The following is a 50578-nucleotide window of genomic DNA, read 5'->3' as shown; positions in this document are numbered from 1 at the left end:
TCCATCACCAGCGCGGCTTTGCGCTTGGCGGTCCAGCGTTTGATGTCGTCTTCCATGGTCATACTCATCACATGCTCCTGTGTGAATTATGACCTGTGCAGGTTTTTAGTGGGTCATTACATAATTATCGTCCGCATAGCGGACACATTAGCACTCTTCAAACACAACAATCTCCTAGCCAAAAAAACGCCAGTCAGCGCTAACTGACTGGCATTAGCCCCGAGGGGCGATTTTTTTTATGCCAAAAGATGCTAGCCAAGTGCCGCAACAATCTGCTCGACAGCTTTTTTCACAGCAAACTCACGATCAAAAAGCTTACGACACCGTACTGCCATCTCCGAATCAGATTCCAGCCTCTCCAGCAAACGGCAAGATAACTGATACAACTCGTAAATATTGTTGCTCTCGCACACTTCGCCCACCTGCTCGTTACGAATCATGCCAGCAAGATCATTGCCGGCATTGATATTCGCCAGAACAGGCAATCCGCTTTGCATATAAGTCAGGAACTTACCTGGAATATTGTGCGACTTGTGCAAAGGTGACAGAGCCACCAAGCCTACCGCGCACTGCGAGTAGAGGTCCGGAATTTCGTCAGGGTCGATTTCGTCGTAGAAAAGGACATTGGCCAGCTTCAACTCACCAGCACGAATGCGGAGGCGAGCGGCCTCACTACCACGCCCGATAAATACGAAACCCACATCGGTATTATGCTGATGCAGCAGAGCCAGCTCCAGCATAATGTCCATACCCTGCGCCACGCCCATATTGCCGGCATAAACAAACAGCTTTCTACCTGCTAACAGCGAGTTATCCAGTTTGATGGAGCATGGGTTACTTGCAGGTTTATCTAGCCAATTCTGCAAAACCTCGACCACCTTGCCACGCTGCTGACGTTGATTCTCGAAGTATTTGATATTCCCCGGAGTTTGCACACCGATAATATCGGCCACCGCATACTGGTAACTCGCTATCAGGCGAAACACCCAATAAGGCAAACCTTTGCCCATCAACCCCATGTCTACCGCCCACTCCGGAAAAATATCCCGAATGATCAGATAGCCACGGCAGCGACTTTTGCGCTTCAAGAATTTGGCGAGTGGGCCATGAAAAATGGAAGGCGCATACCAGATAACACCATCCCACTTTTCATCAGCCAGCACAGAACTGGACAATTGCCGGCGCATGGCAAACGGCATGATGAACTCAGCAAGCGTCCGTCTGATATAGCCGATGTCCTTGGTTTTAGGTGCCTGTAAACGCAGGACACGAACTCCTCCCAACTCCTCCGAGAGGGAAGCACCTCTAACATCGGCAGATGGCAGCAGCACTGTCAACTCATGCCCCTGCCGCACAAATTCTCTTGCAAGATCGCGTAGTTGGACCGCGCCAGAATTGCGCAATGGCGGGAAAGTATCAGCAATCAAAACAAATTGCATATCAAATTACCAGTCTCGCTTGAATATCTGCAAATACAAGTTGCAAATACCAAACACACCACCCAAGCTTCATATTAAAAACTAGCACACACCAGTTTTCATTACATCAAGGCACAGCTTTAATTTTTGCTGCTGATCAGGATAGTTTATCAGAACAGCCCTGTACTTTCCTTTAAAAACAAACAAGCTGCCAGCCGCTGCTCCAACAACACCCAGATGACTAATCAATTTACTGACATCATCAAGCGAACCAGCACCACCCAAGAATGTTACAGGTATATTCAAGTTCTTTTTAATCATGCTTGCAAAATCCAGATCGTAACCATTCATCATTCCATCGCGATCTATGGAATTGATAACGACCTCACCCGCTCCCGCATCCTGACATGCTTTCGCCAAAGCAATGGGATCCAGCTTGTGTGTACGCTTCCCGTTATGACTACAAACCTCATAACCTTTGCTGAAAAAGCCTGTTTTCTTCCGCACATCAAGCACGACTACAACAGACTGGCGGCCAACCGCGGCTGCCATTTCAGTCAGTAAACCCGTGTCAGTAATAGCTGCGCTACTTACGGCAACTTTTTCTATGCCCATATCAATGATTCGTACAGCCTGCTGTGCAGTAGTAACACCACCGCCATAACATAAAGGCATACGACACTCTGCGGCGAGTTTGGCAAGCAATGCAAAGTCTGGCTCTACACCCTTAACCGTCGCATCGATATCAAGAACCATCAGCTCATCAGCTTCTTTTTCATTGAAAATACGCACCGCATTGATAGGGTCACCTACATATTTTGGATCTTTGAATAACTGTGTCTTTACAAGCCCACCCTGGTGAAGAAGCAAGCATGGGATGATGCGGGGTCTCAGCATAAATTACAATTCCACAAAGTTTTTCAACAGCTGCTCACCCCAGCGGTGGCTCTTTTCTGGATGGCACTGAACACCATGAATATTCCCTTTAGAAACCACCGCATCAAAATTGATACCATACTCGGCTGTTGCCGATACATCGCCTTTATTTTCCGCATCAAAATAGAAAGAGTGCAAAAAATAAAACTGGGGAACATCGTCAAAGCCCCGAGAAAAAATCTTAGCTCCCGGGACGGCGCTTAAATTATTCCACCCCATATGCGGCATTGGCAAAACAGAGGTAGTCGGATTATTTGCGAAAGCTCTCACTTTTCCAGGTATCCAGCCAAGACCTGGCAGACTCCCTTCATCAGAAGAGTCCGCAAGCATTTGCATGCCAACACATATGCCCATAATGGGCACCTGCTTTTCTAAAACCATTTCTTCAAGCTTACCGCGCAGACCGGAAGCATTAAGCCTAGCCATGGCATGATCAAAATGTCCTACACCAGGAAGAATAAGCCGTGTTGCCTCATCAAGTGAATCTGGCCCATCAGACCTTACTGCATCTATGGCACAACGCTTAAAAAGATTAAGAAATGCCTGAATGTTGCCCACTCCATAGTCTACGATCTTAATCATCTGAAGAACCTTTTTTCCATACCTAACAAGCGCATCAGGTTGGCACCCATATTAATCATCCAGCGCTTGTTCTTGTAGTCTTTATAGGTTTTTTTGGGCAAGTCAAAGACTTCCTGTAACTCATGCACACTAATACCAAGCTTGTGAGCAACATACTCGAATTCTTGCTTCAAAAAGTGCTCATCCATCTCAGGTTGTAAGAGCCGATCAAGCGCAGCATCACGAGTCATTTGGCCAGTCACAATCAAACTGGAAAAATGTGCTCGCCGCTTCTCGTAACCAAAACGACGCGGCAACCAATAGTCTTCGTAGAATCGGGTAAACCTAGACTCATGATGTTTATGCTGGAAACGCTTCCAACCAAAAAGCTTTTCTAGCTCATTCTCCGCATCTGTTTTGAAGAACGGCACGAGATTCAAAGGATGATGCACTTTCATCCCCATGACACGCTGGTAAAGCAACTTGTAAACAAGAATATCTACCAACGGAAAATCGTTGGGTTTACCATCTCCAAAACGTTTCCAAATATCACCGAATAGGGTTTTATCGATACCTAAATACCCGCCCCACTCTTCTGGCTCACGGCAACACTCTGTCGAAAAGTTAGACCCCGTAATAATATGCTTGATATTGTGTTGACGGGCAAATTTATAAAGCCCAGAAAAGAATGCTGCATCTTGGACAAGATCTTGATCAGGAATACCTGAACGAAGAAAAGCAAGTTGCATTCTCTTAACCGACTCCCAATTTACTACTTCCGTGTAAAGATCAAGACCCAGCCCATCTACAAGCTTTTCTATGTTACCTACCGCTTGATCTGTATTCCAGCCTGCATCTACATGGAACAGAAGTGGGCGCAATCCCATTTTTTCTTTTGCTATATATGCTGCGTAAGAGCTATCAAGCCCACCGCTAAGACCGATGATGCAATCAAAATCTTTACCTTTGCCTGCTACACGAATGGCATCTGCCATTTCTTCTAGAGCAGCAGGATTACCCTGGCTAGGATTCCAATTTGTTTTTATATTTTTCTCAAAATTATCACAATAATCACACACCCCATTATCATCAAATATAATGTGAGGATCACTACTATCCATCACACATTGGGTACACACTCGCTTGTTACTCATTACACTCACCTGAACCCACCAGCAGCCTTGGCCACTTTTATAATTCCACGACGCATGCCAAAATTTGGCACACACTATTTAAAATAATTATGTCACTACCACACCACGTCATCACGACTATACCGCGGCGCTATCAACCATCACTTGAATACTGTTGACTACTTGCTTAACTTCTGCATTACTCGCATCTATTGCATGAACTACAGCTGGGATATTATAAAAATCATACTCAGCAACTAAGGTCGAAGGGTATGAAATGATAAAATTTACCGCTGGAAAAAAGCTAGCATCATTGATAACTTCCCAATCGGCATCACGCACTTTTGCACTTTCTTTTGCTGCAGGATGTGGTTTGTAGAAAAAGTTCAGATCATATCTGCCCGCAAGCTCCGCAAGAACTGCCATATGAAAATCTTCGCAAATTGGGTGCCCGACAAATAATATCGATGTTCTATCAGCAGACACTGAAGATAGCAGCATTGAACTGGAAATACGCTTCAGTACTACACACTGACGATCGACCAGGTCAGATATGATATGGTCAAAAAAGATAATTCTCTGATCCAAGTTATACAAATATAACTGCCTGACAAATTTTAATCGGTAGGGCAAACCCACATTACCAGTCAGATCCGCAATAGCACGATAAGTCTCTGCATGCTCTAAGCCATGCTGCACAAGCATAATGCCAGCACCAGAAACGCCAACATCCATTTCCGCACAGTAAAAATCAGCAGCCACTGCCCAGCGATCATGATGCTCAGCAGTGGCAATCAAAGACGGGGACAGTTTTACAAGTGAGAAATTAAAAATTGCCCAATTCGGCAAAATATAGCTTTGCATGCCCAACCTAGTTCCAAGTTGGCTAACAAGCAACGCATGTGCTTTTAAAGAAAAAACGAAAGCTTCAAAAATTTCCGATCGGCTTAATACCGAGGATGCCAATACCGGGGTTGACGACAAGTTTTTCAATGTAGCTGCTGAAAGTGAAACGCCGTCAGGCACGAGCCATATCACTTCTCGTTCAAGCGACGACACCTTCAACTCACGACTCAAAACGATACAACTACGATCACAGATAGCAAGTGCAACCGTTTTCCCAGCCTCAGAAAAGTGCACATCTCTTAATTTGAGAAATACAAAGAAAAATTTAGCAAAAATAAATAAATAAGCAAAAAAGTAGCACCAGAGCACTGAGATGATTGGCGCGAAAATTCTCATCACCGACAATAAAGCAAAATGTCGCTTTGCCCATTTTGAAGGTCGTGGCACTCCCCAAAATGCAGAGAAATTCAAACCCAGAAGTTTATAATAGTACCTATCAAAAACCTGTTGGTTTCTTGCGGAAGAAGCGAACACATCATAAAATTTGGCAAAATTCATTTCAGCCATTCAAAAAAACAAGCCCAGGCCATACATGGCTACAAAGTTAATCAGCACATTTATCCGCCATACCGCATCGTCAAGAAATTCATACCCCGAAGCTGCTCGATCAAAGATAGGTATACCGACAATACAACACGTCAGCTTCCACAGCAGATGGAGCATGAAGTATCAGTTTGTTAGACCAACATCTGGGGCGCACGAAGTGCACAAAATTTATAATAGAAACGGTTATCTATCGTGACAGCACAGACCCGTGCGGGCAGCATCATGCCAAACGCTAGCTTGGCCAGGCTCAACCCACGCTCTCGATACAGCAAGAGGCGGCAACCGCCACCTAGGACTTTGTCATCTAGCTACCATGTGGCGGGCAATGCCAACCACAGACCAGCTTGCAGCTGCCGTATGTTACCTGTGTTTGAGGCACAAACATAATCCGCAAGCAGAATATGCAATTCGATAGTTATAGCACCAAAAAGGCATACGTGCCGTGCCTCATCCACAGGTTGGGAAGTGTGTGTTGATTCGCAAAAATGCCGCTCCCTTCAAGCTAGGAAAGCGGCATTGCCATACGGTACACAGCTTGCAAAACATCAGAACTGTCAGGGGCGGGCAAAATCGACAACGATCAGTGCTTTTGCAAGCGCCTGGCACAGACTAAGGTCAGTACATTTTCCATACAACGCGTTTAACGTAATCGGTATAACTGTGGATGATACGCACAACCTTATCACTGACATTTGGCACACTGTAATCCGCTACCAAACACAAGCTGCGGTCTGCGCCTCGTAGTTGAGTCGCCAGAATGGCCAAACCTTGCCGCACACGATCAACCTCCAGTCCCACCATCATGACGGCAGCTTCTTCCATACCTTCCGGACGCTCATGTGCTTCACGCAGGTTCAAGGCAGGAAAGTTCAGGATTGACGACTCTTCATTGATGGTGCCACTGTCAGACAGCACCGCTTTGGCTTGCAACTGCAAGTTAACATAATCATGAAAGCCCAAGGGTTTCATCAACCGAACCAGCGGATGAAACTGTGCACCCGTCGAATCTACCCGCTTTTGGGTACGAGGGTGCGTTGATACCACGACAGGCAGACTGAAATCTTCTGCAACCGCATTCAGCACAGCTACCAGTTTTGCAAACGACTTGTCAGACTCGATATTTTCTTCGCGATGAGCACTCACCACAAAGTACTGCCCGGCTTGCAACCCCAGACGCGCCAAGGCGTCTGATGCCTTGATCTGCGGCATATAGTGATGGAGCACCTCGAACATCGGGCTGCCTGTCTTGATAACCTGGTCTGGCGGTAGCCCCTCGCGCAACAAATAATCACGCGCTATCGTACTGTAAGTCAGATTGATATCGGCCGTGTGATCAACAATGCGGCGATTGGTTTCCTCTGGCACACGCTGGTCAAAACAGCGGTTACCCGCCTCCATATGGAAAATCGGCACCTTGCGGCGCTTAGCGGGAATGACAGACAAACAGCTATTGGTATCACCCAGCACCAGCATGGCATCGGGTTGCTCGCTAGCCAATACGGCATCAACCGACGTAATAAGATTACCGATAGTGTTGGCCGCACCAGTACTGCCTTCAGCACTATTCAGAAAATAGTCAGGCTTACGCACCCCCAGGTCGTCAAAGAAAACCTGGTTTAATTCATAATCATAGTTCTGACCGGTATGTACCAGTACATGCTCACAATGCGCGTCCAGTGCTGCCAGAACGCGAGAAAGACGAATGATTTCCGGCCGTGTACCTACTACCGACATTACTTTCAATTTTTTCATTTTCAGACCTTGCTAGCGATAGTATCGGGCCGTTGACGATCAAAATTCTCATTCGCCCACAGCATCACCACCATTTCATCTGTACCCACATTAGTAATATCGTGAGCCCAACCGGGTATGGTATCCACCACCACAGGCTTGTCTCCAGAGGTTTCGAGCTCTATCAGCTCCTCAGTCAGCAAGTGGCGAAAGCGAAACAGGGCTTTGCCTTTGATGACAAGAAACTTCTCGGTTTTGGTATGGTGGTAGTGGCCGCCACGCGTCACCCCGGGGTGAGCGGTAAAGTAGCTGAACTGGCCACAATCAGGTGTCTTCAGCATCTCCACAAACACTCCGCGGGCATCTGCATACTGTGGCACCTCATACGCAAAACCCTCATGCGGCAAATAGCTGACATAGGTGGCATACAGCGCTCGCGTCAGATCGGTTCCAACCCGCTCAGAGAGCAAAGTGGCACGGCAATCGCCAAAGCGGCGAATCTGCTCAGCCAATTCGCCCACTGTAATGCGGTACTCCGGCTGCACCGACCCCAGCACCAAACCGCTAGCCGGCGCATCAAGCGCCGCCAGCATGGTGGAGATCACATCATCCACATACACCAGCCTGACACTCGCCGCCGGGTCGTTGATTTGCACAGGCAAGCCGCGCGCAATGTTATGGCAAAAAGTGGCTACTACCGAATTGTAATCCGGCCGGCACCACTTACCGAACACCCCAGGCAAACGGTACACCACGCAAGGGTTTCCCGTGGTATCTGCCAAATGCTGTACCGCTTGCTCTGCGGCCAACTTGCTACGCCCATACGGGTTGTCACGCTCGGCCTGAGACGACGACGCCAGCAATAGTGGCACCTGACGCCCGCCAGCCTGTATGTGCCTGGTAATGGCATGGCACAGCGCCTGCGTCAGGCCCGCATTCACCCGCTCAAACGCCCCCTCGTCGCTGGGGCGGTTTTCACCCGCCAAGTGAATGACCGCATCGGCCTGGGCCACCAACGCCGGCAAGCGCGCCTCATCATCGCCACGCACAAACGTCAGCACCGAGTAGGCAGGTAGCTCCCCCAGGCGCACGACGAGGTTTTTGCCAATAAAACCATTGGCACCAGTAATCAACACATGTCGGGCAGGCTGCATCACCTTGTTACTCCTCCGCCTCTACCACCTCGCCACGCAGCGTCGCCTGCATAAAGCCCAGCTTCATCAACAAGGCCTGCATGCCAGGCACATCCAGCTGCGTGGTATTGTGAGAATTGTAATCGCTTGCTGCAGAGATCTTCAGCTCACCCTGCTCCACATACTTGCCGTAGTTCAGGTCGCGCAGGTCTGGCGGCACGCAAAAGTAGCCACCCAAATCTTGAGCCGCCACCATTTCTTCACGGCTAAGCAAGGCCTCGTACAGCTTCTCGCCATGACGGGTACCAATCACCCGCACCTCATGCTGCGGCTTCTCCATCAAACCTGTCAGCGCCTTGGCCAGTACCTCGATAGTTGCCGCTGGCGCCTTCTGCACAAAAATCTCGCCCGGTTTGCCATGTTCAAAGGCATACAGCACCAAGTCCACCGCATCATCCAGCGTCATCATGAAACGTGTCATCGCCGGGTCGGTAATCGTAATGGCCTGGTCGGCACGGATCTGATTAACAAACAGCGGAATGACCGAACCACGCGAACACATTACATTGCCGTAGCGAGTCACATTGATCACGGTGTGATTACTACTGCGCGACTTGGCTACCGCCACTTTCTCCATCATCGCCTTGCTGATACCCATCGCGTTGATCGGATAAACCGCCTTGTCAGTGCTCAGCACCACCACACGCTGTACACCGCAGTTGATAGCCGCCTCCAGCACGTTTTCGGTACCCAGCACATTGGTTTTCACTGCCTCAAGCGGGTGAAACTCGCAAGACGGTACCTGCTTCAGCGCCGCAGCATGGTAGATGAAATCCACGCCGCGTACCGCGTTCAGCACCGATTGGTAATCGCGCACATCCCCGATATAAAACTTGATCTTTGGGTTGTTGTACTTTTTACGCATGTCATCCTGTTTCTTTTCATCGCGGCTCAGGATGCGGATTTCCTTCAGATCGGAATCCAGAAAGCGGCGCAGCACGGCATTACCAAAAGAGCCGGTACCACCGGTAATAAGCAAAATCTTGTTTGTAAACATCAGGTTTCCTTCAATTCAACGTGTTTGTTGCTGGCTGCCTGCATCAGCAGCGACAGGTACTGTTCTGCCCGCTGCTTGGGGCTAGAGAAGTGCAACGCATGCTCGCGTGCAGCCGCCATCGCACCCGGTTTGGGGCCACCGGCCAAAAACACCTGTGCAATAGCCTGTGCGGCAGATGCCGCAGAAAGCGGGTCAAAGTAATACGCGTGCTGCTGGCACACATCGCGGTTAAACGGCCGGTCGCCGGCAAACAGCGGTTTTTCCAGCGCCATCGCCTCCAGCGGAGTAGCCGAAAAACACTCCAGCAAGCTGGGAAACAACACGGCATCCATCTGCTGGTAGAAAGACGGGCATTGCGCCACGAACAACGGGCCAACATTAATCACCTTGCGACGAAACGCCTCGTCGCAATGCGCCCACTCCTGCGGTGTAAAGGTTACGTAAATGCTGGCACGAATACCGTAGCGCTGCTGCAGTTCGTCGATAACTGCGGGGAAAATACGGGTATTTTTGTGCGCGTAATTACGCCCGACAAAACCCAGCTTGATGTCGGCGTCACTATCGGGCACAGCTACCGGCTGCCAGCTTGCAGGCTGACTGTACAGCGACGCCAGACAGTTGCGCACCACGCTGATGGAAGCAGGTTTGCCAATACCCTGCCGCAGCAAACCATCACGGACATGATCCAGCTCCACCACCAGGTGATCGGCGCGACGGAAAAAAGCGGCTTGTACCTTAAAGCGCAAACGGCTCAGCCAACGCTCGCGCCAGCCCATACCCACATCTATCTCGTGGCCAGGTTGAATGATCCAGTACTGCGCAAAACCAGTGATATTAACACCTGCAAGGTTCCACACATACAAAGGCCCGAACACCGTAAAAACCGCACCAAAAGCCTGAAAACGGTGGCGCAACGGCGAACGCAACAAGCGGATGCCATGGCTATTAACAACCTCATAGGCTGGCAAGGCGCTCAAATCGTAACCCAGCTGACGCAAATTCTTGTCCACGGCAGCAGACGCCCAGATCACCAGCGAAGGCGGCAGCGCGCTCATCCGCGTCAACTCACCAATCAGCGATGTGGCTACTTGAACCCCACCGCCGACATGGAGGTTCGATGCATTCAATAGCACGCTATCCTCAGTATTTCTCATGCTCTTTTGCATAATTGTTTTACAGTAATCGCTGAAACCAAGCCTGCCGCAATAAATGCAGTAGATGAGAGCAAATCACCACGCAACATAAAAAACAAAGCACCGATAAGATAAAAATAGACTGCTAATGAAAAACTAGCGCCACGTTCGACCAATACCGATCTTACAAAATTTCTATCCAATCTCGAGAGAGCATATCCTAAAAACAAGGAGAAAACAAAAACACCAAGCAGGCCAAAGTTAACATAGCCTTCGGCAAGAAAAGGCATAGATATATTATTAAAAGAATACCCCAATTGATTTGCCATTTCATACCCACTACCTACTGGCTTGTCACTCCAAAAAACACGAGGCACGAAAAATAGCAACGCCCCCACAAGTTGATATCCGTGAGTTACGAATTTACTCTCATAAGCACTAGCAAAGTTTTCATACGCATCAAAGTGGGCCGCATAGAAAAACTCTGGCGATGGCATAAAACTCAAATTAGACCATCCTGAAAAGTACCTAAACTGATCCAAAAAAGGGAAAAAAAACAAAACCGAGAAAATTAAAAGTACAGAAAAAACAGATGATCTCCGCAGAGCTGGAATGAGAACAAGAAAAACTGGTATATACGCGAATGCAACAAGATACCTAGCCACACCCGTAGGAAATACTGAAAAGAACATAATCAAAAATAAATAGATCTTTAAAAATCGTGAGAATGACCCTGCAGTGATCGCATACAAAAAACAAAAAACCGGCAGCAACCGAGAAGTCATTCCCAAAATCAATGAAAGAGCAGATGACTCTACTACCACAGCCCTAGCCTCATCTACCAACCCGCGAAACATGAGCTGGATTATGGAAAAATCATTCAGATATAACAAAACAAAAAAACTAACAGATGAAATCGCAACTAGCAAAAGCCTTTTGGGATGACGAGGAGACTCCTCTAATCTGGGAAAACAAAATCCCACTGTCCGCGAAAATCCAAAAATGTACGAGACCAAAACCAAAAAACCAGAAAATGAGATGACAGCATTCAAGAAAAAATATGTCCATCCATCTACAGGTCGAGGGCGCCATATATAAACCCCTGCCGAATAATGCAGCCACGGCACCAAGCACAAGAATAGCAACGAAAACAGATAATACACAGAAATAAGACTTACGGCAGGCAACTTTTCTTGCAAAAAACAAATAATAAATATATTAATCAACATTGAAACAAGAAAAGAAACACCTACAGCATCATACTTCAAATCAAAAGAAAGCAGAAACATACAAGATGCGAAAGGTAGCCAAGAAAACCTAAAGAGAGTCTTCAGCACTTTCTTTAGATTTGATAAATTAGCATTTTCCATTAAGCCACCATGCGGAACACAAAAATTCCCAAAAAAAGCAAAATTACTTAAAATCAGACAATGGCAGAAATTCAATTGCCTTATCATCTAAATATCTTTGAGCACTAGAATTAACATGATAAACACGAACAACATTAAAGAGCTTCAAAGCACAAACCACAATCAACTCAAACGGAACGCCACCCCTTAGAACATATAAGCTAGGAAGATATATTTCATCTTTGGAGTGAGGGTGCGGCTTTACAAAAAACAAACTATCCGACGCAACAATACTCGAAATGAAGTCTTTATCAAGATGCCAGCCGCTCAGATAAAAATTACAAACACGGCTTTTACTAGGCACATCAGGCAATCCTGGATAATCAAAAACCTCACACAGAACCGAATAATTCCTTCGAACAGACAGCAGTAGTGGTTCTAAAATTTTCCTTACTTTGTGCTTATTATTTGGAAACTTCAACATGTATTCTTCATCATCATATACGAAGATGCTACTAACTACTGCACTACCACCAAAGAATGTTCCAACACCAAGTGCAGATAGCATACGTTGTTTCAGACCCTGATAAAGATCATCGCGATATGTGCCAACGCCTTCTTCGTAGACATGAATCATCAAGCTAGGCTTGGCTATTTTTTGCTGTAGCAGCAGAAGGTAGTTTTTTACACCTATATCACTATCAATAAAAAAGTGATCAAAGGCTTTCTGCTTGACATACTGAAAAGCCTGATTTCTGTGCTTGAAAAAGACCGGCTGCTGTAAGTCTGCAAACGCACTTAACAGCCGATCTGCTACCGAGCTAGCACCACAGAAGGCATCCAGGATGATGAATACAGGCTTTTCATCCCAAATACCTTGTCTGACGATGCATAGCGAAATCATCAGCTGCAACGGTTTGCTGATCAGAAATGCAGCTTTACCTTGGTAGTGCACCTACATGCCTTCCACAATATCAGTGGTCACCGGGCTATTCATGGCAACGTCACCACAGATGCGCTTACCCAAAATGGCATCCAGGTGCTTTGGCGCCAAACCAAAACCAGGCCGTACGCTGCGCACGCAGTCTGCGGTAATGATGTCGCCGGCTTTCATATCCTTGACGAAGTACAGTGAACGGCGAAACTTCACATTACCTTGCTCACTGGATTTTCGGCCATAGTCCACCCGGCCCAGTGCCGACCAGACGGTTTTGCTGTCGCGGCAAAGTGCTGCCATTTCTGCCGGCTCCAGCGAGAAGCTGTCGTCTGGGCCGCCACCGTTACGGTTGAGGGTGAAGTGCTTTTCGATGATGGCCGCCCCCATGGCTACGCTGGCAATGGCGGTGGTGTTATCCAGCGTGTGGTCGGACAAGCCGGTAACCAGGCCGTAGCGGTTGATCATGTCGGGGATGGTGCGCAGGTTGTAGTCTTCCGCCGGTGCCGGGTAGCCGCTGACACAGTGCAGAACGGCCAGTTGCTGGCAGCCACCGCTGCGTGCAGCATCGATGGCTTCCTGGATTTCTTCGGCGTCGGCCATGCCGGTGGAAATGATCATCGGCTTGCCGGTGCTGGCAACGTACTTGATCAAGGGCAGGTCTACTGCTTCGAAAGACGCAATCTTGTACGCCGGGGCGTTGAGGTCTTCCAGCAGGTCTACCGCGGTATGGTCGAACGGGGAGCTGAAAATGGTAATGCCAAGCTGGCGGGCATGCTCGAACAGCGGCTTGTGCCAGCTCCAGGGCGTATGTGCCCATTCATACAGGTCATAAAGCGTTCTGCCGGCCCATAAGCCATCATTGATCTGGAAGTCTGGCAAGTCTGACTGTAGTGTGATGGTGTCTGGACGATAGGTTTGAATTTTTATAGCGTCAGCACCAGCACGTTTGGCTTCTTCAATAATACGAAAGGCAGCGTTGATATCACCATTATGGTTGGCAGACATCTCGGCAATGATATAAGGAGAAAAATCTGTGCCAATTTCGCGTCCGGCGATAGTTATGCATTTAGTCATCGTACTTCTCCAAGATCAATTTGTACTTTTTTCCATGCAGCTCGAAAAAGGCAGGAAAACGATTCGGGTCGCACACCCGTACCACATCGAACTGACTGGCTAGCGATTTATGCGGATCAATCTCACTATCGGCTGGCGTTCTTAACCGATAATAATTTGACTTAACCGACAAGTCTTGCTCCACGGGTTCCACGGTATGAAATTCATCAACCGCATAATTCATTAATTGAATTTCAGCCTCAAATAGGCTGGCATTTATTTCATGCCATAAGGCATGCTTGGGCACTGGAAAACTCATTTTTTTCCATATTCTGCCGGTATCTACTTTATCATTGGCTTCCAATAAGCTGAGCGTAACCTCTTCCGCACCTTCTATAATATTCCAGATATGCGGACTCCAGCCTCTGCCACGTGGCAAATCACTGGCATGTAAAACCAGCGTGGATTGGTACGCGGCACGGTCTGTGGCATCTACTATTTCTGCGCAGGAAATCAGGAATAGAATATCGCCACCTGACAAGTCTTTCTTCCTGCGAACCAATTCGATCTGATGCAATGACCGCTTTTGCTCAACCCATTTTTCCAGATACGAGTTGACAGGATGATTTTTATCACTACACAGTACACTGATTTTCATGATTATCTGACAGTAAATAATTAAGTACGCGCAGCACACCTAAACCATCCGTAACAGCAGCAGCCCTGACACTCATTTCAGCTAGCGCATCCAAATTACCGAACAACGAAACAGTTGCGAGATCTTGGAGGTCAGTCAAAAGAATTAAATCTGCTGCACCAGATGTAGAAAGATTATTTGCAATAGTGAGTTGATTTTCTGCCAGGGTGACCATCACAGTTGGCAAAGCCAAACAACATCTCTCCCATGATGTGGCACCGGCCGCACCAATGGCCAGGTCGCTTTCTGCCATCAACTGCGCCATATTACTGACGCCTGCCAGTACCTGCGTGGGCCACGGCATGGTGCGGGCCTGTTCGGCTACCTGCTGCCGCCACGGCGCGGTGGGGCCCATTACCACGGTAATCTGACAGTCTGGCGGTAGCGCTGTGTGGCGCAGTGCTTGCAATACTTGCCCGGTGGCGTTGTCTTTGTCTACGCCGCCCATGTTAAGCAGCAGTCTGCGCATGGCCGGCGTGGCTCTGCGCTGCAGGCTGTACTGCCTTAACGCTGCAAACTCGGGGCGCAATAAGGCGTAATGTGCCCCGGCCAGCACCTGGCAATCAGCAGGTACCAGGGGGCGGTAGTCTTCTGCTTGCCGGCCGTATGTCTGGTCCAGCAGCAGGTGGCACAGATGCTGACGGTCTGCCAGATCATCAATCACCATCAGGCGGTGGTAATAGGGTGCCAGTGCTTGTTGCCAGCGCGCATCGATACCGTAATGGTCCACTATCAGCCAGTCGGCACGTTGCTGTGACAGTAGCATCGCGCAGGCTTCTGCATCCTGGGCTTGGGTGGCCCCCAGCCAGTGAGCATGTACCGGCTCTGGCTGGCAGGCTGGCTCAGCGCCTGGCAATGACACGGTGTTGTCTTGTGCAACTACTGGCAGTTCATGTACCAGGTAACCTTTGGCACGAATGAATGCAATAAGGTTACCTTCGTGAGCCCGGCAGATGAAACGGCAATCAGCACCGTTGGCCGCAAGTGCGTCAGCCAGGGTGAGGCAGCGCATGATGTGGCCGCTGCCTATCTGCAAGGAGGCATCTGCACGAAAGCATACTCTCATGGCTCGGCCTGCTCTGTTTGTACCTGCATGGCCTTGAACAACCACTCGGCACGCTGCCAGTCTTCCAAGGTGTCGATGTCTTGAACACGGTGGCGAGGTAGTAATACCGGTGTGGCTTGCGGTGAAAAAAGCGGGGTACCGGCCAGCCAGGCGTTAGCTTTGCCCCAGTAGAACTGCCCGGCATCATGAAATGCTTCTTCCAGATCTTGCGACCGGGTATTGAAGTGTTGCGGTGCGAACATTTCTACGCGCTGCTGCTGGGTAATGCGTATGGCGCGCTGTATGGGGAACGGGAAGCTGGTAACTGCGAAAGCGTAATCGGCACCGGTTTGCTGTAGCTGCTCCATGCCACGGCGCAGGTCTTCCGCCCTGACGAATGGGGCGGTGGCATACAGACAGCAGGCTAAATCGACAGGGCCTTGGTGTTGGTTGATCCATTCAATAGCATGGGCAATCACCGGAATGGTGCCAGTATGGTCATCAGACAACTCAGTAGGCCGCATAAACGGCACTTCAGCACCGTACTGGCTAGCTAGCGTGGCAATTTCATCGTCATCGGTAGATACGATAATTTTGTCAAAGCACGCTGAGTGACGGGCAGCCTCTATCGACCACGCAATCATCGGCTTGCCACAGAAAGGCTTGATATTCTTGCGGGGAATACGCTTGCTGCCACCGCGTGCCGGTATCACCGCTAATTTCACAGGCCGATTGCCTCTTTGATGCATGCCACAACAAAATCCTGCTCTTGCTGTGTCAAGGTGGGGTGCATAGGGATGCTGATAGCTTCGCGGTAGTACTGCTCGGCTTCGGGGTAATCTCCCTGTTTGAAACCCATAGCCTGGTAATAAGGCTGGGTGTGCACCGGAATGTAGTGCAAGTTGACCATGATGTCTTTGGCACGCAGGGCCTCAAATACCTGCAGGTGGCTGACTGCGACTTTATCTAGCTGCAGGCGAATAACATAAAGGTGATAAGCACTGTAGCTGTCTTCATGTTGCCATGGCAGGGTAATCGGCAAGCCTGCCAGTAGTTGGTTATAGCGCTCTGCTATCTCGTGGCGACGCTTTACATACTCGGTCAGACGTGACATCTGGCTTACACCCAACGCGGCTTGCATGTCTGTCATACGATAGTTGAAACCTAACGCTACCTGCTGATAATACCAGGGGCCGTCTGATGGTTTTGTCATTAGCTCAGGATCGCGGGTGATGCCATGGCTGCGCAGAAGGCCAAGCTGCGTGGCAATCACGGCATCGTTGGTAAGTGCCATACCACCTTCAGCCGTTGTAATGATCTTTACTGGATGAAAGCTGAATACTGTTATATCACTGTATCGGCCGTTACCGATTGGCTCACCCTTGTAGCGACCACCAATAGCATGCGACGCATCTTCAATTATCTTGAAACCATATTTTTGGCCTAGTGCATGAATAGCTGCCATGTCGCATGGTTGGCCGCTTAGATGTACTGGCACAATAATTTTAGGCAGCTTGCCGCTCTTTTCTGCCGCAATCAATTTTTCTTCCAGTTTGATTGGGCAGAGATTATACGTAAGCGGATCAATATCGACGAAATCGACTTGTGCGCCACAGTACAATGCACAATTTGCAGATGCCACAAAAGTATTAGGTGTGGTCCAGAGCTGATCACCAGGGCCCAGACCAAGTGCCATACATGCTATATGGAGTGCCGATGTCGCACTGTTGACAGCAACTGCGTATTTGGCACCAGTAAAATCTAGCACGCTTTGTTCAAAGGCGGGAATGGCAGGCCCTTGTGTAAGATTGACCGATTTTAAAACGCTTATCACAGCGTCAATATCAGCCTGATTAATGTCTTGTTGACCGTAGCGGATCATGAATGCTCCCGTGTTAAATCATCGTGGGCAATTTTTACTGACTGCCTGGTGTTGCAACAGTCGAAAATAAGAAACGGCCTTCCAGAGCAGAATGCATGCAAAGGCAGCATTGAGACCCAAGAATACTGCCTGATAGCCAAGCCACTGGCTGAATGTTGCGGTTACCAAAACGAACACTAGCAAAGCGGCTATATGGCTCTGGATAATTGGCTTATCAACATCGCAGGCATACAAGGCATAGTGCGGCACCATACCAACTGCATTAAGCACCATAGCCAGAAGCAGCCATGGATACCAATGCGCTGCTTGCAGGTAAAGCGGATTGCCAATCCAAATTAAGAGGTAAGGTAAAACCAGCCAGCTAGTAATGCCAAACATGACTGACAAACCGACCGTCTGCCAAAACAATACTCCAACTTGTTTCCTGGCCTCATCAGGCTTGTCTTCGTGATGAAGCCGTATAAGTGCCGGGTAAGCAAATGCAAAAACTGCTGCATCAAGAAAAGTTAGCAACGTACCCGCTATGCCAAATAGCAAAACATAAGCACCCACCGTTTCTATGCCACCAAGGGCTTCAAGCCAGTAGCGGTCAAATGTCTGCACACCACGCAACGCCAGTGTAGCAATTAAAAAAACAATACTGACGCGTATGCCTTTTTTTATCCAGCGCCAGTCGATTGGCAAGTGCCAGCCACCGGTTTTCAGCTGCCTCAACTTCCATACTCCGGCACCTGCTGCTGCCAAACCTGCAATCGCCCACATCACCATTACTACGTTAAGGTTGCGCGCAGTGGTATCCATATACATAAGCGCAATAATGGCGATGGCCCAGCTTCCTTGGCGTATAAACAATATTACACTGGATGTAAGCTGTTCAGATAGCGTAATGAGTAGCCTAGACATTTCCTGATTAAAGTGTTCAAGCACCAGAATGGGCAAGAACCAAAACACTAGATAGCTCGGCCAATTGTTTTCGGAAAAAAACCACAAGGCAAATGGTATTAGAACAATATAAAGCCAACCCGAAAGTGCCAATTGACCTTTCAGCAGCTGCCCCCGACTATCAGGTGAAACCTTCAATATCTCACGTGAGACATAGGTATAGAAATCCAGCCCTACGAAATACATAGCATAACCGACGGTTGCCGTGAATATTCCGTAATACCCTACCGATGTCGGGTCTAGATATTTTGCCAAAAAGAAAATAAATAAGAAGCGCGTACCTAAGGTAATTGCACGCAGCCCAATATTAACGAGGCGAATTGAGTTAGTCGCCAAAAGCATACCTTCCTCTTAAAACGACAACAGGCACTGCCGGCATCTTAGCGTTAAAAATAAACAGGAAGCACCTAACTATACAAAGGCCGCATATAGCCAATACGATCGGTTTTCGACCATCATCACACTGTTACAATCGGCGGCGGCGCTCACAATGCCCAAACAGCCGACGCCCCTCAAGCCAATACGCTGCCGTCTAGCCTTGTAGCTCAATCTCGACACAGCGAGGAGCGCGCTGCAAGCAGGAAGCCAGCACTGCCACATTCAGAGGCAAGGCGATGGTTGCTGCTGACTCATTGTGCATGGCCAATACCCCCCCCACACATTACGCACTCCATACCGCCGAATAAGCAGTTCACACGAGCACCATCAAACATAACAATGTTGCAACACCATACGATAGACTCTCTTAAAACCAAAACAGAGAAAACGCATGGGTCGCCGCAGACCAAACATTTTACCCCCCAAAACTATTGCTTAGCCAGTCTTCATAAGTTTTTTTCACGCAGGTGACATAGCCAACACTAAGCATGCTCCACCAGGGCTGTGCTCACTGCCACCCCTGCGGCCGATGCAGCAAAAACCACAAAAGGTGAAAATGTTTTATTCTTGGAAAAAAAAACACCACCACACACCAAAAATCACAAAAAACATGAAATATTATTTCAATAAACCATGGATTCTCTACAAAATGGCGTACTACACTTGCAAGACTCTTCCCCTTTAGGGCGCAATGCCACAGTCGGCACGCACTCACGCTCACATGAACCACCCGCCATACTTATCTGCCAGACAGTCATACCAATGCAAGACCTCTTGATGGCAACAGCTGCATGCGGATTTCGATAGCTTGCAACATGAGTTCTGACTACCTGGCAGGTTTTGGCAGCGTCAGCCAAAACTGTATAAGTTATTTAATATGAAATACTATCAATGCGGGTAAAGCTGGCGTCCAGAATGACAGCCTGGCTGCAATTGCAAAAGAAATAATGGCAAGACCCAGCTTGGAAACAGTTCAGAATAGCAATACAAAAGCAAAGCAGTATGTTATGCATGAGCGTGCTCACCTGTACGGTAAAAACCTCCGGCTTTACCGTGCTGTTACGGCAGTATGCAATCCACGCAGTTTTACTTGGAAGAAATGACGTACATAAAGACAAAACCCCCAGCAACTTGGTTGCTGGGGGTTTCTAATTTGGTGGCCAATCGCGGAATCGAACCACGGACACACGGATTTTCAATCCGTTGCTCTACCAACTGAGCTAATTGGCCTGCATCTGACTGGATGAACCGGCAAGGTTTGGTGGTGGCCAATCGCGGAATCGAACCACGGACACACGGATTTTCAATCCGTTGCTCTACCAACTGAGCTAATTGGCCTTCTTGCTCAACGCTGTCGCGCTGCATCAGAGACACGCATTAAAGCAGACGCAGCGTAGCACGTCAAGACATTTATGGAAAAATGCGTAAAAACCCGCAGAGGTCGTGGCAGCAAGGCTGCTGGCAGTGATTTTGTTCTGGTTGCAGACCGCCAGCGATGATTTCGCTTCGACAGCCTTGCACGGCATGAGCCGCTCAGTCTCGGTCTGACGCACCGTCTGTTTTTGCTCGCACAATTCACCAACGTTGCCACGCCAAACAAAAGCCCAACCGTGGAACGATGGCTGGGCTGTTGACTTGGGCGGCGGCTCAGAAAGCGTCAGGCTGCCTTGACGGGTGAGCGTCGGCTCAGAAAGCGTCCGGCTGCCCTGACGGGTGGGCGTCGGCTCAGAAAGCGTCCGGCTGCCCTGACGGGTGGGCGTCGGCAAAGGCCGATATCTCGGCCAGCGTGTCGGCGATGGCGGCCAACCTCGGGTACGGCGCCATGTCTACGTTGAAGCGCTGGGCATTGAACACCTGCGGCAGCAAGCACACATCGGCCAGCGTGATGCTGTCGCCAAAACAGTACGGCCCCGGCTGGGCGGCCAGCAGGCTTTCCAGCGCGGCAAAGCCTTCGCTTACCCAATGGCGGTACCAGCGGTTCCGCCCTGCTTCGTCCTGCCCCAATTCGTCTTTCAGGTAATTGAGAATGCGCAGGTTGTTTACCGGGTGGATGTCGCAAGCAATGGCCTGCGCCACGGCACGTACGCTGGCGCGCAGCACGGGATCGGCAGGCAGCAGCGGGGCAGTGTGCGGGTAGGCGTCGTCCAGGTATTCGCAAATGGCCAGTGACTGGGTCAGCAGCACATCGCCATCTTGCAGTGCCGGCACCAGGCCCTGCGGGTTCAGCGCCAGAAACTCGGCGCTGCGCTGCTCGGCCTTCACCAGGCTCACCGGCGCCTGCCGGTACGCCAGGCCCTTCAAGTTAAGGGCAATGCGCACGCGGTAGGCGGCCGAGGAGCGAAAGTAGCCGTACAGCACGCGGCCAACGTTGGCCGCCTCAGCCATGCTGCACCACGGTTTGCTCGATGGCACCGAAGATGCTGGCGCCGCTGGCATCCTGCATGTCGATACGCACGCTGTCGCCCACTTTCATGAACGGGGTGATGGCGGCGCCGCTATCGATGATCTCGATCATGCGCTGTTCGGCCAGGCAGCAGCTGCCTACGCTGCGATCGCGGTTGGAAATGGTGCCGGAGCCGACGATGGAGCCAGCCACCAACTCGCGGGTTTTCGAAACATGCGCCACCAGCTGCGGGAAGTTGAACTGCATCTCCACCCCGGCGTTGGGCTTGCCATAGAAGGCGCCGTTGTAGTCCACCAGCAACGGCAGGTGCACTTTGCCGTCTTGCCAGGCGTCGCCCAGCTCGTCGGGGGTGACCGCTACCGGCGAGAAGGCGGTAGCCGGCTTGCTCTGGAAGAAGCCGAAGCCCTTGGCCAGCTCGTTGGGGATCAGGTTGCGCAGCGTCACATCGTTTACCAGCATCAGCAGGCGGATGTGCTTGGCGCACTCGGCCGCATCGGCACCCAGCGGTACGTCGCCGGTAATCACGGCCACCTCCCCTTCGAAGTCCAGCCCCCAGCTGGCGTCGCGCAGCGGAATGCCGGCACGCGGCGGCAGGAAGGCATCGGAACCGCCCTGGTACATCAGCGGGTCGGTATAAAAGCTGGCCGGCACTTCGGCACCACGCGCCTTGCGCACCAGCTCCACGTGGTTCAAGTAGGCAGAGCCGTCGGCCCACTGGTAGGCACGTGGCAGCGGGCTATGGCAGCGCGCCTGGTCGAAGGCGAATTCGCCGGCCACCTCGCCCTGGTTCAGCGCGGCGTATACTTCCTGCAGTTTGGGTTCCGCTTGCGCCCAGTTATCCAGCGCAGCTTGCAGGTTGGCCGCAATCTGCGGCACGGCCACGGCACGGCTAAGGTCGCGGCTGACTACCAGCAGCTGGCCGTCTCGGGTCTGGTTCTGATAGGTAGCGAGTTTCATGTGTGTGTCTCGTCTGGCAGTGTCGATATGCGTTGGCCGCAGCATGGGCTGCGGCCAACCTTATATGTAGCAGCAGAGCGTACCGCGGCGCCCGGCGTCCAACCCTGTGCCGCGGTACGGTAGCACGGGCTTAGTCGGCTTTCAGCACGCCGCGACGGATCTGATCTTCCTCGATCGATTCGAACAGCGCGCGGAAATTGCCTTCGCCAAAGCCTTCGTTGCCTTTGCGCTGGATGATCTCGAAGAAGATCGGGCCGATGACGGTTTCGGTAAAGATCTGCAGCAGGATGCCTTCTACCGGTGCGCCGTCGATCAGGATGCTGTTTTTCTGCAAACGGGCCAGGTCTTCCCCGTGGTTAGGCACGCGCTGGTCCACCTTGGCGTAGTAGGTGTCCGGGGTGTCCAGGAAGCGGGTACCGCGCGCCTTCAGCGTTTCCACGGTTTCGTAGATGTTATCGGTGGTCAGCGCAATGTGCTGGATGCCTTCGCCGTTGTACTGCTTCAGGAATTCCTCGATCTGGCTCTTGTCGTCGGACGACTCGTTGATCGGGATGCGGATCTTGCCACACGGGCTGGTCATGGCCTTGGATACCAGGCCGGTGAGCTTGCCTTCGATGTCGAAGTAGCGGATTTCCTTGAAGTTGGCGATGTTCTCGTAGAAGCCGCCCCACTTTTCCATATTGCCACGCACCACGTTGTGGGTGAGGTGGTCGATCACTTTCAGGCCCACACCAGCCGGGTATTGCTCTACGCCTTCCAGCGGCACGAAGTCGATGTCGTAGATGTTTTTGTCCTGGCCGTAACGGTCCACAAAGTACAGCGCGGAACCGCCAATGCCTTCCACGGCCGGGATGTTCAGCTCCATGGCGCCAACCGGGCGGTTGTACGGGGTGGCGCCGTGTGCCAGCGCATACTCGTACGCCTTGGCGGCGTCTTTCACGCGCCAGGCCATGGCGCAGGCAGACGGGCCATGGGCGGAGGCGAACTCGGCCGCCGGCTGGCTGCGCTCGGCGTTCAGGATGAAGTTGATGTCACCCTGGCGGAACAGGCTGACGTTCTTGCTGCGGTGGCGGGCAACTTCAACAAAGCCCAGCGACAGGAACAGCTGTTTGAGTTTCTCGACGCCCTCGGCGTCGGGGGCGGTGTACTCGACAAACTCGAAACCGTCGGTCGCCAACGGGTTCATCAGCTGATGTTCCATTTTCATCAATCTCTCCTCTTGCGGCCTGTCGGCCTGCTTCTCTGTAGATGTGGCACGTTATGCCAGCCAGGCGGCAGCCAGTGACCTGGAGGGAGATGAAAATACAACACATTCTGCGCAGGCCTGCCAAGGCCGGCATGCCGCGAATGCTTTTATTGCATGCAGGCAGTCATTCGACATGAGTGCCTGCGTCTCCTCTTATTAAGTCTGTCTGCGGTGATCTGCTGCCACCGTGTAAAATGTCTGGCTTAGGCGCTTTATTCTAAGTAAACTTGGTGGCAATTTTCTTGCCAAATAGTGCCGAGAAAATAAAAAACATAAAACAAAATTCCAGAGCAAACCCCAAATCAGGAGATAACATGCTTACGGCAAACCTGGACAAGACCGACATCAAAATGTTGGCCGCCCTGCAAGCCAATGGACGTCTGACCAACGTCGAACTGGCAGAAAAAGTTGCCCTCTCCCCGTCCCCGTGCCTGCGCCGGCTGAAACAGCTGGAAGAATCCGGTGTCATCCGCCAATACGTTGCGCTGCTGGACCCGGCCAAACTGGGCCTGGGCCTGCAGGCATTCGTACGCGTATCCCTGGAAAAACGTGGCGGCAGTACCAACCTCAACAGTTTCATGGAAGCGGTGCAGCGCTGGCCCGAGGTGGTGAACTGCTATGCCATGACTGGCGAAATGGACTACCTGCTGCAGGTGTACTTTGAAGACCTGCAACATTTCTCGCGCTTCGTGATGGACGAACTACTGCAACAGCCCGGTGTAGAAGACGTGAAGTCCAGCTTTGTGCTGAAAGAGTTCAAACAGACTACGGCGCTCCCCATCTATCACCTGGGCCAATAAGCCAGATAAAGGGCTGGCGGCCACAGTTGCCGCCCGCCGTCTTGCCGTAGACCAGACCTACCCAAAGGCAGCCAAGGCTGCCTTTTTTGCGTCCAGCGCCTGTCAAAGCGAAGCAATGCCATTTATAGTGCGCTGATATCGCTTGAATATCCTGACGGAATGATGACCATGAAACTGGTCAAGCCCCTCGCCCAACAATGGCTGACTCGCATGCTGCTGTGGATGGCTGCCTATACCGCCGTGGTACTGGCTGCGCACTGGTACGTCGACCGACAGCAGCAGGAAGCAGAACTGACGGCCATCCCCCGCCACATACAACAGCAATTCATGCCCTTGCTGGCGCAAAGCGTCTGGGATGTCGATAGCGACATGAGTGCCAGGCTGCTGCAAGGCATGCTCGATATCCAAGGCGTGGTGCACGTCAGCATTTCTTCTTACAACGGGCAGCTACTGATGCAACGCGGCCAACTGCAGTTGGTCAGCCATCAGATCGAACTCCCCATCCTGTCGGGCAGCAATGGGGAGCAGGCGCTAGGCGCCCTTCACCTCAGCCTGTCACTAAGAAAGCTGGAACAACAACAGTGGCAGCATCTGGCCTTGCTGCTGGGCGAGTTGCTACTGGGCTGGCTTCTGATCGCTGCGCTAGGCTACCGCCATCTGCAACAACACGTCGTGCAGCCGCTGCAGGCCTTGAGTGCGCAATGGCTTCAGGATGACAAGACGCCACCAGCCAAAGCAATAGACGAGCTGGCACAGCTCAAAGCCAGTCTGGCCAGCCATGCCCTGCATACTCAGCAGCAACAGCAGCTGCAGTTACAAGAAAGGCAAGAACTGGCACAACAACGCGATCACCTATCCAGTCTGCTCGCCATGCGCACCGCCGAACTGGAGCAACTATCGCGCTTTCATCAGATGATTTCGGAAATGTCCAGCCGGCTGATGCAGCTTAATAGCGCCAGTCTGCAAGATGAAATCGCTATTGCACTGGCACGTATCGGCACCCTGCTGGATGTAGACCGCTGCTACCTGTTCCGTGTCAGCTCCGCCATGCGCATTCACCAGAACCAGGAGTGGTGCCGCAGTGGCGTGCCAAGCACAGCCCAACGTTACGAGGACTACCCGCTGCACGACTCGGCGTGGTTCATCCCGCAATTGCTAAAACAGCATCTGGTTGCCATCAGCCAACTGGAAGACATGCCCCCGGAGGGACAAACCGAAAAGCAGCGTTTTGCGCAACACGGCATTCAGAGTCTGGCAGTAGTTACCCTATCCAGCCAAGGCCAGGTGCTGGGCTTTTTCGGCTGTGACAGCGTGCTACAAAAGCGGGAGTGGCAAGACAAGGAACTGACACTGATGCGGCTGTTCAGCGAAATGTTGTGCAGTGCGCTACTACAGCAACAACTGACTATCGCGCTGGACCACAGCCGGCAACAGCTGGCCGAGGCGACGGAACAGCTACACAATGCCGTCAACGTCGATGGCTTGACCGGCCTGAGCAACGCAGCAACCCTGTTGCACCAGCTGCAACAGGCCTTCCAGCAGGCCCAGCAGACCGGACAGCCGCTGTCCTTACTGCTGGTAGACATCGACCAGCTGCGCGAGCTGAACCACTTGGCCGGGCCGCAAGCTGGCGATCATTGCATACAACGCATTGCCAGGCTGCTACAACAGCGCTTCAGTACCCGGGGCAGCCTGGTGGCGCGCAGCGGTGGCAACCGCTTCAGCGTCCTGCTGCCGGCGCATACCCTGCGCGATGCGCTGGAGCAGTCGGAAGGCCTGCGCGAAGCAGTACTGCAACTGGCCATAGCCCATGCCGGCAAACAGCCACCCAATGTAGTCACCGTCAGCATTGGTGTCAGCAGCCAGGAGCCACAGTTACATCATAATGCTGAAGCCTTGCTGGAAGAGGCTAGCCGCAGTCTGCAACAAGCCAAGCTGGCCGGGCGCAACCGGGTTGCTTGTACACAGATGCCGGGTCAGCCGGGTTAATCGCCGCCCCAGACTACTGCGTCCGCGAAACAGCCACGCGACACAGCCTGACTACATCACATCAGCACCTGAAACCGCCAACCTGCCGTACATAAAAGATCAAGCCTGCTTGCATGGCAAACAGGCTTGATGGTCAATCATCCACGTTGTTGCTGCTTACAGGCCCAAACGCTGCCAGATGGTGGACACGGTACCGGCCTGGTTCAGTGTGTAGAAGTGCAGGCCGGGCGCGCCCCCGGCCAGCAGGCGGTCGCACAGCTCGGTCACCACGTCCAGGCCCAGCGCGCGGATGGATGCGCTATCGTCCATATAGGCTTGCATGCGCAGGCGCAGCCAGCGCGGCACTTCGGCACCGCACATGTCCGAAAAACGGCACAGCTGGCCGAAGTTGGCGATCGGCATGATGCCCGGCACGATGGGGATATCCACGCCACGCGCCTGCGCCTCGTCCACAAAACGGAAGTAGGCGTCGGCGTTGAAGAAGTACTGCGTCATGGCCGAGTTGGCGCCGGCTTTCACCTTGCGCACAAAATTGTTGATGTCGTCTTCCGCCGACTTGGCCTGCGGGTGGAACTCCGGGTAGGCCGCCACTTCGATATGGAAGTGATCGCCGTGTTCCTCACGGATGAAAGCCACCAGCTCATTGGCGTAGCGGAATTCGCCCGCCTCCACCATGCCGGACGGCATGTCGCCACGCAGGGCCACGATGTGACGGATGCCGTGGTTGCGGTATTCGTTAAGAATGGCGCGGATGTTGTCGCGGGTAGAGCCGATGCAGGACAGGTGCGGTGCGGCCGCGTAGCCCTCGTTGCGGATCTCCAGCACGGTGGACAGCGTGCCGTCACGCGTGGTGCCGCCGGCGCCAAAGGTAACGGAGAAAAATTCGGGGTTGAACTGCGCCAGTTGCTGGCGCGTGGTACGCAGCTTGGCCACGCCTTCCGGCGTGCGCGGCGGGAAAAACTCGAAACTGAAGGTACGGTTACGTTCTGTCATGGCGAACTCTAGCGATTAGTCTGTGATGATCCCTGGCACCCCGCGCCGGTCTTCGCCGCTGACGGGTGCGGCCAACGTTGGCCGCAAAAACGGGCAGGTCATTCTACTGCCCTGCCCGTTTCACGCTGACATCAAATATCAATAACGATAGTGTGCCGGCTTATATGGGCCTTCTTTGGCCACGCTGATGTAGGCCGCTTGCTGGTCGGTCAGCTCGGTCAGGCGCGCGCCGATGCGCTCCAGGTGCAGGCGGGCCACCATCTCGTCCAGGTGTTTCGGCAGCACGTACACTTTGCTCTCGTACTTGCCCGGGTTGGCGAAGATCTCGATCTGGGCCAGCACCTGGTTGGTGAAGGAGTTGGACATCACGAAGCTCGGGTGGCCGGTGGCGCAACCCAGGTTCACCAGACGGCCTTCGGCCAGCAGGATGATGCGCTTGCCGTCCGGGAAGATGATGTGGTCGACTTGCGGCTTGATGTTGTCCCACTGGTACTGGCGCAGGCTGGCGACTTCGATTTCGCTATCGAAGTGGCCGATGTTGCACACGATGGCGTTGTTGCGCATGCGGGCCATGTGGTCGTGGGTGATCACGCCGACGTTACCGGTGGTGGTCACGAAGATGTCGGCCTGGTCGGCCACTTCGTCCATGCGTACCACGCGGTAGCCTTCCATCGCCGCCTGCAGCGCGCAGATCGGGTCGATTTCGGTGACCCATACGGTGGCGCCCAAGCCGCGCAGGCTCTGCGCACAACCCTTGCCCACGTCGCCGTAACCCAGCACCACGGCCACTTTACCGGCGATCATCACGTCGGTAGCGCGCTTGATGCCGTCTACCAGCGACTCGCGGCAGCCGTACAGGTTGTCGAACTTGGACTTGGTAACGGAATCGTTCACATTGAAGGCCGGGAACGGCAGCGCGCCGTCTTTTTCCAGCTGGTACAGGCGGTGTACGCCGGTGGTGGTTTCTTCGGTCACGCCCTGGATGTGCTGCAGGCGTTTGGAGTACCACTGCGGGTCGATGGCCAGGTAGCGCTTGATGGCGGCGTACAGCGCGGTTTCTTCGTCGTTGGTGGGGTTGGCCACCACGCTGATGTCCTTCTCGGCCTTGCTGCCCAGCATCAGCAGCAGGGTGGCGTCACCGCCGTCGTCCAGGATCATATTGGCGGGCTGGTTGTCCGGCCATTCGAAGATCTTGTGGCTGAATTCCCAGTACTCGTCCAGGCTTTCACCCTTGAAGGCGAATACCGGAATGTTGGCCGCGGCGATGGCGGCGGCAGCGTGATCCTGGGTAGAGAAGATGTTGCACGAGGCCCAACGTACTTCGGCGCCCAGCGCAGTCAGGGTTTCGATCAGTACCGCCGTTTGTACGGTCATGTGCAGGCTGCCGGCAATGCGTGCGCCACGCAGCGGCTGGGCATCCTTGAACTTGTCGCGGATGGCCATCAGGCCCGGCATTTCGGTTTCGGCAATGTTCAGCTCTTTGCGGCCCCAAGCGGCCAGATTGATATCGGCAACAACGTAGTCGTTGAAGTCAGCCATCGTGCAAATCCTTTATCACGAAGGCCGGGAGGGATGGCTCACCCGCGCATCCCGTGCCCGGCACGGGTTATTCCGGCTACCCGGTAGGGTGGCCGATGAACAAGCAGGTGAGCGCCGTTTTGAACTGTTCCGGGCCTGGGGGCTAGCCTCGCAGCGCTCCCCGGAATCCTGACATTATGGCAGAAGATGGTTAAAAGGTTGGCCGCAATTCACGCAAAAATACAAAGCAGCTTGCCCGTTTGCGCGGATCCCGGACGTAAAAACGCCCTGCGTGTGGCCAGGCAGGGCGGTGTGGGCAGGCCGGGCCGCAGCGTGCGGCCAACCTTGCTGCTTACAGACCGGCAGCAGCGCGCAGCGCTTCTACCTTGTCGGTGCGTTCCCAGGTGAATTCAGGCTCTTCGCGGCCGAAGTGGCCGTAAGCCGCAGTCTTGGCGTAGATCGGACGCAGCAGGTCCAGCATCTGCACGATGCCTTTCGGACGCAGGTCGAAGTGCTGTTTTACCAGCTCGACGATTTGCTCGTTCGGGATCACGTTGGTGCCGAAGGTGTCCACCGCGATGGAGGTCGGTTGCGCCACGCCGATGGCGTAGGAAACCTGTACCTGGCACTGACGGGCCAGACCGGCGGCCACGATGTTCTTGGCCACGTAGCGGCAAGCGTAGGCGGCGGAACGGTCAACCTTGGACGGGTCCTTGCCGGAGAAAGCGCCACCACCATGCGGTGCAGCACCGCCGTAGGTGTCGACGATGATCTTGCGACCGGTCAGACCGCAATCGCCTTGCGGGCCGCCAATCACAAAGCGGCCGGTCGGGTTGATCAGGTATTTGGTGTCGGCGGTCAGCATATCGGCCGGCAGTACCGGTTTGATGATCTGTTCGATCACGGCTTCGCGCAGGGTGTCGTAATCCACGTCCGGATGATGCTGGGTGGACAACACCACGGTGTCGATGCGCTTGGGCAGACCGGTGTCGGTGTCGTACACGCAAGTAATCTGGCTCTTGGCGTCCGGGCGCAGCCACGGCAGGCGGCCGTCCTTGCGCAGTTCGGCCTGACGCTGTACCAGGCGGTGCGCGTAGTAAATCGGGAACGGCATCAGGGTCGGGGTTTCGTCGCAAGCGTAACCGAACATCAGGCCCTGGTCGCCAGCACCTTGTTCCAGGTCCAGGCCCTGGCCTTCGTTCACGCCCTGGGCGATGTCCGGCGACTGCTTGTCGTAGCACACCATCACGGCGCAACCGTTGTAGTCGAAGCCCAGCTCGGAGCTGTCGTAACCGATGCGTTTGATGGTTTCGCGCGCGACCTTGATGTAGTCAACGTTGGCCGTGGTGGTGATTTCGCCCGCCAGTACGGCCAAGCCGGTATTGACCAGGGTTTCGGCCGCAACGCGGGCGTATTTGTCCTGGGTCAGGATGGCGTCCAGAATCGCATCGGAGATCTGGTCCGCTACTTTGTCCGGGTGACCTTCCGAGACCGATTCAGAGGTAAAGAGGTATTCGCTCATTGTCTTCGTTCCAGATAATGGCCAGTGAGTTATAAGGTAAAATAGCGCGTTTCGATAGCGTACAAGCCCAATGACTAGACTCGCACGTTTGATCCTGCAAGCAATCGCCGCGTTGCCGCTGCCGCTACTGCATGCCCTGGGCAGCCTGCTCGGGCGCGTGCTCTATTATGCGTCGCCTCGCGTCCGCGCGCGTCTGCGCGACAACATCGACACGAGTAAAATCGCAGGAAGTTATCAGCTTTCGCAAGCGCTCGTCAAACAGTCTGCCGCAGAAAGCGGCAAGGGCATGCTGGAGCTGGCGATTGCCTGGTGCCGAGAACCGGACTACATGGTGTCGCTGGTAAAGCATTGTTATGGCTGGGAACACGTCGAAGCCGCGCTGGCGGAAGGCAAGGGCTTGATCTTTGTCACCCCGCACCTGGGCAGTTACGATATCGCCGGCCGCTACCTCAGCGCGCGGTTGCCGTTTCCGTTGACGGCGATGTACAAGCCACCCAAGCTGGCCTGGCTAGGCCCGATCATGAACGAGGGCCGGGTGCGCGGTAACGGCAAAACCGCACCGGCCACGCCAGCCGGCGTGCGCATCCTGATGAAGGCGCTGAAGTCCGGAGAAGCCACCATCATCCTGCCCGACCAGGTACCCGGTGGCGGCGAAGGGGTGTGGGCGCCGTTCTTTGGCCGCCCGGCGTTCACCATGAGCCTGCTGCCGCGCCTGGCGCAGATGCAAGGCGTCACCGTGCTATGGTTTGCCGGCGAACGCCTGCCCGATGGCCAGGGCTTTGCCGTCCACATCCAGCCCCAAACGCAACCGTTTAGCGGCGACAAGGCACAGGATGGCGCCATCCTTAACCAGCAGGTAGAGCAGCTGATTCGCCGCTGGCCGGCGCAGTACCTGTGGAGTTACAACCGTTACAAGCGCCCTGCCGGCGCGCCTGCCCCCGATTCCGAGTGAAAGCTGTCTGATGAAACTTGCCCTGGCCCTGTTGTGGCTGATCCATTTCCTGCCCGTACGCCTGATCCACGCGCTGGCCTGGCTGCTAGGCCAGCTGGCCTACGTGCTGGCCAAATCGCGCCGCAAAGTCGGCCTGATCAACCTGCGCTTGTGCTTCCCCGACATGAGCCCGGCCAAGCGCCGCCAGCTGATCCGTGCCCATTTCGTTGAAATGATGAAGCTGGTACTGGAATACGGCGTGGTGTGGTGGTCGTCGCCAGAGCGGCTGCGCAGCCTGGTGGACATCCGCGGCCTGGAAAACCTCACCCGCCTGCGCGACGCCGGCGAGGATGTGATCCTGTTCTACCCGCATTTTGTGGCGTTCGAGATGTGCGCCTACCGGTTGAACCTGGAGGTACCGCTGGTCAGCGTGTACTCGCACCAGAAAAACAAGACGCTGGACGAGCAGTTCTACAAGGGCCGTAACCGCTTCGACAACGCCTACATCGTGTCGCGTCAGGAAAGCCTGCGCAGCATCATCAAGGCCATGCGCAAGGACCACACGCCCTTCCTGTACCTGCCGGACCAGGACTTTGGCGCCCGCGACTCGGTGTTCGTGAAATTCTTCGCCACCGATGCTGCCACCATTACCGGCCTGTCGCGCATTGCCGGCCTGGCTCGCGCCAAGGTGGTACCGGCCATCGCCCGCCGTGTGGGCAGCCGCTTTGTGCTGGACCTGTACCCGGCCTGGGACAACTACCCCAGCGAGGATGTGGTGGCCGACACCCGCCGCATGAATGCCTTTCTGGAAGAGCGGGTGCTGGAAATGCCCGAGCAGTACTACTGGCTACATAAACGCTTCAAGAGCCGGCCACAAGGCGAAGCGCGCTTTTACTAAGCGACCTCCGCTACCCCATGCAAAACCGCTGCCCTGGCAGCGGTTTTTTTATGGCGTGACGGATGCGGCCAACACGCACTGACCAAACTGCTGCGTACAGCATGCCGCTGCGCCATTGCCACACCATGCCGGTACCGCTTGGTGCGATGACGACCATCACATCGTATCGATGACTGCACTGAAACCTGCATGTCGCATCGCATTGCGGGGCACGCTGAGGCCAACATAAGGCGGTAGCGGGCAGCCAATAAACAAAAAGCCCGGCAAAAAACGCCGGGCTTTTGATGGCGGAAGGTCAGACTTAGCGGACACGCTCCTGCCAGAAATACCGAGCCACAAAACCCGGAAAGGCAAACACCAGAAACAGCGAAAAGGTGGTGACGTAGAACTGCCAGTTCTGCGCGTGCACCGGGCTATAGCGCCCTTCCAGCACCCGCGCCAGCAAGCCCAGCAGCAGGTACAGCGTTACCAGCTCCAGCAAGTGCCAGCCAAAATGCTTGCTGGCCAGTTTCTTGATGCCTGCCAGACGCTGGGTGGCGAATGGCAGGTTGGCCGCGATGAAGGCCACAACGAGCAGAGTGATAACGCTGGTTTCCACGTACGGTTTCCTTGATTACAGGCTGTGAAGCGACAGTTGCAGTGCTTCGACACACAGGGCAACCAGACGTTCCGGCATCACACCCAATACCAGCAAGGCCACGCCGTTTACCGACAGTACCAGCTTCATGTCTGCCGGCATGGTGATGGCGTTATTGTCCTGTACGTCATCGAAGTACATCAGCTTCACGATGCGCAGGTAGTAGAAAGCACCAATCAGCGACATCACGACCGCCACAATCGCCAGCCATACCAGGTTGATGTTGACGATTGCCTGGATCACTGCAAACTTGGCGTAGAAGCCAGCCAGCGGCGGAATACCGGCCATCGAGAACAGCGCCAGCAACATCAGCAGTGCATACCAGCTGTTACGACCGTTCAGGCCTTTCAGGTCGTCCAGGGTCTCGCACTCGAAACCGGCACGCGACAGGCCCAGCAAGATACCGAGACCTACCAGCGTGGTCAGCACGTACACCACGGCATAGAACAGTGCCGAGCTGTAGCCCTCCGGTGTACCTGCCAGCACGCCCAGCAGCATGAAGCCCATGTGCGAGATGGTGGAGTACGCCAGCATGCGTTTGATATTGCTCTGGGCAATGGCAGTGATGTTACCGATCACCATCGACAGCACGGCCACGATGATCAGCATGCCCTGCCAGTCAGCCACCATCGCACCCAGACCCTGCACCAGGATGCGGATCACGAACACGAAGGCTGCCAGTTTCGGAGCAGCACCGATCATCAGCGTCAGCGCAGTGTAGGAACCCTGGTATACATCGGGTACCCACATGTGGAACGGCACCGCACCCAGCTTGAACGACAGACCTGCCACGATGAACACCAGGCCGAATACCAGCAAGGTGCCATTGGCGCTACCACCCGCAATGGCTTTGGCCACAGTGGCCACATCCAGCGAGCCGGTTGCGCCGTACACCATGGACATGCCGTACAGCAGCAGGCCGGAAGCCAGTGCACTCAGTACAAAGTACTTCATGGCCGCTTCGGTAGCTTTTACAGACTCACGCTGCAGTGCAATCAGGGACACCATCGATAAGGACAGCATCTCCAGACCCATATACAGGCTGATGAAGTTGCCGGCCGATACCATCAGGTTCATGCCCAGCAGCGCAAACAGTGCCAGCGTGTAGTACTCGCCCTTGAACAGGCCACGGTCTTTTACATACTGGCGGGTGTAGACCAGTACGGTGGCGGTCACGCCATACATGGCTACCTTGACAACGTCCGACATCGGGTCGTCGACAAACAGGCCACTGAGTGTAACAGTACTGAAGGTTTCAAAAGTAGCTACCTGAAGCACGGCAGCAATGGCCAGCGTTACCAGCGACAAGGCGTAGGTAACGCCACGCTTGGCGTCCGACAGAAACAGGTCAAGCAGCAGGATAAACAGCACGGCTCCGAGCAGAAAAATCTCGGGCAATGCCGGCATCAGGTTGAGATCAGCCCAATTCATTAGCGTTGTCCTTAGTAAGCTTAGAGCTTGCTTTGCGCGACGTGCGCGATCAGGTCATTCACGGAGAGGTGCATTTTCTCCACGAACACATTCGGCCACAGGCCCATACCCAGCACGGCAATAGCCAGGATGGCCAGTACCAGGAACTCACGCTTGTTCACGTCCTGCATCTCGGCCACATGGTCATTACCCACATCGCCGAAGATCACGCGCTTGTACATCCACAGGGTGTAGGCTGCGCCAAAGATCAGGGTGGTGGCTGCCAGGGTGGCTACCCAGAAATTCACCTGAACCGCGCCCATGATCACCATGAACTCGCCAACAAAGCCGGAAGTAGCCGGCAGGCCGGAGTTTGCCATCGCGAACAGCATCATGAAGGCAGCAAAGATCGGCATCTTGTTGGCCACACCGCCGTAATCGGCAATATTGCGGCTGTGCACGCGGTCGTACATCACACCGATACAGAAGAACATACCGGCAGACACGAAGCCGTGCGACACCATCTGTACCAGTGCACCTTCCAGCGCCCAGACATTCAGTTGGCTACCGGTGAACAGGAACATACCCAGCGTCACGAAGCCCATGTGCGAAATGGACGAGTACGCCACCAGCTTTTTCATGTCGGTCTGTACCAGCGCCACCAGGCCGATGTACACCACGGCCACCAGCGACAAGCCCACCATGATCGGCGCCAGCTCCAGCGCGGCGTCCGGCACGATAGGCAGGGCGAACCGCAGGAAGCCGTAGGCGCCCAGCTTCAGGGTGATAGCCGCCAGTACCATGGAACCGCCGGTCGGCGCTTCCACGTGGGCATCCGGCAACCAGGTGTGTACCGGCCACATCGGTACTTTTACCGCAAACGACAGGAAGAAGGCCACGAACAGCAGAATTTGCACATCACGCGGGATCTGAGCCAACGCTTGGAAAGCCTGGATCTCGAAGGTCTTGCCTGCCTGGAAGTACAGGTAGATGAAGGCCACCAGCATCAGCAGCGAACCCAGCAGCGTGTACAGGAAGAACTTGACCGACGCATATACGCGGCGCGGACCACCCCAGATACCGATGATCAGGTACATCGGGATCAGCATGCCCTCGAAGAACACGTAGAACAGGATGGCATCCAGTGCGGCAAAAGCACCATTGATCAGACCGGACATGATCAGGAAGGCAGCCATGTACTGCGCGGCGCGCTTCTGAATCACTTCCCAACCCGCCAGCACCACCATCAACGTGGTGAAGCTATTGAGCACAATGAACAGCATGGAAATGCCGTCCACACCCAAGTGATAGCGAATGCCCAGCGACTCGATCCAGGGCAGGTTTTCAACAAACTGCATGCCGCCATGCAGGGTGTCGAACTGGGTAAACAGCGGCAGTGACACCAGGAACCCCGCCAGGGCACCCGCCAGCGCCAGCCAGCGTGCCAGCGTGGCACGCTGGTCACCGCCGGTGGCCAGCACCAGCAGGCCTGCCACGATCGGAGTCCAGATCACCAGACTCAAAGGATTAGAAAACATATGGATAACCTATTTGTTGAATCGATTCCGGTAACCAACCCTTAGCGCAGGATCAGCGGCTTGAACCAGTAAGTCATCAGCACCAGCACACCAATGATCATGATGGCGGCGTAGCTGTAGATGAAACCGGTTTGCAGCTTGCGAACCACGCTGGAGAAGTAGCCCACCAGACGTGCCGAACCGTTTACCAGCAGGCCGTCGATCAGCAGCATGTCGCCCACTTTCCAGAAGAAAGTACCCAGGGCACGCGAGCCCTTGGCGAAGACGCCGAAATAGATTTCGTCCAGGTAGTATTTGTTTTCCAGCAGCGTGTGCACGGCAGAGAACTTCTGCTTGATGGCAGCCGGGATATGCGGCGCCTTCATGTAGAAGAACCAGGCTACGGCAACGCCAGCTGCGGCCAACCAGAACGGCAGCGTCACAAAGGCATGCATACCCATGGCCAATGCGTCATGTGCATGATGCATGGCGGCCTCCAGACCCGGGTGCTTCTCCAGGTTGGTGTAGATCACGCCTTTGAAGAACTCGCCACCGACCAGCGGGTGCAGCGCAAAGAAACCGATCAGCACAGACGGGATGGCCAGCAGTGCCAGCGGCAGGGTCACCACCCACGGCGATTCGTGCGGTTTGTCGTTCGGGCCCAGGCCATGGTGATGGTCGTCACCGTGGTCATCGTCGTGATGGTGATGGTCGTGCTTGGCTTCCATCCAGCGTTCCTTGCCATGGAATACCAGGAAGTACATGCGGAACGAGTAGAACGCAGTCACGAACACACCGGCAATCACGGCAAAGTAGGCAAAGCCGGAAGCGGACAAGTTGCTGGCCTGTACTGCCAGGATGATGGAGTCCTTGGAGTAGAAGCCGGAGAAGAACGGGGTACCGATCAGCGCCAGCGAGCCCAGCAGCGAGGTAATCCAGGTAATCGGCATGTACTTGCGCAGACCACCCATATTGCGCATGTCCTGATCGTGGTGCATGCCCATGATCACGGAGCCGGCCGCCAGGAACAGCAGCGCCTTGAAGAACGCGTGGGTCATTACGTGGAACATGGCTACCGAGTAAGCAGAAGCACCCAGTGCCACAGTCATGTAACCCAGCTGCGACAGCGTGGAGTAAGCCACAACACGCTTGATGTCGTTCTGCACAATGCCCAGGAAACCCATGAACAGCGCGGTGATCGAACCTGCCACCATCACCACGTTCAGTGCAGTGTCGGACATTTCGAACAGCGGGCTCATGCGCGATACCATGAAGATACCAGCCGTCACCATGGTCGCAGCGTGGATCAGCGCGGAAATCGGGGTCGGGCCTTCCATCGAGTCCGGCAGCCACACGTGCAGCGGGAACTGTGCCGATTTACCCATCGCGCCGATAAACAGCAGGATGCAGGTGACCGTCATCAGCGACCACTCCACACCAGGAATGATCTGGATGGTCTTGTCCGCCAGGGCCGGCGCGGCTGCAAATACATCGCTGTAGTTCAGCGAACCGCCAAAGTAAGCCAGTACCAGACCGATACCCAGCAGGAAACCGAAGTCACCCACGCGGTTTACCAGGAACGCCTTCAGGTTGGCAAAGGTTGCAGTAGGACGCTTGAACCAGAAGCCGATCAACAGGTAGGACACCAGACCCACCGCTTCCCAGCCAAAGAACAGCTGGATGAAGTTGTTGGACATCACCAGCATCAGCATCGAAAAGGTGAACAGCGAGATGTAGCTGAAGAAACGCTGGTAACCCGGATCCTCATGCATGTAACCGATGGTGTAGATATGCACCATCAGCGACACGCTGGTTACCACCACCAGCATCATCGCGGTCAGGGAATCCACCAGGAAACCGACGGAGAACTCAAAACCTCCTACCGTCAGCCAGGTGTAGACTGGGCCGTTGAATACCTGGGCTGTGCCATCAAGGAAGCCCTTCAGTACGCCGATCGACAGAACCGCCGATACTGCCACGCCGAGAATCGTCACGACGTGAGCAGCACGGCGACCAATCGCCCATCCAAACAGGCCTGCAATGATCGACCCCACCAGCGGTGAGAGCGCAATCAGCAGGTATAAGCTCTTCATATCCATGTTTGTCGTGCTTTTTAGAATTGAAATCCGGTTTCTTTAGCCTTTGAGGCTGCCCAAGTCTTCCACGTTGATGGTGTCCAGATTACGGAACAGCACCACCAGAATGGCCAGACCGATTGCCGACTCTGCAGCCGCCACGGTCAGGATGAAGAAGACGAAAATCTGCCCTGCCGAGTCCGACAGGTAGTGCGAGAAAGCGATGAAGTTGTAGTTCACCGCGAGCAGCATCAGCTCGATGGCCATCAGCAGCACGATGAGGTTCTTCCGGTTCAGGAAAATGCCCAGCACGCTGATGGCGAACAGGATGCCGGCCAGCACCAGGAAGTGTGTGAGTGTAAGCACGTGTCCTCCCAATCTACGGCCGTCAGGCCTGTTGCTCGTTAGAATCGGATACCGCGTCGTCCTGGCGCTTCACAGCGTCCATTTTCACGACACGAACGCGGTCTTTGCTCTGCACACGTACCTGCACTGCCGGATTGACATACTTGCTGTCCCGACGCTGGCGGATAGTGATGCCGATAGCAGCCACCATGGCAATCAGCAGAATCACCGCCGCAGCTTCAAAAGCCAGCAGATAGGTGGTGTACAGCTGGCGGCCCAGCTCTTTGACGTTGCTGATCTCGCTTGCAGCGGCCGCAGCTGCGGCAGGCTTCACATCGGCGAGCTGCGCTTCCGGACTTGCCAGAATCAGCACCATCTCGGCCACCATGATCAGCGCCACAAAAGCCGCTTGCGGAAAATGACGCCAGAAGCCTTCACGCAGCTTCTCGACGTTGATGTCCAGCATCATCACCACAAACAGGAACAACACCATGACCGCGCCGACATAAACCAGTACCAGTGCAATGGCGAGGAACTCCGCTTGCAGCAGCAGCCAGTGGCCGGACGCCGTAAAGAATGCCAGCACCAGGTACAGCGCTGCGTGTACCGGGTTTTTAGCCGTCACCACGCGGAAACCCGCGAAGATCAGGATCGCCGACAGAATATAAAAAACGACAGCCTGAAAGCTCATGAGTCCCCCTTAGCGGTACTTGGCATCCGCAGCCTTGTTGGCCGCGATTTCGGCTTCGTACTTGTCACCTACCGCCAGCAGCATCGGTTTGGTGTAGTACAGATCGCCACGTTTCTCGCCGTGATATTCGAAGATATGCGTCTCGACGATGGCATCTACCGGGCAGGCCTCTTCGCAGAAACCGCAGAAAATGCACTTGGTCAAGTCGATATCGTAGCGGCTGGTACGGCGGGTGCCGTCGTCACGCTGCTCAGACTCGATGGTGATGGCCATAGCCGGGCACACCGCTTCGCACAACTTACAGGCGATGCAACGCTCTTCGCCGTTGGCATAACGACGCTGAGCATGCAGGCCGCGGAAGCGCGGCGAAATCGGTGTCTTCTCTTCCGGGAACTGAACCGTGATTTTGCGGGCAAAGAAGTGACGACCGGTCACCATCAAGCCCTGCACCAGTTCTACCAGCAGGAAGGTTTTGAAAAAATTGCGGATCATTTCCATGCTTTATGCTCCATCACTTCCACAGCGACAGCGGACTCAGCATCCACACGCCCAGGACCACAATCGAAACCAGCGTTACCGGAATGAACACTTTCCAGCCCAGACGCATGATCTGGTCATAACGGTAGCGCGGGAAGGTCGCGCGGAACCACAAGAAGCAGAACAGCACCAGCGACATCTTCAGCAGCAGCCAGAACATGCTGCCTTCGCCCAATACGCCCCAGCTAGCCGGGAACGGCGACAGCCACCCACCCAGGAACATGATGGAGGTCAGTGCAGCGATCAGAATCATGTTGGCGTATTCCGCCAGGAAGAAGACTGCAAAAGCCATACCGGAGTATTCCACGTGGAAACCGGCCACAATCTCGGACTCGCCCTCCGCCACGTCGAACGGCGCACGGTTGGTTTCAGCCACACCGGAGATCAGGTAAACCACAAACAGCGGGAACAGCGGCAACCAGTTCCAGGAGAAGATGGAACCGCCGGCAATACCCTGTGCTTGCTGATTGACGATGTCGATCAGGTTCAGGCTGCTGGACACCATCATCACGCCTACCAGGGCAAAACCCATGGCCAGTTCGTAGGACACGATCTGTGCCGACGAACGCAGTGCGCCCAGGAAGGAGTACTTGGAGTTACCTGCCCAGCCGGCAACGATCACGCCGTACACGCCCATCGAGGTGATGGCCATGATGTACAGTAGCGATGCGTTGATGTTGGCCAGTACCATGGTGTCGTTGAACGGAATCACCGCCCAGGCTGCCAGTGCCGGCATGATGGACAGCACCGGTGCTACCAGGAACAGCCCCTTGCTCGACTGGGTCGGCAGGATGATTTCCTTCATCAACAGCTTGACGCCGTCAGCCAGTGGCTGCAGCAGCCCTTTCGGGCCGACACGGTTGGGGCCGATACGGATCTGCATGTAGCCGATCACCTTACGCTCGGCGAGCGTCAGGTAGGCCACACCAATCATCAGCGGAGCAACAATGGCCAGGATCTTGAGCAGTGTCCACACTGCCAGACCGGCATCGTTACCCAGCAAACTTTGCAGAAGTTCCATGGATTAACCTCGCTTGATCTGAATCGGGTCGAACATGCCGCCCAGCTGCTGGGTTGTCGGATGGGCCGCAGCAACGCGTACCACACCTTCAGCCAGCGCCTTGTCAGCACGTACTTGCAGGCTTACCGAGGCTTCACCTTGCGATACCACGGCGTTGTCACCGTCGTTCAGGCCCAGACGGGCGGCATCGGCAGGGCTCAGGCTCACGACCGGGGTCGCGGCGGCGGCGGTTTGCTGCAGGGAATCGGCACGGCGGCAGATGGCATCGGCGTGGTACAGCGGTACCTCGCCAGCGCGAACCAAGCCGGCAGCAGCGGCAGCCACGTTGGCCGCAACGCCCTGTACCGCATTGCCCAGTTTGGCGGCGATGTCACCCTTGGCCAGCAGTTCGGCGCGCACTTCTTCGGCGGCGTTGAACTCGAAGCCTTCCAGGCCCAGCATATTGCCCAGCACGCGCAGTACTTTCCACGCCGGACGGGCTTCGCCTTGCGGGCGCACCACGCCGTTGAAGCTCTGCAGCTTGCCTTCCATGTTCACGAAGGAACCGGCGGTTTCGGCAAACGGGGCGATCGGCAGCAGCACGTCGGCGTAATCCAGCAGACCGGCACCCTTGTAGGCGGTCAGCGCAATCACGGTAGCCGCCTGTTTCATGGCGGCAACGGCTTGCTGGCCGTTGTAGGTGTCGGCTTCCACTTCGGTGTTCAGCAGGAAGTAAGCCTTGCGCGGTGCGGCCAGCATGGCAGCAGCGGACAGACCGGCAGTGACGGCAGCGCCCATCGGGCCACGGGCCGGGTTGGCACCGGCGATGTCGGCACCCACGCTGTTGGCAGCTTCGGCAGTAATACCGAAACGGGCGCCAGTCACGCGGGACAGCTCTTGCGCCAGCGCCAGCAGCTCGGCAAAGGCCGGGTGATGCTGTGCAACGTTACCCAGGATGATGGCGGCGTTGTCTGTAGCGCACAGGCTGTTGGCGATGGCTTGCGCCTCGGCCGAAACGTTGGCCGCAGCCAGGTCCAGTGCGGTATCCGCGTCTTTAACGGCAACAGCCGCTTTCAGCACCTGGGCCAGACCATTCACCAGTGCTGCCGGGGACACGATCAGCTTGGCGTTCAGCGCGGTAAACAGCTCGTCGTCGGCAATGTGCAGTACGTTGAGCTGGGTACCTTTCTTCACCGCCTGGCGGATACGCGAGGCCAGCAGCGGCTGTTCCTGACGCTGCGAGGAGCCCACCATCAGGATGGACTTGGCCGCGGCCAGTTCCACGATGGAAGAACCCAGCCACAGCGCACCTTGCTGAGCAGCAGCCACACGGCTGTCGCTACGGCGCAGGGCGGCGTCGATGTTGTTCACGCCGAAGCTGCGGGCCAGTTTCTGGGCCAGGTACAGTTCTTCGGTAGTGCTGTGCGCACTGGTCAGGAAGCCGATGGCGTCTTTGCCGTGATCGGCAGATACACCGTTCAGGCCTTTCACCACGTATTCCAGCGCGGTCTGCCAGTCGGTTTCGTGCCACTTGCCGTCGAACTTGATCATCGGCTTGTGCAGGCGCTCGGCGCTGTTCAAGCCTTCGTACGAGAAGCGGTCGCGGTCAGCCAGCCAGCATTCGTTGATGGCTTCGTTTTCCAGCGGCAGCACGCGCATTACCTGGTTTTGCTTTACCTGAACGATCAGGTTGGCACCCAGGCCGTCGTGCGGGCTCACCGACTTGCGACGCGACAGCTCCCAGGCACGGGTGCTGTAGCGGAACGGTTTGGAAGTGAGCGCACCCACCGGGCACAGGTCGATGACGTTACCGGAGATTTCCGAGTTAACGGTCTTGCCCAGGTAAGGCATGATTTCCGAGAACTCGCTGCGGTTGGCCATCCCGATTTCCTGGAAGCCACCGATTTCGTCGGTGAAGCGTACGCAGCGGGTACAGTGGATGCAGCGGCTCATTTCCTCGGCGGAAACCAGCGGGCCCATGTCTTTACCCACTACGACGCGCTTTTCTTCCTGATAGCGCGAACCGGAATTACCGTAACCCACGGCCAGGTCTTGCAGCTGACATTCGCCGCCCTGGTCGCAGATCGGGCAATCCAGCGGGTGGTTGATCAGCAGGAATTCCATCACGCCTTGCTGGGCCTTTTTGGCCAGCGGGGACGCAGTGTGCACTTTCATGCCATCTGTTACCGGCGTGGCGCAGGCAGGCAGCGGCTTCGGTGCTTTTTCCACTTCTACCAGGCACATGCGGCAGTTGGCCGCAATGGACAGCTTCTTGTGGTAGCAGAAGTGGGGGATGTAGGTACCGGCAGTATGGGCGGCATCGATGATGGTGCTGCCCTGGTTGACTGTCAGTTTTTTACCGTCGATTTCGATTTCAAGCATCGCTCAACACCATTTGTGATCCACCAGCGACTTCTTGTGTTCGATCAGGTACTCGAACTCATGACGGAAGTGCTTGGTGAAGCTACGAACCGGGAACACAGCGGCATCGGCCAGGGCGCAGATGGTGCGGCCTGCCATGTTGTTGCCAACCGAATCCAGCAACTCCAGATCGCCAGGACGGCCTTCGCCGTTGGCGATGCGATGGATGACCTTGTACAGCCAGCCGGTGCCTTCGCGGCACGGCGTACACTGGCCGCAAGACTCTTCATGGTAGAAGTACGCCAGACGTTCCAGCGCTTTTACCATGCAGACGTCTTCGTTCATCACGATCACGGCACCCGAACCCAGCATGGAGCCGGCTTTGGAGATGCTGTCGTAATCCATGGTCAGGCCCATCATCACGTCGCCAGGCAATACAGGCGCCGACGAACCACCCGGAATCACGGCTTTCAGTTTCTTGCCGTCTTTCATGCCGCCCGCCATTTCCAGCAGCGTGGCAAACGGGGTGCCCAGCGGAATCTCGTAGTTGCCCGGACGGTTAACGTGGCCGGAGATCGAGAACAGCTTGGTACCACCGTTGTTCGGCTTGCCGGCTTCCAGGAATTTCTGGCCGCCGTCGCGAATGATGAACGGCACCGACGCGAACGATTCGGTGTTGTTGATAGTGGTCGGCTTGCCGTACAGGCCGAAGCTGGCCGGGAACGGCGGCTTGAAGCGCGGTTGGCCTTTTTTGCCTTCCAGCGATTCGAGCAGCGCGGTTTCCTCGCCACAGATGTAGGCGCCGTAGCCGTGGTGGGCGAACAGATCGAAGCTGAAGTCGGTACCCAGGATGTTCTGACCCAGGAAGCCGGCCTTGCGTGCTTCGTCCAGCGCCTCTTCGAACAGCTCGTAGGCTTCGAAGATTTCACCGTGAATGTAGTTGTAACCGGCTTTGCAACCCATGGCGTAGCCGGCGATGATCATGCCTTCGATCAGCGCGTGCGGGTTGTACAGCAGGATATCGCGGTCCTTGAAAGTGCCCGGTTCGCCCTCATCTGTATTGCAGACGACGTACTTGTCACCCGGGAACGAACGCGGCATGAAGCTCCACTTCAGACCGGTGGGGAAGCCGGCGCCACCGCGACCGCGCAGACCGGAGGTCTTCACTTCGGCGATCACGTCTTCTTGGGGCATCTTGGCGTCGAGGATCTTCTTCAGCGCCTGGTAGCCACCACGAGCCATATAGGCATCTATGCGCCAGCAGTCTTGGGCGGTGGTGTCCACGCCCTCAAAAATCACACCATTGACGAAGACTGCCATTATTCCAACTCCGCCAGTTTCTTATCGATTGCTTCGGGGGTCATGAAGCTGCACATCTTGTGATTGTTCAGCAGCAGGACCGGCGCGTCGCCGCAAGCACCCATGCACTCGCCTTCCAGCAGGGTGTACTTGCCATCGGCCGAGGTTTCGCCCAGGGCGATACCCAGCTTTTGCGAAATGTACTGGGCAGCATTGACGCCACCTTGCAGTGCACACGGCAGGTTGGTACAGACGGTGATCTTGTACTTGCCGACCGGTTTCATGTCGTACATGTTGTAGAACGTCGCCACTTCGTAGGCCGCTACCGGCGGAATGCCGATGTAGTTGGCCACGAACTCGATGACCTCGGCGTTCAGGCAACGCTCTTCGGGTGTGTTGCCGGTCTCGCGGCGTTCGGTCAGCGCAATGCGCAGGGCCGACATGGCTGCGGAACGGAATTGATCGGCTGGGTACTTGGCCAGCTCGCGATCAATCTTGGCTAGCGATTCTGCGGATAACATCAGCGGTCAATCTCCCCAAACACGATATCCTGCGTACCAATGATGGCCACCACGTCGGCAATCATGTGGCCACGCGACATTTCATCCAGGCTGGCCAGATGCGCGTAACCCGGCGCACGGATCTTCAGGCGGTACGGCTTGTTGGCGCCGTCAGATACCAGATAGATGCCGAACTCGCCTTTCGGGTGTTCTACCGCAGCGTAGGCTTCGCCTTCCGGCACGTGCATGCCTTCGGTGAACAGCTTGAAGTGATGGATCAGTTCTTCCATGTTCGACTTCATGCTTTCGCGGCTAGGCGGGGCTACCTTGTGGTTGTCGGTAATAACCGGACCCGGGTTGGCCTTCAGCCACTGCACACACTGGGCAATGATGCGGTTGGACTGACGCATTTCTTCCACGCGTACCAGGTAACGATCGTAGCAGTCGCCTGTCACACCTACCGGCACGTCGAAGTCCATGCGGTCGTACACGTCGTATGGCTGGGTCTTGCGCAAGTCCCAGGCAATGCCGGAGCCACGCAGCATCGGGCCGGTCATGCCGAGGTTCTTGGCACGTTCCGGGCTAACGATACCGATGTTTACGGTACGCTGTTTCCAGATACGGTTATCTGTCAGCAGGGTTTCGTAATCATCGACACAGGCCGGGAAGCGCTTGGTGAAGTCTTCGATGAAATCGAGCATGGTGCCGGCACGGGATTCGTTCAGGCGCGCGATTTCTTTGGCGTTGCGGATCTTGGACGCTTTGTACTGCGGCATGCTGTCCGGCAGGTCGCGGTAAACACCACCCGGGCGGAAGTAGGCTGCGTGCAGGCGGGCACCGGACACGGCTTCGTAGCAGTCCATCAGGTCCTCACGCTCGCGGAAAGCGTACAGGAACATGGTCATGGCGCCGATGTCGATCGAGTGCGCACCGATCCACAGCAAGTGGTTCAGGATACGGGTGATCTCGGCGAACATCACACGGATGTACTGGGCACGCTCGGGCACGTCGATGCCCATCAGCTTTTCGATGGCCAGACAGTAGGCGTGCTCGTTACACATCATGGACACGTAGTCCAGACGGTCCATGTAAGGCAGGGACTGGATGAAGGTTTTGCTTTCGGCCAGCTTTTCGGTGCCGCGGTGCAGCAGACCGATGTGCGGGTCGGCACGTTGCACGACTTCACCGTCCAGCTCCAGCACCAAACGCAGCACACCGTGCGCTGCCGGGTGCTGCGGGCCAAAGTTCAGCGTGTAGTTACGGATATCAGCCACCGTAGTTCTCCTCGCGGACGATGCGCGGCGTGATTTCGCGCGGCTCGATGGTTACAGGCTGGTAGATCACACGTTGTTGTGCGGCGTCGTAACGCATTTCCACATGACCGGACACGGGGAAGTCCTTGCGGAACGGGTGACCGACAAAACCGTAGTCGGTCAGGATGCGGCGCAGGTCCGGGTGGCCTTCAAAGATGATGCCGAACAGGTCGAACGCTTCGCGCTCGAACCAGTTGGCCGCAGACCAAATGGCGTTCACGCTGGGCACAAGCGGGAAAGCGTCGTCTTCGGCAAAAATGCGGACGCGAATACGGGCATTGTGCTGCAGCGACAGCAGGTGGTAGACAACGGCGAAGCGCGGGCCGTCTTGCGGCTCGTCTTTATAGGTGCTGTAGTCCATGCCGCAGATGTCGATGCATTGTTCGAAACTCAGCGTCTCGTGATCACGCAGAGCGGTCATGACGGCCACGGTATCGGCAGACTTGCAGACGATGGTCAGCTCGCCCAAAGCGATTTTTGCGCTAACCAGCTTGTCACCGAGCACCTGTTCAACCGCCGACTTGAGCTCTTCCACTTTCAATGACATGGGGGATACCTCAGCGGGCGATGGTGTTGGTACGCTTGATCTTGTTCTGCAGCTGGATGATGCCGTACAGCAGGGCTTCTGCAGTCGGTGGACAGCCTGGAACATAGACATCTACCGGCACGATGCGGTCGCAACCGCGCACGACAGAATAGGAATAGTGGTAGTAGCCACCACCGTTGGCACAGGAACCCATGGAGATTACCCAGCGCGGTTCGGCCATCTGGTCGTAAACCTTGCGCAGAGCAGGCGCCATCTTGTTACAGAGGGTACCGGCCACGATCATCAGGTCGGACTGGCGCGGGCTGGGACGGAATACGATACCGAAGCGGTCCAAGTCGTAGCGGGCCGCACCAGCGTGCATCATCTCTACGGCACAACAGGCCAGACCGAACGTCATCGGCCACAGCGAGCCGGTACGCGTCCAGTTGATCAACTTGTCAGCAGTGGTAGTGACAAAGCCCTTTTCGAGAATGCCCTCTACTCCCATTCCAGCGCTCCTTTTTTCCACTCATAAACGAAACCGACGGTAAGAATGGCCAGGAAGACCAGCATGACCTGGAGACCGTACATGCCAAGATCCTTGAACACCACAGCCCACGGGAGCATGAAGGCTACTTCAAGGTCAAAGATGATGAAGAGAATGGCCACCAGGTAGTAACGGACATCAAACTTCATTCGTGCGTCTTCGAAGGCTTCAAAACCGCACTCGTAGGGAGACAGTTTTTCCGGATCGGGACGGTTAGGTGCCAGCAACCAGCCCAGCACCAGCGGACCCACACCGACCAGCAGGCCGACGACGACAAACAACAGAATGGGAAAGTAATTTTGCAGCATTTCCCGCACACCCCTAAAAGAAAGGAGGATCAACCCCCTTGACTCCAAACAAAACAGGCCACCGGAATCCCGGCGGCCTGTTTTTTGAATGTGGTGCCGACAGTGAGACTCGAACTCACACAGCCTACGGCCACTACCCCCTCAAGATAGCGTGTCTACCAATTTCACCATGTCGGCACAGTTTTAACTTTTATTCCGGAATCACGCCGGAGGCATTACCCTTTGCAGCGCCGCTCGGGATTTGCGACGAAGCATTTTCGGCTGCCGATTCCATTACCCCTAGATTGCCACTGTCTGCGACATGCAAGTAACTGGTAAGCATCAACATCGAAAAGAACACAACTGCCGACAGCGCGGTAGCTCTGCTCAGGAAATTCGCGGAACCGCTTGCGCCAAACAGACTTCCCGAGGAGCCACCACCAAAGGCAGCACCCATGTCAGCCCCCTTGCCATGCTGCATCAAGACAAGGACGATAATTGCCAGCGCAGAAATCAGCAGCGCGACAAGTACAAGCGTATTCAAGAGTTCCATACTATATCAACTTTTTAGCAGCCTGGCAAATCTTGCCAAATCCATTAACCTCGAGGGACGCACCACCAACCAAGGCGCCACCGACACTTGCCAGCGACAGGATTGCGTCGGCATTGTCTGCCTTGACGCTTCCGCCGTAGAGGACGCGAATACTATCAGACGCACCATAGCATTGCAACACGAGCGCCCGGATCTGCTGATGCACCGCATCAATCTGTTCGATAGTAGCGACCTTACCGGTACCGATAGCCCACACCGGCTCGTACGCCACCACGTATTCGCTGCCTTTGATAATGTCTAATGCCTCCAGTTGCTGGCTGATAACGCTCAGCTCCTGGCCTGCTTCACGCTCGGCCAGGGTTTCTCCCACGCACAGCACCGGCACCATGCCGGCGGCAACCACGGCCTGCAACTTGGCGGACAACACCTCGTTGCTTTCGCCAAAGTACTGGCGCCGTTCGGAGTGGCCTACAAGCACGTAGCGGCAACCCACGTCCGCCAGCATCTGGGCACTGGTTTCGCCGGTATAGGCGCCATCGGCAGCAAAACGGCTGACGTCCTGCGCTGCTACTGCCAGGGCACTGCCCTGCAGCGCGGCAGCCAACTGAGCCAGGTATACAGCTGGGGCAGCCAGGCCGACACCGGCGCGGTTGATATCGGCGTTGTCCAGCATCTGGCCTAGCAAGGCAAGGTTGGCCGCATGGCGTCCGTTCATCTTCCAGTTACCGATTACCAGCTTGCTACTCATAACGCCGTCCTTGCCGATTCATTGAAAAGTACCCGGATTATATCAGTGTCAGCCTTGCTTTCCGTAATGTGACGAACTGTAATATTTCTGAAATCAGCGACCATTACGATGCATCCCATCGCAACACGTCGTTAAACTCTGGAGCACGCAATGAAGCACACTACCCGCCTGGTTGCCACACTGGCATTTTCCGGTTTTGTTGTAGGTCACGCCTTTGCGGCAGACATTACTGGCGCCGGTGCCACTTTCCCGTACCCGCTGTACGCCAAGTGGGCAGAAGCTTACAAGGCGAAGACCAACAACAACATGAACTACCAGTCCATCGGCTCTGGTGGTGGTATCAAACAAATCCAATCGAAAACCGTTGATTTCGGCGCCTCTGACATGCCGCTGAAACCGGAAGAGCTGGATAAGGCAGGCCTGACCCAGTTCCCGACGGTAATCGGTGGCGTGGTACCGGTAGTGAATGTACCGGGCGTTGCTCCTGGCCAATTGAAGCTGACCGGCCCGCTGCTGGCTGACATCTACATGGGCAAGGTAGCCAACTGGAACGACGCAGCCATCGCCAAGCTGAACCCGACCGTGAAGCTGCCGGACCAAAAGATCACCGTAGTTCGTCGTTCTGACGGCTCCGGCACCACCTTCATCTTCACTAACTACCTGTCCAAGGTATCGCCGGAATGGAACAGCACCATTGGCGCCAACGCTGCCGTGAAATGGACTGTCGGCGTGGGTGGTAAAGGCAACGAAGGTGTGGCGAACTACGTTACCCGCATCAAGGGTGCCATTGGTTACGTAGAGTACGCCTACGCCAAACAGAACAAGATTGCCCACACCCAAATGCAGAACGCTTCGGGCAATTTTGTGAACCCGGACGACAGCACCTTCAAGGCAGCTGCCGCCAACGCCGACTGGGCCAAGGCACCGGGCTTCTACCTGATCCTGACCAACCAGCCGGGCAAAGACTCGTGGCCGCTGTCTGGCGCTACTTTCATCCTGATGCACAAGAAGCAGGACAAACCGGCGCAAGGTCTGGAAGCCCTGAAGTTCTTTGACTGGGCCTACACCCATGGTGACGCCACTGCCGCCCAACTGGACTACGTACCGATGCCGGCCAATGTGAAAACTGTCATCCGTAACAGCTGGAAACAGATCACCGACGCCTCCGGTGCACCGATCTGGAAATAATGTGATGCAGTAGATGCAAAGCAGGCCGGGGCACCGCCCCCGGCTTTTTGTCTGCAAGCGATCAGAGAATCTTCATGGAAAATAATCAGTACGCCGCCCAGCACAAGCGGCAGATGATGCTGGACACTGCCTTCCGGGCGGCAACCCGCTTTTTTGCCTTCCTGGTGCTGGCCTTGCTGATCGGCATCCTGGCCTCGCTGCTGGTCGGCGCCATGCCCAGCATCAAGCATTTTGGCTGGGGCTTTCTGACCAGTTCCGAGTGGGACCCGGTAGCGCAGGAATTCGGCGCCGTGGTACCCATCTTCGGCACCCTAGTCACCTCTTTCATTGCCTTGCTGATCGCCGTGCCGATCAGCTTCGGCATTGCAGTCTTCCTGACCGAGCTGTGCCCGCCGCTGCTGAAACGCCCGCTGGGTATTGCGATTGAACTGCTGGCCGGTATTCCGTCCATCATTTACGGCATGTGGGGCCTGTTCGTATTTGCCCCGCTGTTCGGCGAGTACGTGCAACCGTGGGTACTGGAAAACATGGGCGAGCTGCCGCTGGTAGGCTTCCTGTTCCAGGGCGCACCGATGGGCATCGGCATTTTCACCGCCGGCCTGATTCTGGCCATCATGGTCATTCCGTTCATCGCTTCGGTGATGCGCGACGTGTTCGAAGTAGTCCCGCCGATGCTGAAAGAATCGGCCTACGGGCTGGGCGGTACTACTTGGGAAGTTGTGCGCAATGTGGTGTTGCCCTACACCAAAACCGGTGTAGTCGGCGGCATCATGCTGGGTCTGGGTCGGGCACTGGGTGAAACCATGGCTGTCACCTTTGTCATCGGTAACTCCACCGTGTTTTCTACCGGCCTGTTCGAAGCCGGCAACTCGATTGCCTCTACCCTGGCCAACGAATTTGCCGAAGCCAACGGCGAACTGTATCTGGCATCGCTAATCCAGCTGGGCCT

The 50578-nt window shown here is 54.9% G+C and carries 46 protein-coding genes, 3 tRNA genes and 1 riboswitch (1 of these 50 cut by a window edge); of the genes, 6 read left to right on the top strand and 43 right to left on the bottom strand.

The genetic code is table 11. The features are described from left to right. Window positions 1-251 precede the first annotated feature (251 nt). From ACK4FZ_RS13545 to hppD, 22 genes are all read right to left on the bottom strand, one after another. The gene (locus tag ACK4FZ_RS13545) at window positions 252-1439 is read right to left on the bottom strand and encodes a glycosyltransferase family 4 protein (RefSeq protein WP_409821709.1); all 1188 of its coding nucleotides are present in this window, start codon (window positions 1437-1439) and stop codon (window positions 252-254) included. An 81-nt stretch (window positions 1440-1520) separates the two neighbouring features. Beyond that, window positions 1521-2315, bottom strand: coding sequence for an AglZ/HisF2 family acetamidino modification protein (locus ACK4FZ_RS13540; protein ID WP_409821708.1), 795 nt, complete (start codon window positions 2313-2315; stop codon window positions 1521-1523). A gap of 3 nt (window positions 2316-2318) precedes the next feature. After that, window positions 2319-2936, bottom strand: coding sequence for an imidazole glycerol phosphate synthase subunit HisH (gene hisH / locus ACK4FZ_RS13535; RefSeq protein ID WP_409821706.1), 618 nt, complete (start codon window positions 2934-2936; stop codon window positions 2319-2321). Continuing rightward, window positions 2933-4069, bottom strand: a complete 1137-nt coding sequence (locus ACK4FZ_RS13530) for an N-acetyl sugar amidotransferase (protein ID WP_409821705.1) — start codon at window positions 4067-4069, stop codon at window positions 2933-2935. Before ACK4FZ_RS13530 ends, hisH begins: the two co-directional genes overlap by 4 nt. Window positions 4070-4186: 117 nt before the next feature. After that, complete coding sequence (locus ACK4FZ_RS13525) at window positions 4187-5452, bottom strand: hypothetical protein (RefSeq protein WP_409821703.1); 1266 nt, start codon at window positions 5450-5452, stop codon at window positions 4187-4189. A gap of 663 nt (window positions 5453-6115) precedes the next feature. Next, window positions 6116-7252, bottom strand: a complete 1137-nt coding sequence (gene wecB / locus ACK4FZ_RS13520; protein ID WP_409821701.1) for a non-hydrolyzing UDP-N-acetylglucosamine 2-epimerase — start codon at window positions 7250-7252, stop codon at window positions 6116-6118. 2 nt (window positions 7253-7254) lie between these two features. After that, complete coding sequence (gene wbjC, locus ACK4FZ_RS13515; protein WP_409821717.1) at window positions 7255-8385, bottom strand: UDP-2-acetamido-2,6-beta-L-arabino-hexul-4-ose reductase; 1131 nt, start codon at window positions 8383-8385, stop codon at window positions 7255-7257. Window positions 8386-8392: 7 nt separating this feature from the next. Then, window positions 8393-9421, bottom strand: a complete 1029-nt coding sequence (locus ACK4FZ_RS13510) for a polysaccharide biosynthesis protein (protein ID WP_409821699.1) — start codon at window positions 9419-9421, stop codon at window positions 8393-8395. After that, window positions 9421-10548: a glycosyltransferase gene (locus ACK4FZ_RS13505; protein WP_409821697.1), complete on the bottom strand. Its 1128-nt coding sequence runs from the start codon at window positions 10546-10548 to the stop codon at window positions 9421-9423. The genes ACK4FZ_RS13510 and ACK4FZ_RS13505 overlap by 1 nt, the downstream gene beginning before the upstream one ends. A gap of 23 nt (window positions 10549-10571) precedes the next feature. Continuing rightward, window positions 10572-11924, bottom strand: a complete 1353-nt coding sequence (locus tag ACK4FZ_RS13500; RefSeq protein ID WP_409821695.1) for a hypothetical protein — start codon at window positions 11922-11924, stop codon at window positions 10572-10574. Window positions 11925-11967: 43 nt separating this feature from the next. Beyond that, window positions 11968-12858, bottom strand: coding sequence for a hypothetical protein (locus tag ACK4FZ_RS13495; RefSeq protein ID WP_409821693.1), 891 nt, complete (start codon window positions 12856-12858; stop codon window positions 11968-11970). Next, the gene (pseI, locus tag ACK4FZ_RS13490) at window positions 12859-13914 is read right to left on the bottom strand and encodes a pseudaminic acid synthase (RefSeq protein ID WP_409821691.1); all 1056 of its coding nucleotides are present in this window, start codon (window positions 13912-13914) and stop codon (window positions 12859-12861) included. Next, complete coding sequence (locus tag ACK4FZ_RS13485) at window positions 13907-14551, bottom strand: formyltransferase family protein (protein ID WP_409821689.1); 645 nt, start codon at window positions 14549-14551, stop codon at window positions 13907-13909. Before ACK4FZ_RS13485 ends, pseI begins: the two co-directional genes overlap by 8 nt. Beyond that, window positions 14529-15602, bottom strand: a complete 1074-nt coding sequence (gene pseG / locus ACK4FZ_RS13480) for a UDP-2,4-diacetamido-2,4,6-trideoxy-beta-L-altropyranose hydrolase (RefSeq protein ID WP_409821687.1) — start codon at window positions 15600-15602, stop codon at window positions 14529-14531. The genes ACK4FZ_RS13485 and pseG overlap by 23 nt, the downstream gene beginning before the upstream one ends. A 50-nt stretch (window positions 15603-15652) precedes the next feature. After that, window positions 15653-16360: a pseudaminic acid cytidylyltransferase gene (gene pseF, locus ACK4FZ_RS13475; RefSeq protein ID WP_409821685.1), complete on the bottom strand. Its 708-nt coding sequence runs from the start codon at window positions 16358-16360 to the stop codon at window positions 15653-15655. Then, the gene (pseC, locus tag ACK4FZ_RS13470) at window positions 16357-17517 is read right to left on the bottom strand and encodes a UDP-4-amino-4,6-dideoxy-N-acetyl-beta-L-altrosamine transaminase (RefSeq protein WP_409821683.1); all 1161 of its coding nucleotides are present in this window, start codon (window positions 17515-17517) and stop codon (window positions 16357-16359) included. Before pseC ends, pseF begins: the two co-directional genes overlap by 4 nt. An 18-nt stretch (window positions 17518-17535) precedes the next feature. After that, the gene (locus ACK4FZ_RS13465; RefSeq protein WP_409821681.1) at window positions 17536-18801 is read right to left on the bottom strand and encodes a lipopolysaccharide biosynthesis protein; all 1266 of its coding nucleotides are present in this window, start codon (window positions 18799-18801) and stop codon (window positions 17536-17538) included. 1190 nt (window positions 18802-19991) lie between these two features. Continuing rightward, window positions 19992-20067, bottom strand: a tRNA-Phe gene (locus ACK4FZ_RS13460). A gap of 32 nt (window positions 20068-20099) precedes the next feature. Next, window positions 20100-20175: transfer RNA gene (locus ACK4FZ_RS13455), tRNA-Phe, on the bottom strand. A gap of 387 nt (window positions 20176-20562) precedes the next feature. Then, a complete protein-coding gene (gene maiA, locus ACK4FZ_RS13450) occupies window positions 20563-21222 on the bottom strand; it encodes a maleylacetoacetate isomerase (RefSeq protein ID WP_409821679.1) in 660 nt (219 codons plus the stop codon). Beyond that, the gene (locus ACK4FZ_RS13445) at window positions 21215-22198 is read right to left on the bottom strand and encodes a fumarylacetoacetate hydrolase family protein (RefSeq protein ID WP_409821677.1); all 984 of its coding nucleotides are present in this window, start codon (window positions 22196-22198) and stop codon (window positions 21215-21217) included. Before ACK4FZ_RS13445 ends, maiA begins: the two co-directional genes overlap by 8 nt. Window positions 22199-22328: 130 nt before the next feature. After that, window positions 22329-23405, bottom strand: a complete 1077-nt coding sequence (gene hppD, locus ACK4FZ_RS13440) for a 4-hydroxyphenylpyruvate dioxygenase (protein ID WP_144373416.1) — start codon at window positions 23403-23405, stop codon at window positions 22329-22331. A gap of 353 nt (window positions 23406-23758) precedes the next feature. Here hppD and ACK4FZ_RS13435 point away from each other — a divergent pair, with 353 nt between their 5' ends. After that, window positions 23759-24244 carry an Lrp/AsnC family transcriptional regulator gene (locus tag ACK4FZ_RS13435; protein ID WP_409821675.1) on the top strand — a complete coding sequence of 162 codons (486 nt, stop codon included), beginning with the start codon at window positions 23759-23761 and terminating at the stop codon, window positions 24242-24244. 168 nt (window positions 24245-24412) lie between these two features. Next, entirely contained in the window at window positions 24413-26233 is a 1821-nt protein-coding gene (locus ACK4FZ_RS13430; protein ID WP_409821673.1) for a diguanylate cyclase domain-containing protein, read from the top strand. Window positions 26234-26389: 156 nt separating this feature from the next. On the opposite strand, the gene metF is transcribed toward ACK4FZ_RS13430, so the two are convergent. The 3 genes from metF to metK all read right to left on the bottom strand — a co-directional run bounded on the left by metF (window position 26390) and on the right by metK (window position 30266). After that, entirely contained in the window at window positions 26390-27226 is an 837-nt protein-coding gene (gene metF, locus ACK4FZ_RS13425; RefSeq protein ID WP_144373419.1) for a methylenetetrahydrofolate reductase [NAD(P)H], read from the bottom strand. A 138-nt stretch (window positions 27227-27364) separates the two neighbouring features. Continuing rightward, the gene (ahcY, locus tag ACK4FZ_RS13420) at window positions 27365-28765 is read right to left on the bottom strand and encodes an adenosylhomocysteinase (RefSeq protein ID WP_144373420.1); all 1401 of its coding nucleotides are present in this window, start codon (window positions 28763-28765) and stop codon (window positions 27365-27367) included. Window positions 28766-28867: 102 nt separating this feature from the next. After that, window positions 28868-28933: riboswitch (S-adenosyl-L-homocysteine riboswitch) on the bottom strand. A gap of 163 nt (window positions 28934-29096) precedes the next feature. After that, complete coding sequence (metK, locus tag ACK4FZ_RS13415; RefSeq protein WP_409821671.1) at window positions 29097-30266, bottom strand: methionine adenosyltransferase; 1170 nt, start codon at window positions 30264-30266, stop codon at window positions 29097-29099. A 70-nt stretch (window positions 30267-30336) separates the two neighbouring features. Here metK and ACK4FZ_RS13410 point away from each other — a divergent pair, with 70 nt between their 5' ends. After that, entirely contained in the window at window positions 30337-31218 is an 882-nt protein-coding gene (locus ACK4FZ_RS13410) for a lysophospholipid acyltransferase family protein (RefSeq protein WP_144373422.1), read from the top strand. Window positions 31219-31228: 10 nt separating this feature from the next. Next, window positions 31229-32095, top strand: a complete 867-nt coding sequence (locus tag ACK4FZ_RS13405) for a lipid A biosynthesis lauroyl acyltransferase (RefSeq protein ID WP_144373423.1) — start codon at window positions 31229-31231, stop codon at window positions 32093-32095. A gap of 301 nt (window positions 32096-32396) precedes the next feature. Here ACK4FZ_RS13405 and ACK4FZ_RS13400 read toward each other — a convergent pair whose 3' ends face one another. From ACK4FZ_RS13400 to tpiA, 18 genes are all read right to left on the bottom strand, one after another. Then, window positions 32397-32693, bottom strand: a complete 297-nt coding sequence (locus ACK4FZ_RS13400; protein ID WP_409821668.1) for a DUF2818 family protein — start codon at window positions 32691-32693, stop codon at window positions 32397-32399. A 15-nt stretch (window positions 32694-32708) separates the two neighbouring features. After that, window positions 32709-34163, bottom strand: a complete 1455-nt coding sequence (gene nuoN, locus ACK4FZ_RS13395) for an NADH-quinone oxidoreductase subunit NuoN (RefSeq protein ID WP_409821666.1) — start codon at window positions 34161-34163, stop codon at window positions 32709-32711. Between the two features lie 20 nt (window positions 34164-34183). Next, window positions 34184-35680: an NADH-quinone oxidoreductase subunit M gene (locus tag ACK4FZ_RS13390; protein WP_409821665.1), complete on the bottom strand. Its 1497-nt coding sequence runs from the start codon at window positions 35678-35680 to the stop codon at window positions 34184-34186. Window positions 35681-35721: 41 nt separating this feature from the next. After that, window positions 35722-37758 carry an NADH-quinone oxidoreductase subunit L gene (gene nuoL, locus ACK4FZ_RS13385; RefSeq protein WP_409821664.1) on the bottom strand — a complete coding sequence of 679 codons (2037 nt, stop codon included), beginning with the start codon at window positions 37756-37758 and terminating at the stop codon, window positions 35722-35724. A 36-nt stretch (window positions 37759-37794) separates the two neighbouring features. After that, window positions 37795-38100 (bottom strand): NADH-quinone oxidoreductase subunit NuoK, encoded by a 306-nt coding sequence (gene nuoK, locus ACK4FZ_RS13380; protein WP_144373428.1) that lies wholly within the window; start codon window positions 38098-38100, stop codon window positions 37795-37797. 22 nt (window positions 38101-38122) lie between these two features. Continuing rightward, on the bottom strand, window positions 38123-38770 hold the full coding sequence (locus tag ACK4FZ_RS13375) for an NADH-quinone oxidoreductase subunit J (RefSeq protein ID WP_409821661.1): 648 nt from the start codon (window positions 38768-38770) through the stop codon (window positions 38123-38125). 9 nt (window positions 38771-38779) lie between these two features. Then, the gene (gene nuoI / locus ACK4FZ_RS13370; RefSeq protein ID WP_197693963.1) at window positions 38780-39259 is read right to left on the bottom strand and encodes an NADH-quinone oxidoreductase subunit NuoI; all 480 of its coding nucleotides are present in this window, start codon (window positions 39257-39259) and stop codon (window positions 38780-38782) included. Window positions 39260-39281: 22 nt separating this feature from the next. After that, entirely contained in the window at window positions 39282-40328 is a 1047-nt protein-coding gene (gene nuoH / locus ACK4FZ_RS13365) for an NADH-quinone oxidoreductase subunit NuoH (protein WP_409821660.1), read from the bottom strand. Between the two features lie 3 nt (window positions 40329-40331). Then, window positions 40332-42689, bottom strand: a complete 2358-nt coding sequence (gene nuoG / locus ACK4FZ_RS13360) for an NADH-quinone oxidoreductase subunit NuoG (RefSeq protein ID WP_409821658.1) — start codon at window positions 42687-42689, stop codon at window positions 40332-40334. A gap of 3 nt (window positions 42690-42692) precedes the next feature. Beyond that, window positions 42693-43988: an NADH-quinone oxidoreductase subunit NuoF gene (nuoF, locus tag ACK4FZ_RS13355; protein ID WP_409821655.1), complete on the bottom strand. Its 1296-nt coding sequence runs from the start codon at window positions 43986-43988 to the stop codon at window positions 42693-42695. Beyond that, entirely contained in the window at window positions 43988-44488 is a 501-nt protein-coding gene (gene nuoE, locus ACK4FZ_RS13350; RefSeq protein WP_144373433.1) for an NADH-quinone oxidoreductase subunit NuoE, read from the bottom strand. The genes nuoF and nuoE overlap by 1 nt, the downstream gene beginning before the upstream one ends. After that, window positions 44488-45741, bottom strand: coding sequence for an NADH-quinone oxidoreductase subunit D (locus tag ACK4FZ_RS13345; protein ID WP_409821653.1), 1254 nt, complete (start codon window positions 45739-45741; stop codon window positions 44488-44490). The genes nuoE and ACK4FZ_RS13345 overlap by 1 nt, the downstream gene beginning before the upstream one ends. Next, window positions 45734-46327, bottom strand: a complete 594-nt coding sequence (locus ACK4FZ_RS13340) for an NADH-quinone oxidoreductase subunit C (protein WP_409821651.1) — start codon at window positions 46325-46327, stop codon at window positions 45734-45736. The genes ACK4FZ_RS13345 and ACK4FZ_RS13340 overlap by 8 nt, the downstream gene beginning before the upstream one ends. A gap of 10 nt (window positions 46328-46337) precedes the next feature. Next, entirely contained in the window at window positions 46338-46814 is a 477-nt protein-coding gene (locus ACK4FZ_RS13335) for a NuoB/complex I 20 kDa subunit family protein (protein WP_017509630.1), read from the bottom strand. Next, complete coding sequence (locus ACK4FZ_RS13330) at window positions 46805-47161, bottom strand: NADH-quinone oxidoreductase subunit A (protein WP_409821715.1); 357 nt, start codon at window positions 47159-47161, stop codon at window positions 46805-46807. Before ACK4FZ_RS13330 ends, ACK4FZ_RS13335 begins: the two co-directional genes overlap by 10 nt. 91 nt (window positions 47162-47252) lie before the next feature. Beyond that, window positions 47253-47338, bottom strand: a tRNA-Leu gene (locus tag ACK4FZ_RS13325). Window positions 47339-47351: 13 nt separating this feature from the next. Continuing rightward, complete coding sequence (secG, locus tag ACK4FZ_RS13320) at window positions 47352-47693, bottom strand: preprotein translocase subunit SecG (RefSeq protein ID WP_409821649.1); 342 nt, start codon at window positions 47691-47693, stop codon at window positions 47352-47354. Window position 47694: 1 nt separating this feature from the next. Then, complete coding sequence (gene tpiA / locus ACK4FZ_RS13315; RefSeq protein WP_409821647.1) at window positions 47695-48441, bottom strand: triose-phosphate isomerase; 747 nt, start codon at window positions 48439-48441, stop codon at window positions 47695-47697. A 150-nt stretch (window positions 48442-48591) separates the two neighbouring features. Here tpiA and pstS point away from each other — a divergent pair, with 150 nt between their 5' ends. Together pstS and pstC are read left to right on the top strand one after the other, a co-directional pair. Continuing rightward, entirely contained in the window at window positions 48592-49629 is a 1038-nt protein-coding gene (pstS, locus tag ACK4FZ_RS13310; RefSeq protein ID WP_409821645.1) for a phosphate ABC transporter substrate-binding protein PstS, read from the top strand. 74 nt (window positions 49630-49703) lie between these two features. Continuing rightward, window positions 49704-50578, top strand: the 5' portion of a protein-coding gene (gene pstC / locus ACK4FZ_RS13305) for a phosphate ABC transporter permease subunit PstC (RefSeq protein WP_409821643.1). Its footprint extends 88 nt past the window's final position; only the first 875 of its 963 coding nucleotides appear in the window; it begins with the start codon at window positions 49704-49706; its stop codon lies off the right edge, out of view.

This window comes from Vogesella sp., from assembly GCF_046297735.1.
Classification (GTDB): domain Bacteria; phylum Pseudomonadota; class Gammaproteobacteria; order Burkholderiales; family Chromobacteriaceae; genus Vogesella; species Vogesella urethralis.
This window is presented reverse-complemented; position numbering and strand designations above follow the sequence as displayed.

Bases quoted from the DNA above. Each gene is read 5' to 3' on its own strand.
- ACK4FZ_RS13545 (WP_409821709.1), bottom strand. From the start codon at position 1,439: ATGCAATTTGTTTTGATTGCTGATACTTTCCCGCCATTGCGCAATTCT.
- ACK4FZ_RS13540 (WP_409821708.1), bottom strand. From the start codon at position 2,315: ATGCTGAGACCCCGCATCATCCCATGCTTGCTTCTTCACCAGGGTGGG.
- hisH (WP_409821706.1), bottom strand. From the start codon at position 2,936: ATGATTAAGATCGTAGACTATGGAGTGGGCAACATTCAGGCATTTCTT.
- ACK4FZ_RS13530 (WP_409821705.1), bottom strand. From the start codon at position 4,069: ATGAGTAACAAGCGAGTGTGTACCCAATGTGTGATGGATAGTAGTGAT.
- ACK4FZ_RS13525 (WP_409821703.1), bottom strand. From the start codon at position 5,452: ATGAATTTTGCCAAATTTTATGATGTGTTCGCTTCTTCCGCAAGAAAC.
- wecB (WP_409821701.1), bottom strand. From the start codon at position 7,252: ATGAAAAAATTGAAAGTAATGTCGGTAGTAGGTACACGGCCGGAAATC.
- wbjC (WP_409821717.1), bottom strand. From the start codon at position 8,385: ATGCAGCCTGCCCGACATGTGTTGATTACTGGTGCCAATGGTTTTATT.
- ACK4FZ_RS13510 (WP_409821699.1), bottom strand. From the start codon at position 9,421: ATGTTTACAAACAAGATTTTGCTTATTACCGGTGGTACCGGCTCTTTT.
- ACK4FZ_RS13500 (WP_409821695.1), bottom strand. From the start codon at position 11,924: ATGGAAAATGCTAATTTATCAAATCTAAAGAAAGTGCTGAAGACTCTC.
- pseI (WP_409821691.1), bottom strand. From the start codon at position 13,914: ATGACTAAATGCATAACTATCGCCGGACGCGAAATTGGCACAGATTTT.
- ACK4FZ_RS13485 (WP_409821689.1), bottom strand. From the start codon at position 14,551: ATGAAAATCAGTGTACTGTGTAGTGATAAAAATCATCCTGTCAACTCG.
- pseG (WP_409821687.1), bottom strand. From the start codon at position 15,602: ATGCGCTGCCTCACCCTGGCTGACGCACTTGCGGCCAACGGTGCTGAT.
- pseC (WP_409821683.1), bottom strand. From the start codon at position 17,517: ATGATCCGCTACGGTCAACAAGACATTAATCAGGCTGATATTGACGCT.
- ACK4FZ_RS13465 (WP_409821681.1), bottom strand. From the start codon at position 18,801: ATGCTTTTGGCGACTAACTCAATTCGCCTCGTTAATATTGGGCTGCGT.
- maiA (WP_409821679.1), bottom strand. From the start codon at position 21,222: ATGGCTGAGGCGGCCAACGTTGGCCGCGTGCTGTACGGCTACTTTCGC.
- ACK4FZ_RS13445 (WP_409821677.1), bottom strand. From the start codon at position 22,198: ATGAAACTCGCTACCTATCAGAACCAGACCCGAGACGGCCAGCTGCTG.
- hppD (WP_144373416.1), bottom strand. From the start codon at position 23,405: ATGAAAATGGAACATCAGCTGATGAACCCGTTGGCGACCGACGGTTTC.
- ACK4FZ_RS13435 (WP_409821675.1), top strand. From the start codon at position 23,759: ATGCTTACGGCAAACCTGGACAAGACCGACATCAAAATGTTGGCCGCC.
- ACK4FZ_RS13430 (WP_409821673.1), top strand. From the start codon at position 24,413: ATGAAACTGGTCAAGCCCCTCGCCCAACAATGGCTGACTCGCATGCTG.
- metF (WP_144373419.1), bottom strand. From the start codon at position 27,226: ATGACAGAACGTAACCGTACCTTCAGTTTCGAGTTTTTCCCGCCGCGC.
- ahcY (WP_144373420.1), bottom strand. From the start codon at position 28,765: ATGGCTGACTTCAACGACTACGTTGTTGCCGATATCAATCTGGCCGCT.
- metK (WP_409821671.1), bottom strand. From the start codon at position 30,266: ATGAGCGAATACCTCTTTACCTCTGAATCGGTCTCGGAAGGTCACCCG.
- ACK4FZ_RS13410 (WP_144373422.1), top strand. From the start codon at position 30,337: ATGACTAGACTCGCACGTTTGATCCTGCAAGCAATCGCCGCGTTGCCG.
- ACK4FZ_RS13405 (WP_144373423.1), top strand. From the start codon at position 31,229: ATGAAACTTGCCCTGGCCCTGTTGTGGCTGATCCATTTCCTGCCCGTA.
- nuoN (WP_409821666.1), bottom strand. From the start codon at position 34,163: ATGAATTGGGCTGATCTCAACCTGATGCCGGCATTGCCCGAGATTTTT.
- ACK4FZ_RS13390 (WP_409821665.1), bottom strand. From the start codon at position 35,680: ATGTTTTCTAATCCTTTGAGTCTGGTGATCTGGACTCCGATCGTGGCA.
- nuoL (WP_409821664.1), bottom strand. From the start codon at position 37,758: ATGGATATGAAGAGCTTATACCTGCTGATTGCGCTCTCACCGCTGGTG.
- ACK4FZ_RS13375 (WP_409821661.1), bottom strand. From the start codon at position 38,770: ATGAGCTTTCAGGCTGTCGTTTTTTATATTCTGTCGGCGATCCTGATC.
- nuoH (WP_409821660.1), bottom strand. From the start codon at position 40,328: ATGGAACTTCTGCAAAGTTTGCTGGGTAACGATGCCGGTCTGGCAGTG.
- nuoG (WP_409821658.1), bottom strand. From the start codon at position 42,689: ATGCTTGAAATCGAAATCGACGGTAAAAAACTGACAGTCAACCAGGGC.
- nuoF (WP_409821655.1), bottom strand. From the start codon at position 43,988: ATGGCAGTCTTCGTCAATGGTGTGATTTTTGAGGGCGTGGACACCACC.
- nuoE (WP_144373433.1), bottom strand. From the start codon at position 44,488: ATGTTATCCGCAGAATCGCTAGCCAAGATTGATCGCGAGCTGGCCAAG.
- ACK4FZ_RS13340 (WP_409821651.1), bottom strand. From the start codon at position 46,327: ATGTCATTGAAAGTGGAAGAGCTCAAGTCGGCGGTTGAACAGGTGCTC.
- ACK4FZ_RS13335 (WP_017509630.1), bottom strand. From the start codon at position 46,814: ATGGGAGTAGAGGGCATTCTCGAAAAGGGCTTTGTCACTACCACTGCT.
- ACK4FZ_RS13330 (WP_409821715.1), bottom strand. From the start codon at position 47,161: ATGCTGCAAAATTACTTTCCCATTCTGTTGTTTGTCGTCGTCGGCCTG.
- secG (WP_409821649.1), bottom strand. From the start codon at position 47,693: ATGGAACTCTTGAATACGCTTGTACTTGTCGCGCTGCTGATTTCTGCG.
- tpiA (WP_409821647.1), bottom strand. From the start codon at position 48,441: ATGAGTAGCAAGCTGGTAATCGGTAACTGGAAGATGAACGGACGCCAT.
- pstS (WP_409821645.1), top strand. From the start codon at position 48,592: ATGAAGCACACTACCCGCCTGGTTGCCACACTGGCATTTTCCGGTTTT.